General features: G+C 59.1%; 43 protein-coding genes and 2 pseudogenes (2 of these 45 cut by a window edge). 23 read left to right on the forward strand and 22 right to left on the reverse strand.

Annotated features, from left to right (window positions below):
- From AAID99_RS00925 to AAID99_RS00940, 4 genes are all read right to left on the reverse strand, one after another.
- Nucleotides 1–1048 carry the 5' portion of a carbohydrate porin gene (locus AAID99_RS00925; RefSeq protein ID WP_188425371.1) on the reverse strand. The gene continues 356 nt to the left of window position 1, outside the view, so 1048 of the gene's 1404 nt are visible here — the first part of the coding sequence; the start codon lies at nucleotides 1046–1048; its stop codon lies off the left edge, out of view.
- A gap of 303 nt (nucleotides 1049–1351) precedes the next feature.
- Nucleotides 1352–2470, reverse strand: a complete 1119-nt coding sequence (nagA, locus tag AAID99_RS00930) for an N-acetylglucosamine-6-phosphate deacetylase (protein ID WP_498492801.1) — start codon at nucleotides 2468–2470, stop codon at nucleotides 1352–1354.
- A gap of 4 nt (nucleotides 2471–2474) precedes the next feature.
- The gene (gluP, locus tag AAID99_RS00935; protein WP_188424732.1) at nucleotides 2475–3755 is read right to left on the reverse strand and encodes a glucose/galactose MFS transporter; all 1281 of its coding nucleotides are present in this window, start codon (nucleotides 3753–3755) and stop codon (nucleotides 2475–2477) included.
- Between the two features lie 56 nt (nucleotides 3756–3811).
- The gene (locus tag AAID99_RS00940; protein WP_188424735.1) at nucleotides 3812–4720 is read right to left on the reverse strand and encodes an ROK family protein; all 909 of its coding nucleotides are present in this window, start codon (nucleotides 4718–4720) and stop codon (nucleotides 3812–3814) included.
- A gap of 291 nt (nucleotides 4721–5011) precedes the next feature.
- Between AAID99_RS00940 and AAID99_RS00945 the strand changes: the two genes are divergently transcribed.
- From AAID99_RS00945 to AAID99_RS00955, 3 genes are read left to right on the forward strand one after another with little or no spacing between them, the layout of a single operon-like run.
- Entirely contained in the window at nucleotides 5012–6148 is a 1137-nt protein-coding gene (locus AAID99_RS00945; RefSeq protein WP_188424737.1) for an ROK family transcriptional regulator, read from the forward strand.
- Nucleotides 6149–6161: 13 nt separating this feature from the next.
- On the forward strand, nucleotides 6162–6911 hold the full coding sequence (locus AAID99_RS00950; protein ID WP_498492804.1) for a copper homeostasis protein CutC: 750 nt from the start codon (nucleotides 6162–6164) through the stop codon (nucleotides 6909–6911).
- A gap of 28 nt (nucleotides 6912–6939) precedes the next feature.
- On the forward strand, nucleotides 6940–9141 hold the full coding sequence (locus AAID99_RS00955) for a beta-N-acetylhexosaminidase (protein WP_498492806.1): 2202 nt from the start codon (nucleotides 6940–6942) through the stop codon (nucleotides 9139–9141).
- Nucleotides 9142–9220: 79 nt separating this feature from the next.
- Here AAID99_RS00955 and nagB read toward each other — a convergent pair whose 3' ends face one another.
- Nucleotides 9221–9988, reverse strand: coding sequence for a glucosamine-6-phosphate deaminase (gene nagB, locus AAID99_RS00960; RefSeq protein WP_498492808.1), 768 nt, complete (start codon nucleotides 9986–9988; stop codon nucleotides 9221–9223).
- A gap of 389 nt (nucleotides 9989–10377) precedes the next feature.
- Between nagB and AAID99_RS00965 the strand changes: the two genes are divergently transcribed.
- Together AAID99_RS00965 and AAID99_RS00970 are read left to right on the forward strand one after the other, a co-directional pair.
- On the forward strand, nucleotides 10378–12756 hold the full coding sequence (locus AAID99_RS00965; RefSeq protein WP_498492810.1) for a TonB-dependent receptor: 2379 nt from the start codon (nucleotides 10378–10380) through the stop codon (nucleotides 12754–12756).
- A 93-nt stretch (nucleotides 12757–12849) separates the two neighbouring features.
- Nucleotides 12850–13803, forward strand: coding sequence for an N-acetylglucosamine kinase (locus AAID99_RS00970; RefSeq protein ID WP_188424749.1), 954 nt, complete (start codon nucleotides 12850–12852; stop codon nucleotides 13801–13803).
- A gap of 114 nt (nucleotides 13804–13917) precedes the next feature.
- Here AAID99_RS00970 and AAID99_RS00975 read toward each other — a convergent pair whose 3' ends face one another.
- The gene (locus tag AAID99_RS00975) at nucleotides 13918–16185 is read right to left on the reverse strand and encodes a glycoside hydrolase family 3 C-terminal domain-containing protein (RefSeq protein ID WP_498492812.1); all 2268 of its coding nucleotides are present in this window, start codon (nucleotides 16183–16185) and stop codon (nucleotides 13918–13920) included.
- Nucleotides 16186–16508: 323 nt separating this feature from the next.
- Here AAID99_RS00975 and AAID99_RS00980 point away from each other — a divergent pair, with 323 nt between their 5' ends.
- The gene (locus tag AAID99_RS00980) at nucleotides 16509–17309 is read left to right on the forward strand and encodes a deaminated glutathione amidase (protein ID WP_498492814.1); all 801 of its coding nucleotides are present in this window, start codon (nucleotides 16509–16511) and stop codon (nucleotides 17307–17309) included.
- An 11-nt stretch (nucleotides 17310–17320) separates the two neighbouring features.
- Here AAID99_RS00980 and AAID99_RS00985 read toward each other — a convergent pair whose 3' ends face one another.
- Nucleotides 17321–18883, reverse strand: coding sequence for an RNA repair transcriptional activator RtcR family protein (locus AAID99_RS00985; protein ID WP_498494228.1), 1563 nt, complete (start codon nucleotides 18881–18883; stop codon nucleotides 17321–17323).
- A 183-nt stretch (nucleotides 18884–19066) separates the two neighbouring features.
- On the opposite strand from AAID99_RS00985, the gene AAID99_RS00990 reads away from it, so the two are divergent.
- Both AAID99_RS00990 and exaC read left to right on the forward strand, forming a co-directional pair.
- Complete coding sequence (locus AAID99_RS00990; protein ID WP_498492816.1) at nucleotides 19067–20623, forward strand: vWA domain-containing protein; 1557 nt, start codon at nucleotides 19067–19069, stop codon at nucleotides 20621–20623.
- A gap of 746 nt (nucleotides 20624–21369) precedes the next feature.
- Nucleotides 21370–22875 carry an acetaldehyde dehydrogenase ExaC gene (gene exaC, locus AAID99_RS00995; protein ID WP_498492818.1) on the forward strand — a complete coding sequence of 502 codons (1506 nt, stop codon included), beginning with the start codon at nucleotides 21370–21372 and terminating at the stop codon, nucleotides 22873–22875.
- 90 nt (nucleotides 22876–22965) lie between these two features.
- Here exaC and AAID99_RS01000 read toward each other — a convergent pair whose 3' ends face one another.
- The 3 genes from AAID99_RS01000 to AAID99_RS01010 form a co-directional block, all read right to left on the reverse strand.
- Nucleotides 22966–24465, reverse strand: a complete 1500-nt coding sequence (locus AAID99_RS01000) for a S10 family peptidase (RefSeq protein WP_498492820.1) — start codon at nucleotides 24463–24465, stop codon at nucleotides 22966–22968.
- 164 nt (nucleotides 24466–24629) lie between these two features.
- Nucleotides 24630–25421, reverse strand: a complete 792-nt coding sequence (locus AAID99_RS01005) for a hypothetical protein (RefSeq protein ID WP_498492822.1) — start codon at nucleotides 25419–25421, stop codon at nucleotides 24630–24632.
- Nucleotides 25422–25614: 193 nt separating this feature from the next.
- Nucleotides 25615–25800, reverse strand: a complete 186-nt coding sequence (locus AAID99_RS01010) for a hypothetical protein (protein WP_498492824.1) — start codon at nucleotides 25798–25800, stop codon at nucleotides 25615–25617.
- Between the two features lie 349 nt (nucleotides 25801–26149).
- On the opposite strand from AAID99_RS01010, the gene AAID99_RS01015 reads away from it, so the two are divergent.
- Nucleotides 26150–26719 carry a cell wall hydrolase gene (locus tag AAID99_RS01015; RefSeq protein WP_498492826.1) on the forward strand — a complete coding sequence of 190 codons (570 nt, stop codon included), beginning with the start codon at nucleotides 26150–26152 and terminating at the stop codon, nucleotides 26717–26719.
- Complete coding sequence (locus AAID99_RS01020) at nucleotides 26719–27321, forward strand: hypothetical protein (RefSeq protein WP_498492828.1); 603 nt, start codon at nucleotides 26719–26721, stop codon at nucleotides 27319–27321. Before AAID99_RS01015 ends, AAID99_RS01020 begins: the two co-directional genes overlap by 1 nt.
- Before the next feature lie 192 nt (nucleotides 27322–27513).
- Here AAID99_RS01020 and AAID99_RS01025 read toward each other — a convergent pair whose 3' ends face one another.
- From AAID99_RS01025 to AAID99_RS01040, 4 genes are all read right to left on the reverse strand, one after another.
- On the reverse strand, nucleotides 27514–28917 hold the full coding sequence (locus AAID99_RS01025; RefSeq protein WP_498492830.1) for a class II fumarate hydratase: 1404 nt from the start codon (nucleotides 28915–28917) through the stop codon (nucleotides 27514–27516).
- 1 nt (nucleotide 28918) lies between these two features.
- Nucleotides 28919–30571 (reverse strand): NAD-dependent malic enzyme, encoded by a 1653-nt coding sequence (locus AAID99_RS01030; protein WP_498492832.1) that lies wholly within the window; start codon nucleotides 30569–30571, stop codon nucleotides 28919–28921.
- Between the two features lie 278 nt (nucleotides 30572–30849).
- Entirely contained in the window at nucleotides 30850–31959 is a 1110-nt protein-coding gene (locus tag AAID99_RS01035; RefSeq protein ID WP_188424771.1) for a P1 family peptidase, read from the reverse strand.
- 378 nt (nucleotides 31960–32337) lie between these two features.
- Nucleotides 32338–33471, reverse strand: a complete 1134-nt coding sequence (locus tag AAID99_RS01040) for a type III PLP-dependent enzyme (protein WP_188424772.1) — start codon at nucleotides 33469–33471, stop codon at nucleotides 32338–32340.
- A gap of 624 nt (nucleotides 33472–34095) precedes the next feature.
- On the opposite strand from AAID99_RS01040, the gene AAID99_RS01045 reads away from it, so the two are divergent.
- Nucleotides 34096–35067: a YihY/virulence factor BrkB family protein gene (locus tag AAID99_RS01045; protein ID WP_229719526.1), complete on the forward strand. Its 972-nt coding sequence runs from the start codon at nucleotides 34096–34098 to the stop codon at nucleotides 35065–35067.
- 111 nt (nucleotides 35068–35178) lie between these two features.
- Here AAID99_RS01045 and AAID99_RS01050 read toward each other — a convergent pair whose 3' ends face one another.
- Nucleotides 35179–35820 carry a septal ring lytic transglycosylase RlpA family protein gene (locus tag AAID99_RS01050; RefSeq protein ID WP_188424774.1) on the reverse strand — a complete coding sequence of 214 codons (642 nt, stop codon included), beginning with the start codon at nucleotides 35818–35820 and terminating at the stop codon, nucleotides 35179–35181.
- Between the two features lie 329 nt (nucleotides 35821–36149).
- Here AAID99_RS01050 and aroQ point away from each other — a divergent pair, with 329 nt between their 5' ends.
- The 4 genes from aroQ to AAID99_RS01070 are packed head-to-tail and all read left to right on the forward strand — an operon-like array spanning nucleotide 36150 to nucleotide 39018.
- Nucleotides 36150–36605, forward strand: a complete 456-nt coding sequence (gene aroQ / locus AAID99_RS01055; protein ID WP_023979560.1) for a type II 3-dehydroquinate dehydratase — start codon at nucleotides 36150–36152, stop codon at nucleotides 36603–36605.
- A complete protein-coding gene (locus tag AAID99_RS01060) occupies nucleotides 36602–37051 on the forward strand; it encodes an acetyl-CoA carboxylase biotin carboxyl carrier protein (RefSeq protein ID WP_188424776.1) in 450 nt (149 codons plus the stop codon). The genes aroQ and AAID99_RS01060 overlap by 4 nt, the downstream gene beginning before the upstream one ends.
- A 26-nt stretch (nucleotides 37052–37077) precedes the next feature.
- Nucleotides 37078–38424 carry an acetyl-CoA carboxylase biotin carboxylase subunit gene (gene accC / locus AAID99_RS01065; RefSeq protein WP_188424778.1) on the forward strand — a complete coding sequence of 449 codons (1347 nt, stop codon included), beginning with the start codon at nucleotides 37078–37080 and terminating at the stop codon, nucleotides 38422–38424.
- A 24-nt stretch (nucleotides 38425–38448) separates the two neighbouring features.
- Nucleotides 38449–39018: an NIPSNAP family protein gene (locus AAID99_RS01070; protein ID WP_498492836.1), complete on the forward strand. Its 570-nt coding sequence runs from the start codon at nucleotides 38449–38451 to the stop codon at nucleotides 39016–39018.
- A 136-nt stretch (nucleotides 39019–39154) separates the two neighbouring features.
- Here AAID99_RS01070 and AAID99_RS01075 read toward each other — a convergent pair whose 3' ends face one another.
- From AAID99_RS01075 to ccmA, 3 genes are all read right to left on the reverse strand, one after another.
- Nucleotides 39155–42445 (reverse strand): S41 family peptidase, encoded by a 3291-nt coding sequence (locus AAID99_RS01075; RefSeq protein WP_188424782.1) that lies wholly within the window; start codon nucleotides 42443–42445, stop codon nucleotides 39155–39157.
- A gap of 72 nt (nucleotides 42446–42517) precedes the next feature.
- Nucleotides 42518–43183 carry a heme exporter protein CcmB gene (gene ccmB, locus AAID99_RS01080; protein ID WP_498494230.1) on the reverse strand — a complete coding sequence of 222 codons (666 nt, stop codon included), beginning with the start codon at nucleotides 43181–43183 and terminating at the stop codon, nucleotides 42518–42520.
- Nucleotides 43180–43821, reverse strand: coding sequence for a heme ABC exporter ATP-binding protein CcmA (gene ccmA / locus AAID99_RS01085; protein ID WP_188424784.1), 642 nt, complete (start codon nucleotides 43819–43821; stop codon nucleotides 43180–43182). The genes ccmB and ccmA overlap by 4 nt, the downstream gene beginning before the upstream one ends.
- A 116-nt stretch (nucleotides 43822–43937) precedes the next feature.
- Here ccmA and acnA point away from each other — a divergent pair, with 116 nt between their 5' ends.
- The 3 genes from acnA (at nucleotide 43938) to AAID99_RS01100 (ending at nucleotide 49013) form a co-directional block, all read left to right on the forward strand.
- Nucleotides 43938–46631 carry an aconitate hydratase AcnA gene (gene acnA, locus AAID99_RS01090; RefSeq protein ID WP_188424786.1) on the forward strand — a complete coding sequence of 898 codons (2694 nt, stop codon included), beginning with the start codon at nucleotides 43938–43940 and terminating at the stop codon, nucleotides 46629–46631.
- Between the two features lie 70 nt (nucleotides 46632–46701).
- A complete protein-coding gene (locus tag AAID99_RS01095; protein ID WP_188425374.1) occupies nucleotides 46702–47394 on the forward strand; it encodes an amino acid ABC transporter ATP-binding protein in 693 nt (230 codons plus the stop codon).
- Between the two features lie 170 nt (nucleotides 47395–47564).
- On the forward strand, nucleotides 47565–49013 hold the full coding sequence (locus AAID99_RS01100) for an ABC transporter substrate-binding protein/permease (protein ID WP_229719527.1): 1449 nt from the start codon (nucleotides 47565–47567) through the stop codon (nucleotides 49011–49013).
- Between the two features lie 99 nt (nucleotides 49014–49112).
- Here AAID99_RS01100 and AAID99_RS01105 read toward each other — a convergent pair whose 3' ends face one another.
- The 4 genes from AAID99_RS01105 to AAID99_RS01120 all read right to left on the reverse strand — a co-directional run bounded on the left by AAID99_RS01105 (nucleotide 49113) and on the right by AAID99_RS01120 (nucleotide 52822).
- Complete coding sequence (locus AAID99_RS01105) at nucleotides 49113–49697, reverse strand: DUF7010 family protein (RefSeq protein WP_188424788.1); 585 nt, start codon at nucleotides 49695–49697, stop codon at nucleotides 49113–49115.
- 243 nt (nucleotides 49698–49940) lie between these two features.
- Complete coding sequence (locus AAID99_RS01110) at nucleotides 49941–50894, reverse strand: hypothetical protein (RefSeq protein ID WP_498492839.1); 954 nt, start codon at nucleotides 50892–50894, stop codon at nucleotides 49941–49943.
- A gap of 21 nt (nucleotides 50895–50915) precedes the next feature.
- A complete protein-coding gene (locus tag AAID99_RS01115) occupies nucleotides 50916–52184 on the reverse strand; it encodes an AAA family ATPase (RefSeq protein ID WP_188424793.1) in 1269 nt (422 codons plus the stop codon).
- Nucleotides 52181–52822, reverse strand: a complete 642-nt coding sequence (locus tag AAID99_RS01120; RefSeq protein WP_188424795.1) for a hypothetical protein — start codon at nucleotides 52820–52822, stop codon at nucleotides 52181–52183. Before AAID99_RS01120 ends, AAID99_RS01115 begins: the two co-directional genes overlap by 4 nt.
- Nucleotides 52823–53071: 249 nt before the next feature.
- On the opposite strand from AAID99_RS01120, the gene rimP reads away from it, so the two are divergent.
- The 5 genes and pseudogenes from rimP to infB form a co-directional block, all read left to right on the forward strand.
- Nucleotides 53072–53698: a ribosome maturation factor RimP gene (gene rimP, locus AAID99_RS01125; RefSeq protein WP_188424796.1), complete on the forward strand. Its 627-nt coding sequence runs from the start codon at nucleotides 53072–53074 to the stop codon at nucleotides 53696–53698.
- Nucleotides 53699–53765: 67 nt separating this feature from the next.
- Nucleotides 53766–55310 (forward strand): transcription termination factor NusA, encoded by a 1545-nt coding sequence (nusA, locus tag AAID99_RS01130; protein ID WP_188424798.1) that lies wholly within the window; start codon nucleotides 53766–53768, stop codon nucleotides 55308–55310.
- 91 nt (nucleotides 55311–55401) lie between these two features.
- On the forward strand, nucleotides 55402–55992 hold the full coding sequence (locus AAID99_RS01135) for an RNA-binding protein (RefSeq protein ID WP_332364050.1): 591 nt from the start codon (nucleotides 55402–55404) through the stop codon (nucleotides 55990–55992).
- Nucleotides 55989–56526: pseudogene (locus AAID99_RS01140) on the forward strand (IF-2-associated domain-containing protein); the annotation flags it as partial. The gene AAID99_RS01135 and the pseudogene AAID99_RS01140, both read left to right, overlap by 4 nt.
- A gap of 107 nt (nucleotides 56527–56633) precedes the next feature.
- Nucleotides 56634–57671: pseudogene (gene infB, locus AAID99_RS01145) on the forward strand (translation initiation factor IF-2) (its annotated part continues 1116 nt past the right edge of the window); the annotation flags it as partial.

Below are 57671 nucleotides of genomic sequence, written 5' to 3' on the forward strand. Positions count from 1 at the left end.
GCGCATAGCCCACGCCACCGATCACGATCAGACCGTCTGCAATGCCTTTGCCGCTTCTGACCAACATCTGGTCGAACATGAACCAGCTCGACCACATGCCGGATTCCTTGCGGGCGGCCAGCCCGCTGGCCTGATAGGACCCGCCATACCGGTCTTCATAGAGATTGGGATAGCGCGAATTGTCGTAATAGAAGCCGATCTTGTAGTGGCCGAGCAGCTTGTCCTTGCCAAAGGCTGGGTCCCAGCCGGTCTCGAATTGTGAGCTGAGTTTGCCCAGCCCGTCCTGAGCCAGTGCCCAGCCTGAAACGCCGCCATTGAAGGCATGCGGGCTGACAGCAAAAAGACCGCCCATGATATAGGTGCGCTCGGTCGGTCGCACGCGCAGCACTGCGCCGATATTGGCAGAAGGCCAGTCGCGGCCGCCAGGCGCATATTTGCCCGGCGCGAAATTGCCGCAGACGCTGACATTCATGAAATTACAGGCAAGCGCGTCAAAATCGAAAAACGTGCCCGTGGGGATGACACCGGCCGAGAGAATCACGCGGTCATTCAGAAAGGTCTTGTCGGCATACATCGAGACGAGATGCGCTACGACATTACCGCGCGAGCCGTAGATCTGCTCAGGATTGGAGACGTAATCGCCCAGTGTCGAACTGAAATTACGGCCATGACCGTTCACGACCAGAAGATGGGTCCAGAAGCCCTGAAAGCCTGCGAGCTTCTGCCAGTCGATGTCGAGTTCAGCAGCGACCTGACCCGCCAGCACGTTGTCGCGCGTGCGGCCGCCCGTCACATTGCCCATATATTCTTCGTTCAGTGCGATATTCAGAAAGATGCCGCGTTTCTGCATCCAACTTTGCGCACCGCCCCAATCGCCGAACAAATGCGGATTTCCATATAGGGAAGGGACCAGCGGGCCGATCGGCACCGCGCCCTGTCCTGCGATGGGGAAGCCGATGGCAGTGTATTGATCGGTGTCGAGCGTTCTGGCCGTTTCTGACTGTGCCCTGGCGATAGAGGGCATCTGCGTCGCTGCCAGCAGCGCCATCGTGAAAACGATGCTCAGGCCTCGTCCTGCCTTTGGTCGTCTTCTGGTAGAGCTCGCCGGAGAAGAGGCGTCGTCTTGGAGGGGCATCAGTTCGGGTTTGCTTGTCACGTTTCTCAATCCAAATAACCATCGGGCCAAATAATCATCGGGTCGACGCCTCTTCGGTAGATTTGCTGAAAGCGACGTCGATAATGGCGATGGCATTAACAGAAAGTCATGATGTGAGGACACGGATCGTGACTACAAAATTTCGTGTTATATTGTTATAAAGCGGTGGTTAGATTGAGCATAATGTAACGCAAATCAGGTGCGCGCGAAGGTTTTGCGTCCTCCCACCCAGGCTTCCTTGATGATGAGATCGCGGTCGAGCACGACCATGTCAGCCAGCTTGCCTGTCTCGATGAGGCCACGATCGGTGAGCCCCAGATAGGAAGCCGCGTTGCCGCTGACCAATCGGCTTGCCTCGTTGAGAGAGGCCCCATGAGTCACCGCATTGCGCAAAGCCTGATCGAGGTTCAGCACACTCCCTGCGAGCGAGCCGTTGGGCAGACGGACGACTCCCCCCTCGATCGTGACATCCTGTCCGCCCAGCGTGCTCGGGCCGTCAGGTTGACCCGCACCACGCATGGCATCGGTCACGAAAAGCAGACGGTTGCGCATGACACGCGAAGCAAGACGGAAACTGGCGGGGTGGACATGATGCGTGTCGAAAATCATTTCGGCATAGCTCGCGTCATGACACATCAGAGCCGTGACAGGGCCAGGTTTGCGACCTTCTATCGGAGACATGGCGTTGAAGAGATGCGTACCACCGGCGATACCCCCACAGGTGCAGATGGTGGCAATCGTGTCCATGGCTGTCTCGTAATCGGCGGTGGTGTGGCCGATGCTGATACGCACCCCGGCTTCTGCCAGACTCGCGATGGCTGTTCTGGCGTGCTCGAGTTCCGGGGCGAGGGTGACGACCCTTACGCAGCCAAGAGAGAGAACTTCCGAAACTTTCTCAGGCGAGGGGGCGATCGCAAAAGGGGGCTGGGCACCAAGCTTGTGAGGACTGACGAACGGCCCTTCGAGATGCGCGCCGTGAATGCGCGGCCCGTCGGGATCTGGGCTCTGCATGACCTCCGCAACGGCCTTCAGGGCGGCGATGACATCTTCCCACGGGCGGGTGATGGTGGTCGGCAGAATGGTCGTCGTCCCATGGCGCATATGATAATGCGCCAGACGCCTTATCGCTGCGGCACCATCCATCGTATCTGCGCCGTCACCTCCATGCACATGGCCATCGATAAAGCCCGGCAGAATGTAATCGTGCGGCGCGGCGCCTCCCGCTTCGATCTCCCGAATATGCGTGTCGAAGCGCACTGTGCCAGCAAGAAGGCGGTCAGCCAGAACGATCTGGCCTGTCAGTGTCTGTGTCATGAAATCAGTCCTGTTCGGTCAGTCCGACGCGGCCATAACGGCGTGAATAGGCCAGGATGACCAGATAGGCGGGAATGACGATCATGGCGAACATGCCCTGAAACCCGAAGACGGGTTTGAGCCACACATAGAACTGCGGCACGACCGCGCCGCCACTATAGGACATGACCATGACGGCAGAGGCCATGGCTGTCATGTGGCCAGCGCCGCGAATGGCAATGGGGAAGATGGTCGGCATGATCATGGCATTGGTAACGCCCAGCAGAGCCACGCAGAACACCGAGTGATACCCCTGGGTCAGAACGGCCAGAACCGTCAGAACGCAGCCCACCGCACAGGAAAGCTGCATATAGACTTCCTGTTTCATGAAGCGCGGTACGATAATGAACCCCATGATGTAACCCAGTAGCATGCCGGTCAGGGTGAGCGCGGTGAAGAATTTTGTTTCGTCCAGCGGCAGGCCGAAGCCTTGGCCATAGGTGCCGATGGCATCGCCTGCCATTACTTCTATGCCGACATACAGGAACATGGCGATAAAGCCGAAAACGAGATGCGGCTTGAAAAAGCGATGCTGTGACCCCTCGCCGGAAGAAATGACGGGTGCTTCGAGATTGGGCAGAGGCGCGAAGGCTACCACGATGGCGATCAGGACCAGTATGCCAGCCATGCCGAGATAGGGGGCATAAAGCGCCTGAACAAAATTATTGAGCAGCGCTTCGCGTACGGCCGGGTCGGTTGCCGATTGCGCCTTTTCGGCAACGGCACCGATATTGCGCATGACCAGAAGCCCCAGCACGATCGGTGCGAGAATGCCTGCGGCCTTGTTGCAGATGCCCATGATCGAGATGCGTTGGGCGGCACGTTCCGGCGGGCCAAGCAGGCTGACGAGCGGGTTGATGACGACCTGCATGAGAGAAATACCGGCGCCAAGAATCAGCAATCCTGTGAGGGCTCCGGGATAGATACGCCAGGCGACGAATTGTCCGAAGACAGCAACACCCAATGCCGAAACCAGAACAGACAGGGTGAGACCCGTTTTCAGCCCCAGCCGTTGCGCGATCAGAGAGGTCGGAATGGAAAAAAGGAAAAACGAAAAATAAAACGCAAGCGGAATGAAAAAGGCGCTGAATTCGCTGAGTGAGAAAGCGACGCGCACGAAGGAAATAAGCGGGCCGTTCAGCCAGGTGACAAAGCCCATGGCAAAGAAGATCAATGCAGAGACGGCCAGTGCGGAATAGCCGTAAGGACCGACCAATTTGTTCTGGGTACACGGGACCTTAAGCATGGTGAACACGTCCTCAGGCAAACGGGAGATTTATTTTAATAAATAAACTATGTGGATTATAGGTAAGACGCCCCGATCAGGCCAGCATCATTTCCAAGTTTCGCTTTCACAATAATCGGAGTGGCCGTTTTGCAGAGACATTTCTTGCGTACTGCCCGATCCAGTGCCTCGATGAGATCATCGACTGTGCTCAATCCGCCACCGGCGGGAACGCAGCTTGCACCTGTGACATTGATCATGATCGCCAGAGCATCGGAAAGAAGGTCGATATAGCCTTCCATCGTTCGTTGGCAGGATGGTTCGCCCGAAAGCCAGCCTGTCATGATCTCGCGACTGCTGCGGACCTCTTCGCAACGCCAGAAATGGAATTTTTCCAGTCCTCGTGCGCCGCCGATCGTATCGAGACAGCCTGACTGGCCGCATCCGCAGGCGAGATAGGGATAATCCCTGTCGCCCCTTCGCAGCAGGGGGCCATGCCCCCATTCGCCGGTAAGCCCCTGCCTTCCAACGATAAGTCTGCCGTTCTGCACAAGACCGCCCCCGACGCCTGTTCCGAGAATGATCCCGAACACGTTGTCATGGCCCATTCCTGCGCCTGCTCTGGCTTCAGCCAACGCAAAGCAATCGGCGTCATTGGCGATCCGTACCGTCATGCCGAGTTTCTGACTCAGAAGAGGGGCAAGAGCGATGCCGCTGATGCAGGGAATATTGGCTGCGTTGCACTCGGCAGTTTCAGGGTCCTGCAGGCCGGCGAGGGAGAGGTGGATTGCCTCGATACCGACCGGGGATTGGTGGACCATCTGTGAGAAGGCGTCGACAAAAAGCGTCAAATCATGCCCGGGCGTGGCAATCTGGCGGCGCTCAACGAGATTCAGGTCTGGGGTGACCCGGGCAATACGCATGTGAGAGCCGCCGATATCGGCGCAAAGGAGCGTTGGGGCGCGCGTGTTCATCAGCTTTGCCATTTAGTGCCTTCAGTATGTTTTTATTTTTTATTTTAGGTCGTTTAGCTGGGTTTTTAGGGGTGACTTAATCATTTCATAATCTTACCTGATCATATTATGGTCGCCAGATGTATTGGGCGATACAGCATTATAATTTTTCACTGTCGCTTATGGACAGATTAATGCGCGTGTCGCTACTATGAAATCTGACTCCTGAGCCAAGCAATGGTGGGCTGGTGTTGGTGCTGCTCTTCAGGAGCACGGGATGAGACCGTAAGGTGGGTTTATTTAATTTAGCAAATGAAATAATTTATGTTCTCTACAGGTCATCACCGTATACTGAGCGTGCTCAGCCGATCCGGTCCGCAGAGCCGTACCGATCTTGCTCGTATTCTCAACCTCAGCAAGGCCAGTGTCACGGCGTTGGTGAGGGAGTTGATCGAGCAGAATATTCTCGATGAGCGCGAGCGTGTGTTCGGTTTTGGGCGGCCAGCCGTCATGCTGGGCCTTCGGCAGGATGCCGCCAGTTTCATCGGTATTTCGTTGCAGGCTGATCCGGCGCATATCGTTCTGACCGATCCGCATGGCAAGGTTCACAGGCAGTTCACCATGCCTCTCGTCACCGATGTCGAGGCCTGTCTCGCGGCCATGGCGGGTGCCGTGCAGGATATTAGAGATGCCTATCCCGACACTATTGGGGCATTGGCCGGAATCGGCGTGGTGATTGCCGGAATCGTTTCGGGGAACAGTCAGATATGCCTGGCCTCAGCCACGCTGGGATGGACAGATGTCGATATCGGCCCGCGTCTTGCCGAGATGACAGGCTTGCCGGTTTTCGTCGAGAATGATGCCAATGCTCTGATCATTGGTGAGCAGCTTTTCGGCAATTCCGGAGAACTGGACGATTTCAGCCTCGTCTTCGTCAGCGAGGGTATTGGGGGCGCCCATATCATCAACCGGCATTTGCATCGGGGTCATCACGGCGGAGCGGGCGAAATCTCCCATTCTCCGATCGCGATTGATCTTGAGGCCCTCCCGTGTCGATGCGGCAATCGTGGCTGTCTTGAAACCGTTGCTGCCCTGCCTGCCATATTGGGGGCTGCGCGCCGCTCAGGGCTGCCGGGCGATATCGGGCAGATTGTCGAGCTTGCAACCGAGGGGCAACCCGAGGCGCTGGCTATTTTGCACCGCGCTGGCACAGCGCTGGGTGTCTCTCTTTCCCAGGTCATCCAGTTCATAGACCCGTTGCGCATTGTCGTGAGGCTTGACCCGCATCTTGTCGAGAGCGTGTTTGCGAGGGCGTTGAAGCAGGCTGTTGAGGCGCATGTGCTGCGTCGTGAAAGCTATCAGACCGAACTTGTTCTCGGGCCGCTCTATCCGAACGATTTCGCGACAGGTGCGGCAAGTCTGGCGGCGCAGCATTTTCTGTTCGGCAATACCAGTCTCTGAAACGAGGCGCGTCATGAGTGCTGCCGATACGCGCGATGACATCAGTCTGGAAATCTGCGTCGATGACGCGCAGGGGCTCTTTGCGGCCCAACTCGATTGTGTGTCGCGTATAGAATTATGCGGGGCTCTGGATCTGGGCGGTCTGACGCCGACACCGGGGCTGATCGCCCTGGCCCGACAATCGCAAGTTCCTGTTTTTGCTATGGTCAGGCCTCGCTCCGGGCATTTTGTCTTTTCCTCCGATGAGGAAGCGCAGATGCTCGGCGATATCGCGGCCATACGCGAGGCGGGTCTTGCCGGTGTCGTGCTGGGGGCGGCCTTGTCTGATTCACGGCTCGATATGGCGATGCTGGCACGCTTGTCTGAGGCATGCGGTCCTCTGCGCCGTCAGTTGCATCGTGTTTTCGATCTCGTGCCCGATCCTTTCGAAGCACTCGATCAGGCGATCGCGCTGGGTTTTGAGCGTATCCTGACCTCTGGCCTGACGCCAAGGGCGCCCGATGGCGCTGACATGTTGCGGCAATTGCGCGAACGAGCGGCCGGTCGCATCGATATCATGGCGGGTGGCTTTGTTCGTGCTGATAAAGTTACTACACTTTCTAAAATATCCGGGGTGAAATCCTTCCACGCCTCTTGTCGTCAGAAAACAGCAGTGCAGGATGAACGTCTGCTTCAATTCGGATTCGCGGCGGATCATGCCGTGACGTGCCCGGTGGAGATCGTGCGGCTGTACCAGGCAGCCTGCGCGGCACAGCACGGCTAACCGTTTCAGGAAAAGAAGGTTGAACGCCATGGTCCTTTCCCGCCTGTCAGTTTGTTCCGGTTTGGCATTGAGTGCGTTATTGCTCTCCTGCGCTGCGACCGACAGGGCGCACGCCGCCCCCCTGACGCCTGTTTTCATGCCAGAACCGGCGCAGGCTTCGTTGAACGGGCAGGCTATTGCCCTGTCTGCGCTGCCAGAGGTGGTGTGGACGCACGCGCCTTCGCCCCTGCTCAAACGCGCGATGGCCCGTTTCGAGTCAAGGTTGAGCCAGCTAGGCATCGCGTCGGGGAAAGGGGGCGCCAAATCCGGCGTTCTGCTCAAAATTACGGTGGGAAAAGACCCTGCGTATCTCTCACTCGATGCTCGCGAGGGATATACGCTCGATGTGTCGTCGAAAGAGATCGTACTCAACGCAGATGGTCCTGCCGGGGTAATACATGGCTTCGCCACGATCTTGCAGATGATCGACACACATGGCGCTGTGCCGGTTCTGTCGCAGGGGCATATTGTCGATGCGCCGCGCTTCAAGTGGCGTGGGCTGATGATGGATGTTTCGCGCCATTTCCAGTCGCTCGATACGCTCAAGCGCCAGCTCGATGCGATGGAACTGACCAAGCTCAATGTGATGCACTGGCATCTGAGCGACGGCACGGGTTTTCGCGTGGAGAGCAAGCGCTTGCCGCTTCTGCAGCAACTTGGCGGGCACAGCAGATATTACACGCAGGAACAGGTAAAAGAGCTCATTGCCTATGCAGCCGATCGCGGCATACGCATCGTGCCCGAATTTGATGTGCCCGGTCATACCCTGGCTATTCTCACGGCCTATCCCGATCTGGCGGCACAGCATCCTGTGCCAACGGTTCAGGACTGGCAGCAGGATTGCAGGGTCGCCTCGAGCAATGACGAGGTGACGACCCATTGCACGAAACATCCCGATCTCAACATGGCGGCCATGGACCCCACCAGCGACAAGGTGCTGGGTTTTGCCCGAACGCTGTTCGGTGAAATGGCCGCGCTTTTCCCTGATCGCTATTTCCACACCGGCGGCGATGAAGTTGTGGCAGGGCAGTGGAACGATAATCCGCAGATTGCCGCCTATATGAAAGCCCATGGTTTCGCCGATGCCCCCGCGCTTCAGGCGGCCTTCACGGCGGAGATCGAGAAGATCCTGAGTGCCGATGGCAAGATCATGATGGGATGGGACGAGGTCAGTGAGGCGCCCATCCCGAAAAATGTCGTGGTCGAGGCCTGGCGTGGCTCGAAATGGGTCGGAACGGCAACCAGGCTCGGTCATCCGGTTGTGGTGTCCTCGGGCTATTATCTCGATCTGTTGACGCCTTCATCGACGCATTATGCCGTCGATCCTTATGACACGCGCGCTGATGGTCTGGCGTTCAGGGCGCCAGCGAAGAATGAAAAGCCGCTGCATGAAGCGTTCATGCGCGATCCGAATGCGCCGCCTCTCGACGAGGCGCAGAAAAAACTCGTGCTGGGTGGCGAGGCGCCGCTCTGGACCGAAATCGTCTCGGATGAAATGGTCGATGAGCGGCTCTGGCCGCGTTCGGCTGCCATTGCAGAGCGGTTCTGGTCGCCTCAGTCAGATACTGACAAGGATGCACTCAACCGACGCCTGCCCGAGGTGCTGAACACGCTCGAGCATTTCGGTCTTGAGGCATCTGACCATCAGGCGCGCATGATCGCGCGTCTGACGCCGCAGAACATTGTGCCTCTGACCCAGCTTGTCGCCCTGACCGTGCCTGTGCGCAATTATGCCATCAATCGACTGGCGGATCGTAAGGGCGAGGCCATACTCCTTTCGCCAGCCGCCATCGCGTCTGCCGATAGTTTCGAAGGCAATGCGTTCAATGCGCTGGCGGCGCGCTATGCAGGGGGTGATCGCAGTGTCGTCGCGTCACTGCAGGAAAAACTGGCGCGTTATGAAGCCAATGATATCGCGTTCCAGGCACTGCCGGGCCCCGATTGCGTGAATGAAGCCAAGCCCGTGTCGAGCCAGATCGCGGCTCTGTCGAAGCTGGGTCTCGAGGCCCTGCAGCCAGGTGAAAAGAGCCGTGCATGGCATGATCATGCCAATGCGCTTCTGGCAGAGCAGGACAAGGCCTACGCGGCGAGTGCCGATCATGAGGCATCGAGCCTTCAGCCCCAGCCACCAAGCGGACTGCTTATCGCGATTGTGCCCGGCATCCGTTCACTGGTCTCCGCAGCGAAATGACGGTCGTTCATCGGGGAGTAATTGCTCCCCGATGAGGCTTGTCTCCGCAGGTCAGATAAGAATTTGGCCGTCTTCGGCGTTAGTTCTTTTGGAAAAGCGCCTGTTTGCGTGTCTCGGCACTGAGTGCTGAAGCGCTCTCTTCATCGAGAATGACCGTGCATTGCGTGTGCAGGCGGATCGCCGAGGCGCTGACCTGCGGCCCGACCGGGCCTTCCAGCGCCTTGGCGATGATGGCGGCTTTCGATTGCCCGAGGGCCAGAAGCAGTAACTGGCGGGCTTCCAGAATGGTGCCGACACCCATGGTGAGGGCGCGTGTCGGTACAGCGTCGGGATTGCCTCCGAACATCGCTGCATTCTGGATGCGTGTCTTCTGGTTGAGTGTGACGCAGCGTGTGCGGCTGTCAAAGGGCGAGGGGGGCTCGTTGAAACCGATATGCCCTGTATCGCCAATACCTAGCAGTTGCAGATCGATGCCGCCACTGGCCCTGATGGACTCCTCATAGGCTATGCATTCGGCGTCGAGATCGGGGGCGTCTCCTGCGGGGAGATGGATGGCGTCGGGCCTGCTGTTTACATGGCTGAAAAGCAGGGCATTCATGTAATGATGATAGGAGCACGGGTCGGCTGCGCTCAGTCCGACATACTCATCCAGATTGAAGCTGGTCGTGGTCGAAAAATCGAGACTTTCTTCGCGATGCATTCCGCATAGGTCGCGATAAACCCCTTCCATCGTCCGCCCTGTCGCAAGGCCGAGCACGGGATTAGGGCGCTCTATCATCAGGCTGGCTATTTCATTCGCAGCGAATCGTGTGGCGGAATGCGGGTCTGGCATGATGAGGAGGCGCATGAAACAGCATGATCCTTCAAAAAGAGCGGTAGGAAACCGTCAGGGAATATGGGGCTCTGCCCTCCCTTTAAAAAGGCCCACTTAGTTTATCGAGACAAATTAAACCATAGGGCGTGTTCATCACGCAGAATCGTTGTTCAACATGATTTAAATCAGGAAATTTTCTAGATTTTCGAGAAAAATACTTAATTCCAACAATAAACAATTGCAGGGTAGAAATTTGCCGTCTAACGTTTTTCGATACAGTGGAACAATGCGGTAAAGAAACGAATTCTTTTGCGAGTTCCACGTCACTTCAAAATCAAGAGCCCAACCGGCGGGAGTTGACCATGCGGCATATGAGACGCGATCTACTTCTTTTTTGTTCCGTAATCGGAATAAATTATGCGATGGGAAATCTGTCGGCATTTGCGGCACCTGCGGCAGGCGAAGAGCACAAGCCTGTTTCATTCAGGCACAAATCCGGCAGTGCCACTGAAGGGTCGGTCCTGGGGGCGAACCCTCAGGCCGAGGAAATTTCCGTCAAGGCTGCGGGCCGACATGCCGATGGCACCAGCAACACCACGCCGGGTGGCGGTCTTATGCCAAAACAGACCGCGCCGCGCTCGCAAAGCGGTGTGACGCGTGATTTCATCGCCAAGCAGGCGCCAACGGGCAACATCTCTTCAATGATCGCCAATCTGCCGGGCGTCGTTTATGCCAATCAGAGCCCTCTTGCGACGGCGGGCGATAACATCACCATGCGCGGTATGAACCAGAGCCAGATCGGCTATCTGTTCGAGGGCGCGCCTTTGGCCGACCCCATCAATTATGAACCTTATACGGCTATGCTGGTCGATACCGAAAATCTCGGTTCGGTCACGGTGTCTCAGGGATCACCCGATCTGAACGCGCCGACATTCAATGCTGTCGGCGGGCAGATCTCGGCAACAGCCATGAACCCGTCTCATAAATATGGGGGCTTCATCAATCTGATGGGCGGTAATAAAAGCGCCAACAAGGAATTTCTGCGTCTCGACACGGGCGATATCGGCAAAACGGGCATTCGCGGCTTCATGTCGTTTTCGCATCAATCCAATAATAACTGGCGTGGCCCCGGCGGGCTCAAGCGTTACCATGTCGATGCGAAATTCCTGAAGGAATGGGGTGATGGCAATTCGGTCACGGCCGTGTTCGGCTATAACCGTCAGGAGCAGACACCTTTCCGCTCGCCGACCGCTGCACAATGGAAGCAATGGGGTGAGGGGCTGAGCTATAGCGATCACTACACGCCCGGTGATGCCAATTATTACAAGCTGCAGCTAAGCAACCTGAACTCGCTCGACGTGGTGGTGCCGACGCATTTCACGCTGGCGCGCGGTCTCAAGCTCAGTGTCACTCCCTATTTCGTGCATCAATATGGTCCGGCTGTGGGCGGTGAGAATATTCCTGCATCGGGCGGCACCTTCGGCACACAGGTCTATGGCGATCTGAACCAGCCTTATGTCACCAATGGCAAGGTCACGACGGTGGCCGTTGACCCGTGGAACCAGAAAGTGGGCGCGGTCAATACGTCGCTCGACTGGACGTCGGGGCATAACACGTTGTCGGGCGGCTACTGGTATTCCTACGCCATGCATGAGGAGCATTCGACCTTTGCGACGGTCGATTTCTCGGGGAAAGCAGCCAATTCCTATGGCGCCTATGGCATCAGGGTGCCGGGAGGGGCGCTGCTGAGTGGCTATAATCTGAACTTCATGCAGCAGACGAATGCGCTCTATATCGCCGATACGCTCAAGCTGCTGAATGACAGGCTGACGCTCAGCGCGGGTTTCCGCACCGTTATGGTATCGCGTCAGGGCACGAATGACGTGCCGGGGGCAGACCCTTACAAGACGGTGCGCAATTATTTTGCGCCACTGCCTCAGGTGGCAATCAGTTATTCACTGACCTCCAAAGATCAGATCTATATCAATGGCACGACCTCGTTTCGCGCCCCTGCCTCGGTGCAGGCCTACAGCCAGATCTTTGACCCCAACTCGGTGGGTGCGACGTCCCAGCCGGGGAATTTGAAGGGAGAGTACGGCATTGGAGAGGAAATCGGCTATCGCCATAACGGCACACTGATTCATTTTCAGGTTTCGGCCTTCAATATGAACCTGACCAATCATCAGGTCAGCTCGACCTCTTATATTCCTGGCACCAATACGCTTGTCTCCATGCCGATCAATGTCGGTGGCGAGACCATACGCGGCATTCAGGGCGAGTTCGGTCTCAAGCCCTGGCATCATTTGAGCCCTTATGTCTCGGCGCAGTATCTGCATGCGACAACCGATAACAACCTTCCGGTCTCGGCTACCAATGCGGCCGGTCAGTCGGTTATCGATTATCTGCCTACGGCAGGAAAAACCATGGTGGCCACGCCTCATGTGACGGCGTCGGTCGGGCTCGCCTATGACGATAACAAGCGGTTTTTCGGCAATTTCAGCCTGCGTTATATCAGCTCGCAATTTTCAAGCTTCATGAATGACCAGCGCATGCCTGGTTATGTGCTGTCGGATATCACTCTGGGCTACAGACTGCCGCATGTGCCCCATCTGAATGGACCGAAGATCCAGCTCAATCTCGTGAATGTCGGCAATAATCTCTATCGCTCTGCGCCGGCGAGTTTTGTCACCAGCACCCAGTCGCGAACGGGAATCTACGGGAATACAACAAAGGCAGGATCGCCGATCTATCTCGTAGGCGGCAATTTTGCGGCACTGGTCTCACTCTCGACGGGATTTTGACACTGGTGTGAGTCCGGGTATCCCCTGCTTGACTCGATACGCGCGCCCGGAGAAGTTCCGGGCGCGTTTCAACGGTTTAAAGACGGAACCAACGTGCAGAAAACCGAGATAGTCGCCATTGATGGCGGCGGTACAAAAACCCTGCTCCTGCGCGTGCGTCAGGATGGGACCATAGCGGCGTGGCGCAAGGCAGGTGGGTCGAACCCGTTCGACGTGCCCGAATGGCGCGCAGTCCTGACGGGTCTCATGATGGGGCAGCAGCAAAATCTTGCCGCAGCCGCTTTCGGTATGGCTGGATTTGGCGAAAGTGGCCGGTTGAGCCGTGAACTGACCGAGACGCTCGCAACCCTTTGCCCGGCGCCTCACAGTATCCACAACGATGTCGACATGGCCTGTCGCGGCGCTTTTCTGAACGGGCCAGGCATTTTGCTGCTGTCTGGCACCGGGTCGATGGCCTGGGGCATGGGTGAGGATGGGCAGACCGCCCGTGTCGGTGGCTGGGGCAGTCTTTTCGGCGATGAAGGGAGTGCCTACTGGATTGGTCGTCTGGCGCTGGCGCGTCTCTCGCAATGTCTGGATGGTCGTGCGACAGATGAATCCGGCTTTGTCTCACGCTTTGCCGCTCTGCAGGGATGGCCGGAGGATGCAGCGCTGTGTGGCAGCGCCCTTCAGGAATGGTATGCCAATCTCGTTGAGGTACGCCCCTCGGTAGCGGCTCTCGCCGTCGAGATCGGGAGATTTGCCGAACAGGGCTGCGAGATCGCGCGTGAGATTTTTGCCGAGGCAGCAGAGTCGCTTGCCTGCCATGTACACGGTTTGCGTCACCGGCTGAGTGGTGAAACCCTTCGCTGGAGTTATGCGGGGGGCACCATGCGGAGCGCGATCCTGCGTGAGGCGTTGACGCAGGAATGTGGCGCGCCTCTGGCTCCCGGTCTGCCGCCTATCGGGGGCGCTGTTCTGGTTGCCGCCTCGCTTGCGGGCTGGCAAGCCGATGAGCGTTTTATCGCGCAGCTTGCCGTTTCGCTCGAGGCCGAGGGGCTTTCCTGAAAGGTGCTGACGGTTTTTGGGTGCCCGCCGCCTTATGGAGGCGGGCATGAAAGGGCAGAGTTTGTTGGCACTCTTTGCCGGTAAAATTCACCGGCAAAGAATAGGCCGCAGACATCATTCAGAACGCGGTTCGGTGCCAGAAATCGTGGTGCCCTTGAGCAGGATCGCGCTGGTCAGGCCTTCCTCTGCGGCGGAATGGGCAACACGCAGCTGATAGCTGCCCGGTGTGACATGCCAGCGATTATCGCTCTGGGAGAAGCGGGCAATGGTCTGGAGATCGACCGGAATTGTCACGTCCCGGCTTTGATGGGCAGGCACGGAGATGCGCTGCCAGCCAACGAGACGGCGCCCGATGCCCTGACCTTCGGCATAAAGCTGCACAACGTCGCTGCCATCGCGGTCTCCGTCATTGCGTATCGTCACCGCTGCGGAAGGCGTGCGTTCTGCCTTGACGATGAGGTGGTCGTAAGTGAAGCGGGTGTAGGATAGCCCGTGGCCGAACGGAAACAGCACTTTCCTGTCGGTGCGGGCGAACCAGCGATAACCGACATCCGCGCCTTCATTATAGGCGATCCTGAAACTGGCCGGGCGCCCCTCCGTGAGAGGCGGTGCAACCGGGAGAGCCGGACGCGGCAGGTCATTTTCCGAAAACGGGAAACTGAGCGGCAGATGGCCCGACGGATTGACGTCACCAAACAGGATCTGCGCGATGGCCTCGCCCCCGGCACTGCCGGGATACCAGGCCTGAATAACGGCGCGCACCTGATCCAGCCACGGCATCAGCACCGGCCCTTCGGTTTCAAGCACGACGGTCACATTCGGATTGGCACGCGCAATGGCTGCGATCAGCTTGTTCTGGGCGGCGGTAAGCGACAGCGTGGCGCGGTCACGCCCTTCTGTTGACCATTGGGCGATGAAAAGCACCACGGCATCGGCGCTCTTCGCCGCCTGCTCGGCCTTCGTCAGGTCGGTTTCCTCAGTAAAGGAGATGGCAGCCTGCGGTGCCAGGCGGCGCATATAGGTGAGGGGCGCAGAGGGGTCCCAGACCTGCTGCGACATGATTTGCTCGCCTTTTTGCGGGATCGCATTGCCGCCAAAGGGCAGAACCGTGGGAGAGCCGCCTCCTGAGATCACCCCCTTGTCAGCGTGGCCACCAATCACGGCAATCGATCTGATCGATTTTGACAGAGGAAGGGCAGATTTCTCGTTCCTGAGCAGAACGATCCCTTGCTGGGCGGCCTCAAGGGCCGTCTTGTAGCCCTCAGCCCGATCGACTGGCTTTTTCTCAAGGGGTTGTTCGGCACCAGTGGCGAAGAGACCGTAGAGGATGGGACGCGCCATGGCGCGCAGGGATTGGTCAGATACGACCGAAGCGAGCTGCCCGGGGGCGTAGAACGCCTGAGCGAACAAGGTGCCATTCTTTATGGCGGCGGCGATGCGGCTGGTAGTCTCTGCCGAGAGGGGCGTGTCCTGCAGCATTCCCGTGCCGCCAAGCCCGATTGCCGTGTCGATCTCAGCGCCGGATTCCTGGTTGAGACCGGCTTCTGCCGACTTCTTCGTGCTGTGAACGGCGCCCCAATCGGACATGACATAGCCGGGATAATGCCACTGACGACGCAGGATGTCGGTCAGGAGCGGTTTGCTCTCGCAGCTATAGTCACCCCAGACCATGTTATAGGCGCACATGACGGCGCCGGGCTTGCCGATGCGCAAGGCGATGTTGAAGGCAAGCAGATCGGATTCCATCGCCGCCTCACGCGGGATCGACACGTCATATTGCGTGCGGCCTGTCTCGTAATCGTTCAGGGCGAAGTGCTTGATGGTGGCAAGGATATGGTTTGACTGAGCGCCTCTGGCATAAAACCCGGCAAGACGTCCAACCAGAAGCGGATCTTCACCCAGATATTCGAAATTGCGCCCGCCACGCGGGTCGCGTGTGAGATTGGTTCCTCCCGAGAGCAGGATATTGAAACCGCGATCACGCGCATCACGCCCGACCGAACGGCCAAGGGCCTCGAGCAGGGCGGGGTTCCATGAGGCGGCGCTGGCGAGGGCCGCCGGATAGGCCGTGCTCTCATAGCGTGAATCCTGAATGCGGGCCCCTACGCCAATCGTGCCGTCTGTCTCGGTAATGGCGGCAATGCCGTGCTCGGGCATGGCGGGTGACCACGCGGCTGCATGTTGCGCATCACCGGCAGCGGCAGGGTTTTGCATCATTTCGGGAATATGGGTGACGATCAGCGCTTCGAGCTGTGCGCGGTCTAGTTTGGCGAGTGTGGCATCAACACGCTCATCGAGCGCAGATCTGGCTTCGGCAGAACTCAGAAGCGGAAGCGCACAGAGCGCTGTTGCGAGCAGGCCAGTTTTCAGACGGGAGGACATGATCTTTTTCTCCTCAGGCACGGAGAGATAAAATCTCTCTCATCCTGTCAAACCAGATCCCCTCGCGTGACGTGGAAAAGGTGAAGAAGAGAACTGGTGGTCAACCAGATATTTCTATCGACCCGCTGTAAGGTAAGGTTGCCGTGATCACGGTTAGTTTTGTCTCTTCTGTCTCGAAGAACGGGATGGCGCGTAAGTTCTGGATGGTTGTTTCGGCTTTGCCAGCAGGTCTGGCAGATACTTGTTGCGAATGGAAAATGATTTGACCGTGATGAGGCAGGGGTTAGTCTTGCGGGCAGCAGGATGAAGAGGGGAGGACACTCATGCGCGTGGCGCTCGGGCAATTTGCGGTATTGCCTTCATGGGAAGACAATCTGGCGCTCTGTCTTGCGCAGATTGCCGAGGCGAAAGCCGGTGGGGCGCGGCTCGTCGTGCTGCCGGAAGGAATACTGGCGCGCGATCCGTCAGACCCTGACCACGTGCTGCGCACCGCGCAGCCATTGGATGGCCCTTTTGTTTCGGGGCTCCTCCCTGCGAGCGAAGGCATCATGCTCGTCTTTTGCGTCAACGTGCCCGATGGGTCAGGGCGGTTTCATAATACGCTGGTCGTGATGCAAGATGGCCTCTGCGTTGCGCTTTATCAGAAGCTGCATCTCTATGACGCCTTTGCCATGCAGGAATCGCGGCTGATCGCACCGGGTCATGAGTTGCCTCCTGTCCTGACGCTAGATGGCATGAAGATCGGGTTCATGACCTGTTACGATGTGCGCTTCCCCGAAATGGCGCGCTATCTGGCGCTGGCGGGGGCTGACATTATCGTGGTTCCGGCAGCCTGGTTGCGCGGGCCATCCAAGGAGCGCCATTGGCAGCTCATGCTTGCGGCGCGGGCGCTTGAAAATACGTGTTTCGTGCTGGGGGCAGGGGAATGTGGCCCGCAGAATATCGGCAACAGCATGATCATCGACCCACTGGGAGTGGTCATCGCGGCGCGCGGCGCCACGCCGGGTCTGGTGTTCGAGACGCTTGACCCTGCCAGCTTGCATAAGGCGCGTCAGGCTTTGCCAGTTCTGCAAAACCGGCGTTTCGCTGCCCCTGTGCTGAGCCCATCCCCTGGCGAGATATGATAGCGGGGCGTTCAGCCGCTCTTCGTGACCTGCTCCCAGTCCAGACCGAAACGGGCAAGATATTTTCGCAACCTGTCTGAGTCGTTCTGGCTGGTCTTCCCCTGTCGCGATACGGCGAATAACTGCCGTCCTGCGGCAGAAAGAGAAGCGGATGCGCGGCACGCCCTGACTACCGCAGCGAGTTGTGCCCGGTCAAACGGATCGACGGCATCAGGTGCGTCGCAGCAGCTATCAAGCAATGCCTGATCGGGATCGAGAGCCAAGGCGCGCCACTGTTCTCGTAGTAGAGCGATTTCGGCATCCACCATCGGCAGCGTGATGCGTCCGCGTTCGGCCAAGGTGCAGAGCCGGGTTATCGAGGCCCCTAGATCGCGATAATTGCCGGGCCAGAGGGTGCCTGCATCGCGGGCAAACCGCAGATAGCGGGCATGGGCTTCCTTGTTCAATCCGATCTTGAGGGAGAGGCGCTTTTCGGCTTTTTCGAGCTCATGGGCAATTTCGGCTTCCATATCGTCCGGACGGGCACGCAGTGCTGGTAGTGGGAAGACCCACAGCATGAGGCGCGCCAGAAGATCGGGGCGGATCAGCTTGTTATGTGCCAGTTCGGCGAGGGAGTGCCTCGTCGCCACGACGAGGTGAAAGCGGCTGGTGAGCGGGGTATCGGCGCCGAGCGGATGGAAAGTACCGCTTTCGATGACGTCAAGAAGCAGGCCCTGCTCGGCATGAGGCAGGCAGTCGATATTATCCAGAAAGAGCATGCCGCCATTTGCCTCGCTGATGAAGCCAGCGCGCTCGGTTCCTGCGAGGCCTGTCACATTGCGCCTCTGTCCGAACAGGGTCGCCATGGCCTGAGGGCCTTGCAGGCCAGCGCAGTTGACGGTGACAAGTCGTCCCCGGAGACGTCGGCGCTGTAATTTCAGCTCGTGGAGACGCACTGCGAGTGTGGTCTTGCCGGTGCCCGTCTCGCCGACGAGCATGATCGGATCGTTTGACAGCGAGGCAACCTGCTCCAGCCTCTCGATGAGCTTGAGGAAAGGGCGGTTTTTAGTATCAATATGACCGCGCAGTCGACTGGAATAAGCCCTTGCCGTCGCCTCGAAGCGATGCTGGAGGGCATCGTAGCGCGAGAGGTCGAGATCAATGATATCGATCCCGCCACGGGCGGTATCGGTCTTGTAAGGCGGGACGCTCTGCAGAAGTGCCGCCGGGATATGGCGGCTTTCCGTGAGTAGAAACCAGCAGATCTGTGCCACATGTGTGCCAGTTGTCAGATGGACATGATAGCGCTCACGATTTTCGTCGAAGCCGTATTTCTCGGCGAAGTCATAGAGCTTTCCATAGACCTCCTGAAAATCCCACGGGTTATCCAGAGGAAATTCGATGAGACGCATTTCGGTATCCGGTGACTCTGCCTCGATATCCTGTGCGAGGCTCATGGCGAGTTTCCTGTATTGCGGGTCGTAGAGCAGTTCAAAGCGAGCAAGTGGAAAATCAGGCTGCGAACAGAGCTGAAGACTCGGGCGCCAGCTTCGGCGTGTCTGATCGAGAGACGTGCCCAGAAAACCAATCACCACATTGTCCAAAACGATCCTCCTGGATAAAGAGCGATACTAACATATCAGTAATATTGATCGCAAATAGGTGGATCCAGAAGAATTATCTTTTAAAACAGATGACTAAGAGAAATTTGAATATTTCTTTCCGGTTCGGTGTCGCCCCCTTAAAACAAGGGGGTGAACAGGAAAGGAAACAGGGTCATGGCAAACAGATCGTTGTTTGCATCTTCGAACGGGCGGCCTGTGGCGCAGAGCACTGGTGTCAACCACTCAGGCGCTCCCGCTTACGATCTGGCTGCGCCGCATAAGCTGGCACAGCTTGCCATGACCGGGGCTTTTGGGGGCGGGTATTACAGGGATGCGGCATCGCAGATGCGCGAACTGATTGCCTTGGCCCAGAAGGTCAGCCCTGGTTTTCTGGCCCGGGCTGCGGTCCATGTGCGCGAACGGGGTCATATGAAGGACACGCCATGTGTGCTTCTTGCTGTGCTGTCGCTGCGTGATCCAGCTCTTTTTACAAAGGCGTTCCTCCGGATTGTGACCAGTGGCAAGATGCTGCGCAACTTTGTTCAGATCATGCGCTCAGGTCAGGTTGGTCGCAAATCCCTGGGGTCTCGGCCCAAAGCGCTTGTGCAGGACTGGCTGAACCGGGCAACGGACGCGCAGCTTCTGTCGGGTTCGGTCGGGCAGTCTCCTTCTCTGGCCAACGTGATTCGCATGGTGCATCCGCATCCGCGGGACCCGGGTCGTGAGGCGTTCTATGCCTGGCTGATCGGTCGGCCTGTTGACACCGCATTGCTGCCAGAGAATGTGCAGGCTCTGCTTGCTTTTCGTAGCGGCCAGAGTGACGTCTTGCCAGACGTACCGTTTCAGCTTCTGGGTGGTCTGGATCTGACCGGCGCCCATTGGGAGATGGTGGCGCGTAGGGCAACCTGGCAGACGCTGCGGCAGGGGCTGAATATGTTCACCCGCAATGGTGCTTTCGGCAATGCCGAGGCAGTTGCCTGTGCGGCCGCCACGTTGCGCGATCCCGAGCGGATAGGGGCGGCAAAGGCCATGCCGTATCAGTTGATGGCCACGCTGCGTGCGCTGTCACCGGATGTCGATCCGGCTCTGGCTGATGCGCTGCACGATGCCATGGAACTGTCGGTGTCGAATGTACCGCGCATCGCAGGGCGTGTTGTGATCTGTCCTGATGTTTCGGGCTCGATGTCCTCGCCCGTCACCGGTTATCGGCCGGGGGCCACGACGACAATACGCTGTATCGATGTGGCGGCACTGGTGGCGGCTGCCATCAAGCGGATCAATCGTGATGCGCTTGTCCTGCCATTCGAGCGGGGTGTCTGCGATGTGGCGCTCGAGCCACGCGATACGATCATGACCAACGCCACACGCCTTGCAGCCATTGGTGGTGGCGGAACGAATTGTGCCGCACCGCTGGCCTGGTTGAACGAGAGGAAGGAGCGCGCCGATCTGGTTATTTTCATCTCGGACAACGAATCCTGGATGAGCGTCGATCGCAATGCTTGTGGCACGGCTCTGATGCGCGAATGGGAAAATATGAAGCAGCGTTGCCCGCGCGCCCGTCTGGTCTGCATCGACATACAGCCTTACGGCACGAGCCAGGCAAGTGAGCGAGAGGATATTCTGAATATCGGAGGGTTTTCAGACTCCGTATTCGACCAGATGGCGGCTTTTGCTTCGGGTGAAGCTGGTGCTGCCTATTGGGTGAAGGAGATTGAACGAGAGGTTCTTTGAATAACCCTGGCTTATGCCAGAGAGGGTCAGGTCGAGTGGATTGCACTTTGTCGCGAAGGTTATTCTATTTCGTTACGATCTGGTCGTCAGGGTTTGAAGTCATGCCGGGAGAATGCCTGGCGGAATACAGCTGTTAACTGAGTTTCCGTCAAAATACCTTGTCTCCCGGTGCCGATCTGCGGTCATGCGTATCAGATGCAGTGAATGGCTGTGACAGAAGGGGTGTACCCGACTGTTTGTCATCTTTCTGATGTGTCATGGCCGCGGTGAGGCGCTCTTGCTAGGATTGACGCGTCGCCTGAGGGTGACGTTGCGTGGGTTGTCTGGAGGAATGCGTGCCGGAATACAGTTTCAATGGCTTCCGGCGTTATTCTTGTCCTCCCGTTAAAGCGCCAGTGTCGAGAAAATGCTCGTGGAATTACAGGTAGAGCCCCGTCTGACGGGAGGCGCAGGATCAATCCCTGCTCTGCTTCATGCAGGTAGCTTAGATAACTTCCGCCCCACTTGTTTTTCGGCATTGGCGCTTTGCGCGCTAACGTCCCCCTCCTCAGGAGCGACCTGTTTTTCACGAAGCAGTGACCTCGCGCGAGGGTGAGTAACCTTGTTCCGGTATTCGTGGTTCTCTCACAGCCGATGTTAACTGTAACGTCAGTTTGTTTCGAGGCGGTGCTTGCAGGGCCTTTCCTGGCGCTCATGCGGTACAATCCCCCTGAAGCGGTATCGCCATCAGCAAGAGGATTATGGTCATGTCCGGCTTGAAGGCTGCGCCCCCTTTCCGCGAACGCTATGGCAATTTCATTGGAGGGCAGTGGCGCGAGCCTGTTGCCGGCCAGTATGTCGATAATCACTCTCCTGTTGATGGCCGTGTGCTTTGTCAGGTGCCGCAATCGACCCCGGCGGATATCGACCAGGCGCTGGATGCCGCCGAGCAAGCGCGCGCGGCCTGGGGCAGGACTTCAGTCGCTGATCGCGCCCTGCTTCTGCTCAAGGCCGCTGATCGGATGGAGGCCAATCTCGATCTGATTGCCCGCGCTGAAACCTGGGATAACGGCAAGCCGATACGTGAGACGCTCAACGCCGATATTCCGCTCGCCATCGATCATTTCCGTTATTTCGCCGGCTGTATCCGCGCTCAGGAAGGCAGTCTGGGTGAAATCAACGACACGACTGTTGCCTATCATTTTCATGAGCCGCTCGGTGTTGTCGCACAGATTATTCCGTGGAATTTCCCCATCCTGATGGCCGCGTGGAAGCTCGCCCCGGCGCTGGCTGCGGGTAATTGCGTGGTCATGAAGCCCGCCCAGACCACGCCGGCCAGTATTCTGGTGGTGATGGATATTATTGGCGATCTCTTCCCGCCCGGTGTGCTGAATATCGTCAATGGCACCGGTCGTGAGGTGGGCGATTATCTCGCCAGGAGCCAGCGCATTGCCAAGGTGGCGTTTACGGGTTCGACGGGTGTGGGCAAGACCATCGCCCATGCGGCGGCAGAGAGCCTTATTCCGGCGACGCTCGAACTCGGGGGCAAATCACCGAATATCTTCTTTGCCGATATCATGGATCGAGATGACTCCTATCTCGACAAGGCGATAGAAGGTTTTGCCATGTTTGCGCTCAATCAGGGGCAGATCTGCTCCTGCCCGAGCCGCGCTCTGGTGCATGAATCCATTTTTGACCGCTTCATGGAAAAAGTGCTGCCCCGCGTCCGGGCCATCAAACAGGGTGACCCGCTTGATCCCTCAACCATGATGGGTGCGCAGAATTCGCAGATGCAGCAGGACAAGATCCTGTCCTACATCCAGATCGGCAAGGAAGAAGGTGCCGAGGTGCTGACGGGTGGCAATGCGGCGAAACTGGGTAATGGCCTCGAGAAAGGCTTTTATATCGAGCCGACGGTTTTCAAGGGCCATAACAGCATGAGGATTTTCCAGGAGGAAATCTTCGGCCCCGTTCTGGCTGTGACCACGTTCAAGACAGAAGAAGAAGCGCTCGCCATTGCCAATGATACCGAGTTCGGGCTCGGGGCAGGCGTGTGGAGCCGGGATGCGAACATCTGTTATCGTATGGGGCGCGGCCTGCAGGCCGGTCGTGTCTGGATCAACTGCTATCACGCCTATCCCGCCCATGCAGCCTTCGGCGGCTACAAGAAATCGGGCATTGGGCGCGAGACGCACAAGATGCTGCTTGATCATTGCCAGCAGACAAAAAACCTGCTGGTCAGCTACAACGAAACGAAACTCGGTTTCTTCTGAAACGGGAGGGAAGGGGCTTCCGACCCTTTCCGGGGTGCGGGGTAGTACCCCGCCAGGGCGCGGGGCTTATAAACCCCGCGCCCGATCGTCTTACTTCGACGTATCGGTGTAAAATGCCGAAACGTCACGCGTGAGCGCGGCGCGGCTGGCAGGGCGGGTATAGAGCATATGGCCGCCTTCATAGAGGTGCAGCGCGATACGGTCGGCGCCGACCGGAATATGGTCCTTGGTCCAGCGCGTAGTGCCGAACGGGCAGGCCATGTCGAAATAGCCATTGGCGATGAAGATATGCAGGCTGGGGTCAAGCGCCAGCATCTTGCGCAGAATACCGACCTGATCGGTCAGTTGTGAGCCGGAGCTTGTGAATTTCCAGGCGCCGTTCACCTCCATGCTCAGCAGATCATAGGTGAGATCGGTCTTGTAGCCGAGCTCATTGGCCAGATAGCCGCTATAAGCATTGCCATAGGCGCGCCCGAAGCCGGAGAGCGTCATTTCCGGGCTCTGGCCGTTCTCGATGCCATCGGCATAGGGGTCGGGGATCGACTGCGTGAAGTCGTAAATGCCGTACAGGCGGCCATCGCGGCTGCGCACGTCATGTGCAAACGGGTTGGGCTCGCCCATTTCCTTGGTAATGACATTCACTGGCAGGCCGGTGCGGGTGGCGAGATCGGTATAGAATTTCTTCGCGTCATCGCCCTTGGGCGGGGCATTGGCGATGGTGGTCAGATAGGGCCCGAGCGCATAGTGATAGGCCTCATCCACCGCTTGCGGCGTCAGCTTGCCAGTTTGCGACAGATGCGAGGCGATGAAGGTGGGCAGCGCCATGGCCGAGGCCATCGGGTTGTTCGTATTGTCCAGAAACTGCATCTGGATGGCGGGTGAGATCATCACGATGCCATTGACGATAAGGTTCTGCTGCTGCTGCAACGCATCGGCCACCTGTGCCGAGCGAATGCCGCCATAGCTCTCGCCCACCAGATAATGCGGCGAGCCCTGACGTCCGTTTTCACCGACCCAGAGCGCAATGGCCTTGGCGAAAGCCTCGCCATCCTTGGTCACGCTATAGAACTGCTCGGCAGCTTTTTTCGGGTCGGTCGGCTGCGAATACCCCGTGCCTACGGCATCGATGAACACCATGTCGGTGGCGGGCAGCCAGCTATCCGGGTTGTCGGCCAGATGGGCGCGCGCGCCATCTTCCGGATGATCCGCCGGGAATTGCAGCACGCGCGGGCCTGCCGCACCGAGATTCAGATAGGCCGTGCCCGCACCGGGGCCACCATTGAAGAAAAACGAGACCGGACGCGTCTGGGCATTCGCCCCGTCCTTCGTATAGGCTACATAAAAGACCTTGGCGGAGGGCTTGCCCTCCTTATCACGCAGCGTGACCGTGCCCGCATGGGCAGTATAGGCAATGCTCTGGCCGCCTGCGGTCAGATGATGTTTGGTGATGGAGTCCGCAGGCAGCAGCGCCGCCAATCCCTCCTTCGGCGCCTCGCTCTTGGCGGGCTCAGCCGCATGGGCGGCGGGGAGAAGGGGCAGGGCGAAGCAGGCCGAAGCCAGCAACGCCGCAACAAGAGTCTTGCGCGACATGCAAAGTCCTTTCGAGTTTGGAACAGTATAACAATCTCGGAAGGGGGTGCAATGTGGGAAGGAGAGAGGTCAGGGCGCTGCCCTGAAACCCGCCAAAGGGCCGTCGCCCTTTGGAAGCTAGGCCCTAGACGTAGCCTGTGTTTGCTCGAGGCCTAAGTGGAACATTAATTCGGCGGTATCATAGGAAGGCACTTGCAAAAATCACATTTTTCTTTTTGCTGGAGAACGGCCTTCGGTTTCGGATGAGCAGGTTGATTAGGTCTCGGAGCGCCTGTCGGGTAAGTTTGGGAATAGGATGAAGAGTCATTGGATATATATATGGTTGGAAAAGGATAAAGTAACTTATTGCCAATATTGTTACTTGATTCGATTGGATTTTCATCTCGTTTATTTGGTGTAACCTTCTGGGAGGGGGTTGTATTATTTTGTTGTTTTTTCTGTGGCGGATCTTCGGATGGTTTAGAGCTTAGCTTTGTTGGGTTGATTGTGAATAAAAAAAGCAAAATCATGGCAGCGGCAAAACATATTGCAACGATGTCTTTCCAGAATCCTTCTTTTACCGATAAGAGCTTTCTTTCGCTTATATGTCTAAGCAATACAAATATTATAAAAATAAGTAATAGTCCGGCAGCAGTTGTGTATATTAAAACATTATCGAAAGTATTTTCGTTATTTTTTAAGTAGATAGAGTAAAAAAATCCATAAAAAGCCGTTATACCAGCCGCGGCTTGGAGGAGGGTCTTGTAAGCGTCTAGGCGGCGTTTGGCATCTTCATCGTCGCGATTATCTTCAGCTTCTAAAAGCTCAGTTAATTTCGCTATAATATCCAATTTTTTTTCAATAATGGAAGGAATTGGGGTGTCTAGCAGAGCCGCCGCGGAGCGCCATTGCTCGATCGAAACTAAAACTTCATTTGTTAGCGACGCTATGGTGGCTTCGATATCGCTTCGAATCATTTCATACTCTTAATATTGCAGAGAAAATATTTTTCTCATCTTGTATGAAAGAAAGCAATGCAAACAATCTACAATAGTGACGCAGCCTGTAGATTTTCTTTTGAGAAGTTAACGGTAATGTCCGTTCTCCTCATATTCCTTGCGGATCGAGCTGCCCCGTCGTTTGCCAAGCAGAGGCAGAGCCCGCTCTCCCTTACTTCTCCCTCAAATTCGGTGCCAGCATGGTGCGCGGGTCGACTAGGCGGTCGAAATCGGCCTCGCTGACGGCATTCAGGGCCGGGGCGGCCTCTTTCAGCGTGCAGTCATGGTCCATCGCGTGATGCGCGACTTTTAAGGCCGGTTCGTAGCCGATGGTAGAGGCGGGGGCCGTCACCAGCATGTCGGACTCTGCCACATAGCGCTCGATGCGAGCGAGGTTCGGCTCGGTGCCTTCAATCAGGAAGGTGCGGAAGTTCTCGCTGCCGTCATGCAGCGAGATGCAGATTGGCCCAGTTCAGGTGCTTCTCGGAAACGAATGACCTGCAAGTAATTCTGTGGCAAAATGCCCAAAATAGAAAATGGATCCAGTTATGACAAATGGACCTCCCCGCGATTGGAAGCGTAATCTTTCTCACGGCAAAATGGCTCCCGCAGGTGGCTTAACTCCTCCGGGGTACAGCGGCGGGAACAAGCAGGATCTGAGACCTCCTGCTTCGCTGCCCCTACTTCCGACTTATCCTCATGGGACAATGGCAGCTACGGGAAACGCAGGGCGTAACGCGGCGTCTGCTTTTCGCCACCCTGTCAAGGTAGCTTCGGGTATCATTGTCGGCGGTAAATCCATCGCAACGGAGGATAATGTCGCAAGGCTCGCCACAGTCATCCAGTCTGAAGCCGGCGTTTACGGTGCAACAGCACAGGCAATGGTGGGTTGGACTATCGTTAATCGAATGAAGTCGCACCAGTATGATCGTGTTTCCTCGGTTATCTTCGATCACGGACATCGACAGTATGCATCTAATCAACCCGCAACTTCTCAGACCCTCCAGATAGCTCGAGAGATTTTATCAGGCCGTGCCCATGATATCAGTGGGGGCGCGACTTACTTCTATTCGCCGCAGGTCATGCCTAAAGAAAAGGATGCTGACTCCGTGAAGCATGGAAAGGATATCGGAGGTGGTCTGGAAAGCGTCACAGGTGTGGTCGATAAGAAAGGCGCTCCTGCGAGGAATTTTAAACCGTCATGGGCTAACTATTTCGACCATGTTGCGGTCCCGGGTTTAGATGAACGCAATTTCAAATTCTTTCGGGGGAAATAGTGCGCATTTTTCTACAGGTCCTCGCATCATTTCTCTTTGTGGTGGCGCCGCTTGAGTCGATCGCTGCTTCCGCGTGGAATCCGATCGAGGCTGTGCTGGAAATGCCTACGATTGATGGCGTCGCGGTGGCTGCCCGCGAGGCAGCGAAGCGGCGATGTGAGTCGGAGGATTGCCGGTCTCTCATCCTGCTTGATTATCTGACACGTGAAGTTGGTCTCTATGGGGCGGGTACTGCCAATGGGCTCAACAGCTTGTACACGGGAAATCTGCCGATTGTCGCTGGCAGGAGGCTGGATGCTCATTTGCTCAATCACCCGGACCTTTATGCCGGGTTATGCACGTTTGGCGTCAAATTATTCGCGCAGCTTCATATAGTGCAGACGCCTGTCACGCCGGGGCCGTTTGTCGAGATGTTTTTAGCGGCGGCGGATATGGATACGAGAAACGGGGGAACCTGCACCCGGTCTCTATCAGAGGCGCTACGCGATACGCCTTCAGGGCGATTGATCCGTGAAAACGCTTATCAGGGCTGTCAGGGTGGCTCCGAAAATCACAAGCGTCCGATAAACGTGTGCGAGGCAATCAGAGGGAAGTCGCCCTAATGACTGCAAAATGCATGGGGCTCGGTAGGCGTCGTTATCAGGGTAAACAGATCGTTCGTCGTCTGAGGAAACACTGTAGAAGTAGGTAATGTGCCTCGACGCATCCGTCAGCAGCAACAAAGCGACGGACAAAAACGGGATGAAAGGGGCTTCTGCCCCTTTCCGGGGGGCGGGGCAGAGCCCCGCTTTCCTTTACTTACCCTTCAAATTCGGTGCCAGCATGGTGCGCGGGTCGACCAGACGGTCGAAATCGGCTTCGCTGACCGCGTTCAGAGCCAGGGCGGCCTCTTTCAGCGTGCAGTCATGGTCCATGGCGTGATGCGCGACCTTTGAGGCCGTGTCGTAGCCGATGGTGGGGGCGAGGGCCGTCACCAGCATGACGGACTCCGCCACATAGCGCTCAATGCGGGCGAGGTTCGGCTTGGTGCCTTCAATCAGGAAAGTGCGGAAGTTCTCGCTGCCGTCATGCAGCAGGGTGATGCTCTGCATGATGTTCTGGATGATGAGCGGCTTATAGACGTTCATTTCCAGCAGGCCACCGGCGCCACCGAAACCTACCGCCACGTCATTGGCCATCACCTGCACGGCCAGCATGGCCAGCGCTTCGGCCTGCGTCGGGTTGACCTTGCCGGGCATGATGGACGAGCCGGGCTCGTTCTCAGGCAGGTGCAACTCGGCAAATCCGGCGCGGGGGCCGCATGAGAGCAGGCGGATATCGTTCGCGATCTTGTAAAGCGCGCCTGCTGTGGTGCGCAGCGCGCCAGAGAAATGCACGAGCGCATCATGCGCGCCCTGCAGGGCGAACTTGTTCTCACCGCTGATGAAGGCGGCATCGCTCAGGCGGGCAATTTCGGCGCAGGCGCGACCGGCAAAGGGGGCATCGGTGTTGATGCCGGTGCCTAGCGCGGTGCCACCAAGGGCGAGGGGGTAGAGACCCTTCTCGGCTTCCTGAATGCGGACGATGTTCTCGCGCAGCATTCCGGCATAGCCGTGGAATTCCTGACCCAGCGTGACCGGCACGGCATCCTGCATATGGGTGCGGCCAATCTTGACGATGTCCTTCCACTCTTCGGCCTTGGCCTCGATGGATTCCGCCAGACGGGTCAGGGCCGGATTCAGCCTGCGACGGCTGCCCAGCACGACGGCCACATGCATGGCAGTGGGGAAGTTGTCGTTGGAAGACTGCGACATGTTGACGTGGTCATTGGGATGAACCGGGCGCTTGCTGCCCAAGGCCTCGCCGGAAAGCTGGCAGGCGCGGTTTGAGATGACCTCATTGATATTCATGTTGAACTGCGTGCCAGAGCCGGTCATCCAGACATGAAGCGGGAACATGTCGGCGTGCTGACCGGCAAGGATTTCATCGCAGACCGTGGTGATCAGCTTGTATTGCGTTTCGCCCAGACGGCCGCTCTGATGGTTGGCGCTCGCACAGGCGCGCTTGACGATGGCATAGGCCTCGATCATCTCGCGCGGCATCAGCTCGCGGCTGATGCTGAAATAGTGAAGCGAGCGCTGCGTTTGCGCGCCCCAGAGCTTGTCGGCCTGAATTTCGATTTCGCCGAGGCCGTCGCTCTCGATCCGTGTGTCGGTCATGTCAGATCTTCTCATAAGCACAATAATCGGGCGTCCAGACGAGAGACTGGATGCGCTCATGCAGTTCCTCGTCGCTGAAAGCAGGACATACGCCATCTTCGCGCGCCTGTCTGGCGGAAGCTTCTGCCACGGCCAGTGCGACTTTTCGCATTTGCGTGACCGGGGGCAGCAGATTGCCGTCCGGATTGCTGCGCAACGGCGAGAGCGAGGCAAGGCCACGTGCGGCAGCCATGAACATGGAATCGGTTACGCGTGTGGCGCCGGTTGCCAGCAGGCAGAGCCCGAGACCGGGAAAGATATAGGCATTGTTCGTCTGGTCGACACGATGGGTGCGTCCATGCAGATCGAGCGGCGGGAAAGGGCTGCCGGTGCTGACCAGCGCACGCTCGTCAGACCAGTCCATGATATCTTCCGGTGTGGCCTCCGAATGCGAGGTCGGGTTCGAAAGCGGGAAGATAATCGGGCGTTTGCAGTTCCTGGCCATCTCGCGCACGACGGACTCGGTAAAAAGGCCCTTTACCCCCGACACGCCAATCAGAATGCTGGCCTTTGTCTCGCGTATGACCGTCTCCAGGTCGATGTCACGATCACCCCAGTCCTTGCGGGCAAAGAGTTCCTGACCGGCATTGCTGCCCTTGCGCCCCTCAACCAGCAGCCCCTTGCGGTCGAGCAGGTAGAAGCGTGCGAGTGCCTCTTCTTCCGTGGCACCTTCATCACGCATGACCTGGAGCAGCAGATTGGCAATGCCGACACCCGCCGAACCGGCGCCGAGCATGACGATGGTTTCGTCTTTCAGCTTGCCGTCATGGGCGGCATTGGCGCTCAGAATAGCAGCGGTGGTGACGGCAGCCGTACCCTGAATGTCGTCATTGAACGTGCAGAGCCGGTCGCGATAGCGCTCGAGAATGGGGGCTGCGTTGACGCCGCTGAAATCTTCCCAATGCAGGGCGATATGGGGCCAGCGTGTCTGCACGGCGGTCACAAAACGCTCGATGAAGGCGTCGTATTCTTCACCGCGTATGCGCTCATGGCGCCAGCCGATATAGGCGGGGTTCTGCAGCAGGTCCTCGTTATTGGTGCCGGTGTCGAGCAGGATCGGCAGGGTCTGGTCGGGCGAGATGCCTGCGCAGGTGGTATAAAGCGAGAGCTTGCCAATGGGGATGCCCATGCCCCCCGCACCCTGGTCGCCAAGGCCGAGAATGCGCTCGCCATCGGTCACGACAATCACGCGCACATCGTCATAATCCGGGTTCGCGAGAATATCTTCCATCGACTCGCGCTCGGGATAGCTCAGGAACAGCCCGCGCGGACGTTGCCAGATTTCGGAAAAACGCTGACAGGCCTCGCCAACGGTGGGCGTATAGACCAGCGGCAGCATGGTATCGATCTTGCGGGTCAGCAGGGCGTAGAACAGCGTTTCGTTCGTATCCTGCAATTCGCGCAGATGCACATGGCGGGCGAAGGGCGAGGGCAGGGCATCGAGAAATTTGAGGGCCGCCTCTACCTGCTCATCCAGCGACTGCACGGCGCGGGGCAGGAGGCCATGGAGTTCGAAGGCGTCACGTTCTTCCGCGCTGAAGGCCAAGCCCTTGTTCAGAAAGGGATGATTGAGCAGATCCTGCCCCGAAAGGGCTACGGTGAGCGTTTTGGTCATTGGCCTGTCTCCAGACATGAGGCTGCGTTTCCACGGGAAAGCGCGGGCCGGGAAGTGAACCACAAGCCCCCCGAAGACGCGAGATCCCCTGAACCTAACGTGATCAGCCGCAAGCGCCGCGGGCCGTATCTGCTGCCGGGGCGTCGTGCTGGCGTGGCAGCCGACAATGCGCACCGGAGCGCAGGTTCAGCATGGCGGATGTCGCCATGGATCGATATAAAAAGACACAAAACGCGCCTGGGTTGCGTCAGGCCTCGCTGACATGGCCGAGAGACAGGTCAGCCCGGCAGGGCTGACCAGAGTGGCGCGTTCATGCCGGGGGGCTGTGTCGCGCTATAGACGCCACGCGCGACGGCACGGGCCAGCACATCGGCGGCGATACTGCCAAGATGCGTGACGAGCAGTTCCCGCCCTGCATCCGGCACAGATTTGTGCCCTGTCGCAAGAGCGAAAATGGTATCGCCATCGAAGGGGGAGTGGACCGGATGGATGGCGCGCGCCAGCCCGTCCTGCGCCATCATGGCAATGCGTTTCAGCTCTTCCTGTGTCAGGGCGGCATCGGTTGCGATACAGGCTAGCGTCGTGTTCGCTCGCGGTGCGGGGGCGAGTTTGGTGCCGCTCCAGTCTTCAGGCGCAATACGGGAGGTGGATACACCGAGTCCGCCGAATTCACGCCCCTGCTCGAACGGGGCTGCCCAGAAATGCTTCTCATGTGGCAGGGTGACGGAACCCAGACTGTTGGTCGCAACGATAGCCGCGACAGTATAGCCGTCATGGCTCACCCAGGAGGCGCTCCCGATACCGCCCTTGAGCTGCCCGGCCATGGCGCCATAGCCGGCGCCAACTGTTCCGAGCGCCATGCTGCGCCGCGCCTGGCTGACGGCTTCGATGCCGAGTGCGCGATAGGGCGGGGTTTCACCCCATGACTTGTCGCCTCCATTATCGAGGTCATAGAGAATGGCCGCCGGGACAATCGGGGAAACCGGTATGTCCTTCACCCGGCGCATTGCGAATCCTCGCCCTCTGGCGCCAAGCCACGCTGCCACGCCATCGGCTGCGGCAAGCCCGTAGACCGAGCCGCCGGAGAGGGTGAGCGCATCGATTCGATGGACCAGATTCCAGCCATTCAGGGCGTCGGTCTCACGCGTGCCGGGGCCGCCGCCGCGCACATCGACCGCGCAAGGGGCGGGGCTGTCAGGCAGAATGACCGTCACCCCGGTGCGCGCGCCGGGGCTTTGCGCCTGTCCGACGCTCAGCCCTGTTACGTCGGTCAGGCTGTTTGTGGCGCCGACATGGCCTTCGGCCTGGGGCGGTGTGTCTGCCCGCGCGACCCCGGAGAGAGGAATGCCAGCCGCCAGGCCGGAGAGCAGAAAATGACGACGCTTCATGAGTGATCAGACTGAAATGAGGGGAGCGGGAAAATTGGCTGCGACGAGTGCCTGCTCCCTATCATGCCTTGTAAAAGCCCTGAGGAGAAAGAGCTTCAGGTGAGGAGTGAAGCAGTCTTTGCCTCGGGTGAGGTGACCTGTCTGACCGGAGCAATCAGGGAAGGGGCGCTCGTAATAACGGCTACAGGCATGCGGGTGTCGGTTTCATGAGGGGGGGGGGGATGCGCGAACTTGGCGCTCGCAGGCTCTCCATCATGTGTCCCGGCGAACGGGTCAAACGGCACGTAAAGTAAAGGCGCCTCGCGACGGGAGGATCCGTTGGCGGGCGCCTTTTGGGGGGCTTCGCAATGCCTCGGGGGAGAGGCTGCCCTTGCGGGCTTAGATGTAGTGTTCGCTCAGCGGCGCAAAGCCATTGAAGCCGGTCGAACAATAGGTGGTGACATAAGCACCGGTGGTCAGCAATTCGATGCGGTCGCCGGAATTCAGCGCATGGGGCAGCTGAACGCGGTTCTTTTCATACATGATGTCCACGCCATCGCAGCTCGGTCCGGCGACAACGGTTTCACCCGTGGGCAGGCCATCATGCGGCGTGCGGAAACGATAGCGGATCGCTTCGCCTTCCGTCTCCGCCAGACCGCCGAAGCGACCGATATCGAGATAGACCCAGCGCGGGTCGCTTTCCTTGCCGCCGCGACGGCTGACAAGCACGACTTCCGTCGAGACCACACCGGCTTCAGCAACCATGAAGCGGCCCGGCTCGATCAGCATCTGCGGCAGGGCATTGCCGAAATGCTCGGTCATGGCGCGGCCGATAGCGAGGCCGAACTGCTCGATCTCGGGGATATCGTCGCGATAGCGCACCGGGAAACCGCCGCCGAGATTGACCATCTTCAGGTCGATGCCAGCTGCCGACAGGTCGGTGAAAAGCATGGCGACCTTGGCAATGGCGGCTTCATAAGCCGCCGTGCTGGTCTGCTGGCTGCCGACATGGAAGGAGAGACCATAAGGCTCAAGCCCGAGATCGACGGCCTGAAGCAGAAGATCCTTCGCATGAGCGATGGTCGTGCCGAACTTGCGCGAAAGCGGCCAGTCGGCACCCTCGTTCTCGACTGCGAGACGGCAGAAGACGCGCGCGCCCGGAGCATGTTCGGCAAGCTTGGCCAGCTCTTCTTCGCTGTCGAAAACGAAGAGATCGACGCCCAGGCCAAAGGCTTCGCGAATGGCAGAGACCTTCTTGACGGTATTGCCGAAAGAGATCTGGCTGGCCTGCGCACCGGCAGCCATGCACTGGTGAATTTCGCCAATGGAGGCGGCGTCAAAAGACGAGCCGAGGCGCACCAGACGCTCCAGAATAGGCGCAGCCGGGTTGGCTTTTACGGCATAATAGATCTGTGCCAGCGGAAGGGCATCGCGCAGGGCATGATAGCGCTCTTCGACGTGGTCGACATCAACGACCAGGCAAGGGGTAGCCGGCTGCTGCTCGGCAAGATAGCGGACAATTTTCGGAGTCATGAGTCACTCCTCCCGAAATCCGCCCGAATCTCCACGGGCGGAATTGTTGCGAAACGGTCGAACGGACCGGCGATCAGGACGAGGCTGGTTGCTCGAAAAAGAGCAGGATCAGCCCGATTGCCAGAACGCTTGACGTCGTTGCGTAACCTACAGAGGGCCAGTGGCACGTGCGTTGCTGCGTGGGGCGCATATGGGACCAAACCCCCCCTCATGCAACTAAAAAATGGACCCCGATTTCTTTTTCTGCACTGGATGCATGGTCACGTCCCCTCAACGCGAAACGTGGTGCAACGTTTCCGCCGCCAGAGCGTCATGCTGGTATCAATTGCCTCGTGTAACTATAGAGGGGCTGCGACAGATCGTGCGTCTCGGGGTGCAGCGTCAATGCATGGCGGGGGCAGGGATCAGGCCAATAAGAGGAAGGAACACTGCGTGGACGAAACCTCCACCCCACGAAGCCAGATGTCACAGGAAGCGGCAGAATCGGGCGGCGCGGTCGAAGCGCAGAAAGTCTCCGACGATCACGCGGCGCATGGCAGCACAGCTGCAGCCACGTCAGAGGGGGATGCTGTCGAGGCGCTTGGTCGTGAGGCGCCGGGCACAGGGGCCAGGAGTCCCATCCACATGCCTTTCGGCGGGTGGAAGCTGGTTTTGCGCCAGACGCTGAGCAATCTCGGGTCGAGTCAGACGAGTCTCTCTGCCGCAGGCTGCGCCTTCTACGCTACGCTCTCACTTTTCCCGGCCATCACGTCGCTTATCTCTGTCTATGGGCTGATTTTTGACCTTCAGACGGTCGAGCCTCAGCTCAATGTGCTGCGCAGCCTGCTGCCCCCGACGGCTTTCGAGCTGATCGCTTCGCAGATTCATACGCTTATCGGACAGCCTCATGCCTCGCTGACGGTGGGGCTGATCTTCTCCATCTCGATCGCGCTCTGGTCTGCGTCGGCCAGCACCAAATCGGTGCTATCGGCCCTCAATCTTGCTTATGATGTTCTTGAGACGCGCGGTTTTTTCCGTTTCCAGTTTCTGGCACTGGGCGTCACGTTCGGAGCGGTAATTGGTGCGTGCCTCACTCTGGCACTCATGGTCGCCTTCCCGGCACTGGTTGATTACCTGCCCGATCTGCTGAATCGCTTCGGCCTGCGTAATCTGCCACCCGAGATCCTGTATCTCACCGATTATCTCATGAGCTACAGCACGCGCTATATCGTGCATTTCGGCGCCCCCGCCCTGATGCTGCTCTTCGTCTTCGTGGCGGTTACGCTGCTCTTCCGCTACGGCCCCTGCCGCGACAAGCCCGACTGGCGCTGGATCGTTCCCGGTTCACTTGTCTCGACCCTGCTATGGGTTCTGACCTCGCTGGCTTTCTCCTACTACGTCAGCCACTTCGCGAGCTATGGCTCGACCTATGGGCCCCTTGGTGCGGTGGCAGCTATCATGATGTGGTTCTTCGTCGGAACCTATGTCGTGCTTTTCGGCGCCGAACTGAATGCTGGCCTTGAAGACCGTATAAAAGGCTTTAATCCCAAAGTGCCCGGTCTGACGCGCGTCCAGGCAGCTCCCGAACCCGCCGAGGCCGCAACCTCCGAGGTCTGAGGCGCAGAGCAGAGGCTGCAAAACACGAAAAGGGCGTGAGACTGAGAGGTCCACGCCCTTCTTGATGTTCAGACGATAGCGATCTCTTCGTTCGAGGCGCTGTCGTCGCTTTTATTTGTGGTGGCGGGGGTGGCGCGTTGCCCGGGCCTTGCTGGCATGGGGGGTGACAACGGGTGTGACCGCATCAAGGGCCTGCTCGTTGGTATCCTCAGCCTCGGCTTCGGCCACTTCGAGCGGCTGGTCTTCTGTGATAGTCGTATCGGACGGAATGGGGGCGAGCTTCACATGCGCCGTGCCACTGCCCAGCATGCCGATCTCGGCGGCGGCGGCATGAGACAGATCAATAATACGGCTGTTGAACGGCCCGCGATCATTGACGGTCACGATGACAGACTGCCCCGTATCTTCGTTTTGCACCAGAACCTTCGAACCCAATGGCAGGGTGGGGTGCGCTGCGGTTAAGGCGTGGCTATCAAGCCTCTCGCCGCTGCTGGTGCGATGTCCGGCAAGGCGCTTACCGTACCAGCTGGCAACGCCATGCTCTGACCACGCCAATACATTATGGCTGGCGAGGGCGATACTACGGGCATGACGGGCGAGGGCCATCTTGACCGAGGCGGCCCAGGGAGCGTGTTCTGAAGAGGGGGCGGTGACCGTTGTAACATCGGTCTTGTTGGCCGCATGGGCGCTGTGCTTCGGCGCAAACGCCGTGCAAAGCAGTGCCAGACCTCCGATTCGGGCGCGGATACGCATTTTTTTGCGTTCCGTGGATCTGAAAGTACGCATTCTGCTTTTTGGCGATTTCACGACAGCTGACAGCCTTTTGCTCAGTAACTCCGAACGATCGAATGCCCTGACAAGCCAGGACGGCGAAACGCGACCCTAACACGATAAGCCCTGAACGCGAAATCGTGAGGTGCGGCAGGGTCATTCGACATGGCCCCATCCCCGCTGACGGGGGTGCCCTGCCTCATGGTCAATCACGATAAAAACGGAGAAACGCGGCAGGAATGAGGCGTAATCTGCCTGACACAAGCAGGAAGGCTTTTACGCCCCAAGCGAAAGTGCTACGGGCTGCTCTCATGATTCGCCCGATGATTGCCGTACTTAACGGCCCCAACCTCAACATGCTCGGTATGCGCCAGCCGGAGATATACGGCCATGCGACCCTGGACGACCTTGAACAGGTCTGCATCCAGGCTGCCGAGCAGCTCGACGTCGCCATCGATTTTCGCCAGACGAATATCGAAGGCGAGCTCGTTTCCTGGATACAGGAATGCCGGGGGCGGGCGCGTGGTATCGTGATCAATCCGGCGGCTTATGGCCATACGTCCATCGCACTTCTGGATGCGCTTCTCGCAACAGGACTGCCGACGGTCGAGGTCCATATCTCCAATATCCATCGCCGCGATGCCTTTCGCCATCACACCTATACCTCTCAGGCCGCTATTGGCGTAATCTGCGGGTTTGGTGTGCGAGGCTATGCCATGGCATTGCGCGCACTTTATGACATGATCGAAGACGAGGACGAACGATGAGCCGTATGCTCGTGGACGCAGATGCCATCCGGGCATTGGCTGACATTCTGACCGAAACTGGTCTGACCGAAATCGAGGTTGCCGAGAAGGACAACCGCATTCGCGTGGTGCGTAGCGCTGGCGGTCAGATCGTTCATGCCGCCGCTCCGGCGCCTGTCGCTGCAGCGCCTGTTGCCGCTGCCGCTCCGGCACCTGTCGATGCCGCCAATCACCCCGGCGCCGTCAGCAGCCCGATGGTCGGCATTGCCTATCTGACGCCAGACCCGTCGGCCCCGCCTTTCGTGCATGAAGGCCAGGTTGTGACGGCCGGTCAGACCATCATGCTGATCGAGGCCATGAAGACCTTCAACCAGATCAAGGCGCCCCGCAGTGGTACGCTGACGCGCTTCCTGGTGGCCAGCGGTGACCCGGTTGAATTCGGCGAAGCTCTCGCCATCATTGAATAAGCATCACTGACTGAGTCTGGGGCCAGATGTTTTCCAAGATCCTGATCGCCAATCGCGGCGAAATCGCGCTTCGCATCCTGCGCGCCTGCCGTGAACTGGGCATCGCAACGGTTGCCGTGCACTCCACGGCAGATGCCGACGCCATGCATGTCCGACTGGCGGATGAGGCGGTGTGCATCGGGCCGCCATCCTCGCGTGAATCCTACCTCAACGTTGCGGCCATTCTCTCGGCCGCCACGATCACCGGCGCAGAGGCCATTCATCCCGGTTACGGCTTCCTGTCGGAAAACGCCGATTTTGCCGAGACGGTCGAAGAACATGGCTTCGTGTTCATCGGTCCGACCGCTCATCATATCCGTACGATGGGCGACAAGATCATGGCCAAGACGACCATGCGCGAGCTGGGTGTGCCCCTCGTGCCGGGTTCGGACGGCGCTTTGCGCGATCTCGCCGCTGCCCGTGAGGTGGCAGCGAAGGTTGGTTATCCGGTGCTGATCAAGGCTGCCGCTGGCGGCGGCGGTCGCGGTATGAAGGTGGCCCAGAGCGAAGCCGAGATCGAGGAAGCCTGGACAGTCGCTCGTACCGAGGCCCGCGCGGCGTTTGGTAATGACGAGGTCTATCTCGAGAAATATCTCGACAAGCCGCGTCATATCGAACTGCAGATCATGGCCGACACACATGGCAATGTCGTGCATTTCGGCGAGCGCGATTGCTCCTTGCAGCGTCGTCACCAGAAGCTGCTCGAAGAGGCAGGTTCACCTGTGCTGACCGCTGAAGAGCGCGATGCGATCGGTGAGACCGCAACGTCAGCGCTCAAGAAGATGGGTTATCGCAATGCAGGTACGCTGGAGTTCCTGTATCAGGATGGCCAGTTCTGCTTCATCGAGATGAACACCCGTCTCCAGGTCGAGCATCCTGTGACCGAGATGGTCTGCGATGTCGATCTGGTGCGTGAGCAGATCCGTGTCGCAGCCGGTGAGGCCCTGGGTTACGAGCAGTCGGACGTGACCTTCAGCGGTCATGCCATCGAGTGCCGTATCAATGCGGAAGATCCGGAAACCTTCATGCCGAACCCCGGCACGATCAAGGTTTTCCATGCACCGGGCGGTCTGGGTGTGCGTATCGACAGCGCCATCTATGCCGGATATCGCGTGCCACCCTATTACGACAGCATGATTGCCAAGCTGATCGTTCATGCGCCTACGCGTGCCGAGGCGATTGCCCGTATGCAGCGCGCGCTGGATGAATGCGTGGTCGATGGCGTGAAGACCGTCATTCCGCTTCATCGCAAGATCCTGGCTGACCCGCAGTTCCAGAAGGGTGACTACACGATTCATTGGCTGGAAAAATTCGTCGACTCGCTCAAGAGCTGAGAAAAACAACAAGGAAAAGTCCCGATGTCCGCCAGCGTTGAAACCTTTGTTCTCACCTGCCGATCGGGCAGCGTTCCCCAGGTTGTAGCGGCGCTTGAAGCGCATCTCGTGGGGCGCGCAGGCTTTCTGGGATGCTGGACAACCGAACTCGGCAATCTCAATGAGGTTGTCGTGATGTTCAGCCCCACCCCGGCCGATCTGGTCTGGCCGGGTGATGAGGTCGGCGTAGAGCGTATCGACCATCATGGCTGGACCCTGATTGCCGATACAAAGCCGGCTCCCGGCACCTATGGCGGCGCCTATGAGTTCCGCATCTATGACGTTCTCCCCGGCCATGAAGCCGATGTAGCGGCCCTTATGGAAGCCGCCGTCCCGGCCCGCGCGACGATTTCTCCTGCCTATGCTGTCATGATGTCCAGTGACGGGCCGTCGCGTCTTGCGCATTTCTGGCCTTATGGTGATCTCGCTGAGCGTGCCGAGAAAAGAAAGGAAGCCGTGGCCTCTGGTGCCTGGCCGCCGAAAGGCATCCTGCCTATGCTGGGAACGATGCGTAACGCCATTCTGACTCCGGTCGCTTACTCGCCGAGTATCTGAGTTTCGTTCCGGGAAAGAGGCTCTGCCCGGGCAGAGCGGCCTCTTTCTCAGGCATACCCGTCTGAAAGGATGAAAGGGGAAGGCCCCTTTCCGGGGTTCGGAGCAGAGCCCTAAGGGGCGCTGCCTCCCGCTTCTTTTACCTGGGTCTGGCTTCAGCCTGTCCAGAGAATGGCTCGGGCACGAGGGGAGAGACCGGCTGTTTTTCGAGCAGGGTCTGTAATGTCTCCAGCGCCTTGTCGAGCTGCTGGTCCTGCCCATTGAAGGTGGCGACCGGCATGTTCTCGACCGTGACGTCAGGCTCGACGCCATGGTTCTCGACCAGCCAATGGCCTTTCATATCGAAATAGGGGCGTTCTGCCGTGCGGGGCAGGCCGTTATCGACAAGGCGGTCGCTATCGGAGAGCCATACACCGGCACCGGCCGTGCGGGCGCCAATGAGCGGGCCGATCCCGAGAGATTTTATGCCTTGCGAGAAGGTCTCGCCATCCGAATAGGTGAATTCGTCGCAAAGCACGACGATATGGCCACGGAATGTCTGCTGCATGTTGCCCTGAGGCGTTCTGCCGTGGTCGGACCAGAACATCCAGACCTTGCGCAGCAATTCCGACAAGACCCATGAATCGATGTTGCCGCCCAGATTGCGCCGGACATCGATCACGAGCCCGTCTTTCTCGGTTTGGGCAAAGAAGTCCCGGGTGAAGCGGGCCATGTCATCCTTGCCCATGGCGCGCAGATGCACGTAGCCGATATGGCCATGGCTTGCGGTCGCGACATAACGAGCGCGTTCGCTTTCCCAGGCGCGAAGACGAAGCGCTGCATCCTGTTTGGCGCCGATCGGAGAAACCACGATCTGAAAGACACGGTCCTTGCGCTTGAGGGCAAGGAGCACCTGACGATTGGCCTGATTGGCCAGAAGGGCAGTCAGATCAGGTTGGTCCGCAAGGTTCTGCCCGTTGAGCGCGGTAATGAGATCGCCCGGCTGCACATCGAGATCGGGCGCAGCGAGGGGCGAGCGGTCTTCGGGCAGATTGGGATCGCCCTCATAGAGGCGATCGATCAGAAAGCCGCCGGGCTGGCGCGTGAGATGGGCGCCAAGGCTTGCGATCAGCACGGCATTATCGCGTGTAAGGGGTTCCGCCGGGCGGAACTGGGAGTGCAGGGCGTTGAGTTCGCCCATCATCTGGCCCAGCAGATCATCCAGATCGGAGCGGTCGCCCAGTCGTGAGAGCAACGGGCGATAGCGGTCGCGCATGGCAGGCCAGTCAACGCCATGCAGAGACGGATCGTAGAAATGATCGCGATGCAGGCGCCAGGCATCGTTGAACAGACCCTGCCACTCGGCACCCGGATCGACACGCAGGCGCAAGCCGTCGAGCGCGATTGTCGTGTCCGTGCTGTTCACGCCGGAAAGACTGGATGCAGCAGGCACGAGCTGAATTTTTGGAGCACGCTTTTCCTTGCCTGAGACCAGCATGAGGGTCTTTCCGTCAGGGGTAAGAGCCACATCGCGCAGACCGGAAGCAAAGTCATTGGGCTTGGTTTCACCGGGCCCGATCTTGAGCACTTTCAGGACCAGATCGTCGTCCTTGCTGGCAAGCTGATCGGGCTTATGGGCCAGGAGGTAGAGAAACTCCGGCCCGATTTCGATCTTGCTGAAATCACCCGCCGGGATCGGCAGTTGATAAAGCCGTGTGGCTAGACCGGCAGCCTCCAGCATCAGAGGCTTTTTCGAAGGCGTGGTCGCCGTCTTGTCGGCGGTCTGCGTCGGCGCGGGCTGATCGAGTTCGGTGCGCGGCGCGAAGGGGAAATGCGCGTCTTTCTGCAAGGCGAGCGCAAAGACACCGGTGCGTGGCGCATAAACCGGCGCTGGATTGCGGTCGCCCCAGGGGCCGCCATTATTGAGGGTGAAAAGCCGGTCTGACAAAAACCACAGGAACTTGTTATCCGGGCTGAAACGCGGCGCATAGGATTCGTAGTCGGGGGTGGTCGCCCAGACGATCTCGCCCGTATCGAGCGGATAGAGCGCGATCTGCCGCCTTGTGGTCTCGCCGCGTGCTCTGGCAAAGGCCAGGATACGTCCGTCTTTCGACCAGGTAAGGGAGTCGTACTCGCTGCGCCCGTCCAGTCGGGCATCGTCGATCATCTTGTCGGTATGTGCTGCGACATCATAGAGAAACAGCCGCCCGGCAATATCGGTATGGGCGAGATGGGCGCCATCAGGCGAAATCCATAGCCCCATCGGCTCGCTTTTCGATCCATGGGTGAGTTGTGTGCCCTCGACGCTTCCTGAACTCGGGAACACCCATAGCTCGGACTCTCCACCCTTATCGCTGAACGCATAAAGACTTTTGCCATCGGGCGAGAGGGAGGCGTGACGCAGGCGCGTGCTTGCGGCGCTGGCCAGGGTCACGCGCCGCAACGGGCCGGGCGAGGCAAGGGCGACATGGCCGCGCAAGGTCAGCGCAACCTGTTTCCCGTTCGCGGCGAGGCTGGTTTCGGTGAGATAGGCGAAGGGATTATCCAGCCAGAGCGGGCGCCTCGCAGCACGGTCGCTGGCGATGTCGATCGGAAGGATGGCGTCGCTGTTGTTCTGCAAATTGAAATGACAGAGATCAGCGCCAAGTTGATAGACGATGTCGTTGCCGCTCAGGCTGGCCTGTCTGACGCTGAAATCGTCATGATGGGTGAGTTGGTGCCCGTCACTTCCGTCGAGTGCGAAGCTCCAGAGATTGTCGCGGCCATCCTTGTCGCTCACGACGATCAGACGGTCATTCCAGAGCATGGGGCGACGCAGATTGGCATCCTGCGGCCCAATACGCTCTGCCTCCACACCGCCCTTGAGGCGGTATCGCCAGAGCTGTGCCATGGCGCCACCCCGGTAGAGCCGCAGATGGTCGTGGCTGACAGCGGTGCCAAAGCGAATGAAATAAAGCCACTGCCCATCTGCGCTCAGAACCGCATCATTGGCATCGGCCAGGGGATAAATGTGTCGTGTGCCACTGACCGGATGGATTGCAACGACAATGCGGCTCAGTCCTGGACCGGTTGCAGGGGCCGTGCTGTAGAGAATTCCCGCTTTCTTGTCCCAGCCGATGGGCATCACGTTCTGGTTTTCAAACGTCACGCGCCGCGGCGTGCCCCCTTCGATCGGCATGACGTAGATTTCTGTCGGACCATCGTAATCGGCCAGAAATGCAACCTGCCTGCCATCGGGCGACAGAATGGGGTGCGGGTCCGTGCCGATGGGCGCCGTCAGCCGGCTCGCGCTCCCGCCTTTCAGCGGAACCTGCCAGACAGATTGTTCGTCGTCGAAGGCAATCGTCGTTCCTGCAAGGGAAGGGTCACGCAGATAGCCCGGCGCGGCGTGGGCGGAGAATGGCGCAAGGCTCAGCAGGGCAACGCCGGCGAGAAGCGGGGAAAAACGCATGAACATCTTCCGTAGCGAATGGGAGCCTTGTTAGAGAACGTGAACGGGCTGAAAATTCAAGCCCTCATCCCCTCACGAACTTGCTGCTTTCAGGCCGCTTCCGGCAGCGAAGGGGCAGAGCACGAGCGCCAGCGCGAGGAATGCACCGAGAAAATCGAGTTCGGGGCCGAAGCTGCGCCCGTTCGTTGCTGCATCGGCAGAAGCTGCCCCGAAGATCAGAACCGGGGTCGCGAGCGGCAGGATGAGCAAGGGCAGAAGCACGCCACCTCGACGGGCGCCAAGCACCAGTGCGGCGGCCATGCCACCCAGAAGAGAGAGAAGCGGCGTGCCAAGTGCCAGCCCTGCAAGAAGAGGTAGGGTATCCCCAGGGGAACTGCCGAGCATCAGACTGAGCGGCATGGCGGCAAAGAGCAACGGAAGCCCGGTGGTCAGCCAGTGGGAGATGATCTTGGCCAAGGCGACGAAAGCGGGAGAGAGGCCAAGGAGAAGGAGATGGTCGAGCCCGCCATCTTCCAGATCGGCGCTGAAAAGTCGGTCAAGCGGCAACAGCGTGGCGAGCAGGGCACAGACCCAAATAATGCCGGGCGCCATGCGGTGCAGCAAGGCAGGCGAGGGACCTAGTGCCAGTGGGAAGAGACTGCCGCACAGTACGAAAAACAGCAGCGCAGCCAGGGTATCTGCACCATGTCGCAGCGCAAGGCGCAGCTCGCGCCCTATGAGGGCTAGAAACAGGCTCATATCCATGTCGAGCCCTCCTGCGGTGTCAGCACGAAGCGACGTGACTCTGGCAGAGGTAGCACCACATGGGTGGTCGCGATAATCATGCCGCCAGCTGCGCGATGGGCAGCCATCAGGGTGCCGAGCGTTGCGATGGCGTTGTCATCGAGGCCAAGACTGGGCTCATCGAGCAGCCAGAGCGGGGCCTGACGCAACATCACGCGCGCGAAAGCCCCGCGTCGTTTTTGCCCGGCAGAGAGAAGTCGGGTTGGCAGATCGGCCAGTGCCAGCAGATCGAGCGCCTCAAGAGCGTCGTCACAGGTGCCGCCACCGATGCCTGCCTCAAGAGCAAGATTTTCCCGCAGGGTCAGGCCGGGTTTGAGTGCATCAAGATGGCCGAGATAGGCGATATCCAGCGCCTGTTCCGGCGTTCCTCCCTTGCGCCCCTCAAAGGTGAAGCTTCCCCCCTGAAACGGGCAGAGCCCGGCAAGCACGCGAAGCAGGGTCGACTTGCCAGCACCATTGGGGCCGGTCAGGAGAAGTGCCTCGCCACGGTCGAGAGCAAGGCTGACCTGATCGAGCACCAGCCGCCCTCCGCGGATCACGGTTATGTCATGAACGAGCAGCCAAGGCGCTGGAGACGAGGGAAAACCTGACATTGTGCAGAAATAACATCTTCCTGAGAGAGTTTCATTCGACTCTGTGCGAATAAGGGTCGAGACTGTATAGAAGGGCCAGCCCTGAGGGGCCAGTTGACAAGGCAGGAGGACAAGCCATGAGAACCGTCGGACGGGATTCCCTGGGCGTGATGCGGGATCTGGAGGTTGATGGCCGAAAGTACCACATATTCTCTCTGCCGGATGCGGCGGCCAGGCTGGGCAATCTGTCCCGACTGCCGGTCAGCCTCAAGGTTCTGCTCGAAAATGTGCTGCGTTTCGAAGACGGGCTGAGCTACCGCACGGAAGATGCCCAGGCGATCGTCGATTGGACCGCTAAAGGTCATTCCGATCAGGAAGTGCCGTTCAAACCGGCGCGTATCCTCATGCAGGATTTCACGGGCGTTCCCGCCGTGGTCGATCTCGCCGCCATGCGCGATGGCATCATTGCCCTCGATGGTGACCCGGAGAAGGTGAACCCGCTGGTGCCGGTCGATCTCGTGATCGATCACTCGGTCATGGTCGATGTGGCAGGCAGTGCCGATGCGCTGGAACGCAACGTCGAGATCGAGTTCGAGCGCAATGGCGAGCGTTACGCCTTCCTGCGCTGGGGGCAGACCGCTTTCGAGAACTTCCGTGTCGTGCCGCCGGGTGCCGGTATCTGCCACCAGGTGAACCTCGAATATCTGGCGCAGGCCGTCTGGACCGGCAAGGTCGATGGCAAGGAATACGCCTATCCCGACACGCTTTATGGCACAGACAGCCACACCACCATGGTGAATGGCATGGGTGTGCTTGGCTGGGGTGTGGGCGGCATCGAGGCAGAGGCTGCCATGCTTGGCCAGCCTATCGCCATGCTCATCCCTGACGTGATCGGTGTGCGCCTTGACGGTGTGCTGCCAGAGGGCGCAACCGCGACCGATCTGGTGCTGACCATCACCGAAATGCTGCGCGCTGAGGGCGTGGTTGGCAAGTTCGTCGAGTTCTTCGGCCCGGCCCTCGATCATCTGCCGGTGGCCGATCGTTCGACCATCGCCAACATGGCACCGGAATATGGCGCAACCTGCGGCTTCTTCCCGGTCGATGCGCTGACGCTGGATTATCTGCATCAGACAGGCCGCGACGAGCATCGCATCCGCCTGACCGAAGCCTATCTGCGTGCCCAGGGCATGTTCCGCGATGCAGACACCCCCGAGCCTGTATTCTCGAAGGTGCTGTCGCTTGATCTGTCGACCATAATTCCCTCGCTGGCAGGCCCGAAGCGTCCACAGGATCGCGTCGCGCTGACCAATGCGACCTCGGCTTTCGAGGAAGCTCTGACCACCACGCTGGGCGTCAAGCCTGACGATGTGCGCAAGCGCGCCATCGTGGCCGGTTCGGATTACGATATCGGCCATGGTGATGTGGTGATTGCTGCCATCACCTCCTGCACCAATACCTCGAACCCGGCGGTTCTCGTGGCTGCCGGTCTGGTGGCCCGCAAGGCGCGTGCGCTCGGTCTCAAGCCCAAGCCCTGGGTCAAGACCTCGCTGGCTCCCGGCTCGCAGGTGGTGACGGATTATCTCGACAAGGCGGGTCTCAGCGCCGATCTCGACGCGCTTGGCTTTGAGACAGTCGGTTATGGCTGCACGACCTGCATCGGCAATTCCGGCCCCATCGCCCAGCCGATCGTGGATGCGATCGAGGGGAATGGCCTTGTCGCCACGTCGGTACTGTCGGGTAATCGTAACTTCGAAGGGCGTATCTCGCCCAACGTGCGTGCCAATTATCTCGCCAGCCCGCCGCTCGTGGTGGCCTATGCCCTTCTCGGGACACTGCGCAAGGACATCACAAAAGAGCCGCTTGGTGTCTCGAAGGATGGCAAGGAAATCTTCCTGCGCGATATCTGGCCGACCAATGAAGAGATTGCTGCGCTCATCAAGTATTCCGTCACCCGCGAAAGCTTTGTCGAGCGTTATGGCAGCATCTCGAAGGGAACCAGCCAGTGGCAGGCTCTCGCCGTGGCCAGTGATGCCCGTACCTTCGCCTGGTCGGACAGCTCGACCTACATCCAGAAGCCGCCCTATTTCGAGGGGCTGACCAAGGAGCCGGGCGACACGCATGACATCGAGAATGCCCGCATTCTCGCGCTGCTGGGCGACAATATCACCACTGACCATATCTCTCCGGCAGGCGCCATCAAGCCGTCTTCACCGGCGGGCAAGTTCCTGAGCGAGCATCAGGTAGCGGTTGCGGATTACAACTCCTACGGGTCGCGTCGTGGCAATGACCGCGTGATGGTGCGCGGTACTTTTGCCAATATCCGTATCCGCAACGAGATGCTCCCGGGTGTCGAGGGCGGCATGTCGAAATACCTGCCCGATGGCACTGTCGCCTCGATCTATGATGTGGCGCATCGCTATCAGCAGGATGGCACGCCGCTGGTGGTGTTCGGTGGCCGTGAATACGGCATGGGTTCGTCGCGCGACTGGGCCGCGAAGGGTACCAAGCTGCTGGGCATCAAGGCGGTAATCGCCGAGAGCTTCGAGCGTATCCATCGTTCCAATCTGGTGGGCATGGGCGTGTTGCCGCTGACCTTCCAGGAAGGCACGACGCGCAAGACACTCGGCCTCGACGGCTCCGAAACGATTTCGCTGGGTGGGCTCGAGTCCATCACCCCGCGCATGACCGTTCCCATGACGATCACGCGTTCCGGTGGTGAAACGGAGCAGGTCGAGCTTCTTTGCCGAATCGATACGCTTGATGAAGTCGCCTATTACAGGCATGGAGGAATTCTTCCTTATGTCCTGCGTGGGATGACCGACACTGACTGACAACGCCGAGCCCGTTCTCGACGCCAGAAACATCACCAAAAGCTTTGGGCGACATGTCGTGCTTCACGACATGTCGCTTTGCGTTGAGCGAGGGGAGCTGGTCTCGATCATCGGCCCTTCGGGCTGTGGGAAATCGACCTTTCTCCGCTGCCTCAATTTTCTGGAAATTCCGGATTCCGGCGTGCTTCGCATCGAAGACGTCGAAATCACCAAACAGACCGGCCATGGCTGGAATCGTGCCCAGGAGCGGCGCGCCCATGCGCTGCGTGCGCATGTCGGCATGGTGTTTCAGTCTTTCAATCTTTTTGCCCATCGCACGGTGCTGGATAACGTGATGGTGGCGCCCCGTTCGGTGAAGGGGCTGTCGCAGCCGGAAGTCGAACCGCTGGCACGGGCGCTTCTGGCCAAGGTCGGGCTTGAAGGGATGGCAGACCGATACCCCTCGACTCTCTCAGGTGGTCAGCAGCAGCGTGCGGCCATTGCACGCGCCCTGGCCATGAAGCCGGCAGTGATGCTTTATGACGAGCCAACTTCCGCGCTCGATCCTGAGCTGGCGGAAGAGGTGCTACAGGTCATGCGCCGTCTCGATGACGAGGGCATGACCCAGATCGTCGTGACCCACGACATGCGTTTTGCCCGCGCGGCATCGGATCGCGTTCTTTATGTCGAGGCTGGCCATATCGTTGAGAGTGGCGACCCGGATGTGCTTTTTGCAAATCCGCAGGATCCCAGAACACGTCGTTTCCTGAGGACGCTGCTGTGACTTTCCGCCTGTCTGCCGGAGCTGCTGCGCGACAGCGCGCCTCGGGCCTTGTCCCGCGTGCTGTTTTTGCGCTCAGTCTCGTTGTTCTTTGCCTCTTTTCCCCTGTGGGAGCCGTCGCAGCGCCGGATGCCGCCGCACCTGCGCCGTCCGCGAGTGCCCCAAGCAGGGATGTGGGGCTGCCCGAGTTGAGCTGGGCATCGGACGGCGAAGCCAATGTGCCGTATGTTTTTCATGATCCTGCAGATCTGAACCATCTGGAAGGGTTCGAATATGACATGGTGCAGGAGATTGCGCGTCGCCTGCATCGCAAAGCCCGCTTCGTGCAGAATGACTGGGATGGTCTGATCCCCGGGCTGCAACGCGGCATGTATCAGATGGTGGTCGATGGCATCGAAATGACGCCCGATCACCTTCAGGCCGCTCTGTTTTCACGCCCCTATTACGTTACGGGTGATCGCATCGTGGTGCGGCGCGACCGAATGGATCTGAACAGTTTTGCGGCTCTGCGTGGCCATGTGGTCGGGACCATCAAGGAGACTTTGGCGGAGCGTCTGCTTCAGCGCGAAGCCAGCATCACCGTGCGCTCCTATGAGGAAGAGACCTACGCTTTTTCGGATCTGCGTAATGGCAGGCTCGATGCCCTTCTGCTCGATGGGCCGATCGCGCTCTATTACGCTGGCATCACCGACGACCTTGAGATTGTCGGCCCGCCTGTGGGCCAGACCCGTTATGGCATCGCCTTCAAACAGGGCAGTACCGCGCTTCACGACGAGGTTGATCGCGCTCTCGGTGCGATGATGCAGGACGGGACATTGCAGATCCTGCTGGCACGCTGGAATCTCTGGACGCCGGAAATGGCAGAGATGACGGGCGACCATGTTCAGCGCGACGTGAAGCCGGATGAGTGGCTGCGCTACCGAAATGCCATGCGTGCCCAGACGGGCTGGCTTGGCCAGTTGAAGCGCTATATCGGCTTCCTGCCCGATATTGGCGAGGCCGCGATCCTGACGCTTGTCGTCTCGGCGCTGTCGATGGTTATTGCCGTGAGTCTCGGGTTGGCGCTGGCGCTTGGGCGTCATTATGGTCCCGGCTGGCTGCGCTGGATCACCGGGCTTTATATCGAGATCGTGCGCGGAACGCCGCTTCTGATCCAGATCCTGTTCATCTTCTATGGCCTGCCAGGAATGGGCATCAAGCTCTCGCCTTTTTTCGCCGGTGTGCTGGCGCTGGGGCTGAATTACGCTGCGTATGAGGCCGAGAATTACAGGGCGGGCCTGTCTTCCGTGCCGCGTGGCCAGATGGAAGCAGCCATCGCGCTCAACATGACGCATCGTCAGGCGTTACGTCTGGTCATTATTCCTCAGGCTTTCCGCACGGTTCTGCCGGTGATGACCAATGACTTCATCGCGCTCCTGAAGGATTCGTCGCTTGTGAGCGTGATCACGCTTACCGAACTGACGAAGACCTATATCCGGCTTTCCTCGACCTATTATGACTATATCGGCACAGGTCTTCTGATCGGAGGCGCTTATCTGCTTCTCGGTCTGCCTTTCGTCCGTTTTGCCCGTCATGTCGAGCGCAGGCTGGGACGCAGCCTGATGCGCTCGGGGCATCACTAGGAAATTCTGTTACAAAAGGGCACGTAAAAAGTACCCTGATTGCGGTGCCGGGCTCTTGTCAGAGGGGCCTCTGTTCCGTGGTCCCCCTGCTTGTCGGCATCAGAAAACCGAGTCGGCAGAGTGTGTGGCTTCCTCCGGCTTTTTCATTGCGGCGATGGCATAGAGATAGCTTGCAGCTGTTGCTGCGGCGATTGCACAGACCTGCAACCCGGATGGTGTAAAGAGGTAGGCGAGGTAGCAAAGGACAGTGCGCAGGATGAAGTGAATGAATCCAGCCCTGTCATCGGCGCCCCAGCCATGGGGGACCCATACCATCCCGGACAGAATGGCAAGGCCCAGCACGAGCAAGGCAGGGTTATGTGCCGCACGGGCTGCCAGGATGACAAAGGGGATCAACAGCCCTGTGACGGTTATGAAGCGCATGAAGAGCTGCAGAATTGGATTATGCCGATTGTCTGGCTTGAGTCCGGTATTCCCACGCATTCTGTCGATGAGAAGGGCAAGGGGCACCGGGATTGACGGGACGAAAAACACGGCGATCAGAGGCAGTCTCGCCCCCATGAGAAAGCTCGCCACCGCAAGCGTTGCCCATGAAATCAGCCCCGCAACCGGCATGGCCGTCGTGCATCCTTGCAGATACTCCCTGCGCAACGCGGAAAGAGGTCTCTCTGATTCGTTCGACATGGCATGTTCCCCGCGCTGCAAGGAGAGCATTCTGCCTCTCAGGACGACGGCGTCGAAGAGCGTTTCGCTACGAAAACGAGGGAGAAAGGATCACAATATCCCGATCATACAGGCTGCGGTCTGCCGGTCCTGACCGCCCTTCTGTGCCGCTGGGACGAATCCCGGCAGGCAAAAAAAGGATAGGCTCAAGAGATCAGGAAAGCTGAGGGGACCTCCAGCCCCTCGAAGAGCCGGGGGATGATCTCAGGGGGCCGAAGGGTCGCGCGCCAGATCCGGGGAGACCGCCATATTGCCGACATCGCGCATCATGCTCTGGCGAAGGAGAGGGACCCAGCGCGCCAGCCAGCGATCCGTCTTGCGGATAAACTCATCAGCCGCAGGGACTTGAGCGAGCGCGGCCTTATCCCAATAAGGAAGAGGCGCCAGAAGCTGGACCGTGCCCGGCTTTGTTGGAGCAAGCAGATAGGTGACGGCAGAGCTTCCCTTGGTGGCATCGGTTGCACCGCTGCTCAGTATCCAGTTGGCGACGACAAACAGTGAAGGCATCGGGAAGCCAAGGGCACTCAGGCGCTTGAAGGCGATCTGGATCAACTCGTCAGACGAAATTGCGCCATTTGGCCCCATTACGGCATTGGCGACAAAGGCGCATTCGTTCCGGCCATCCGGGCGGTCGGAGTAGATATGGGAGGCGTAATTCCGGTCGTCATGGCAATGGGACGTGGCAGCCTGAACGACATCCAGGGGAAGCTGCTCGGTTGCCGTGCGGGCAATCATAACTCCGGTGACAACGCCCCGATCGGTCCGTACCAGTATATTGATCAGCATAAGGCCGCCCGGGCCGAACTGCCCCGTCAGCACCGGATGCCACACACCAGCAGGCAAGGGCAGGGTGTGTCCGCCAAATGGGATCGTGCCGGTAAGTGCTGTCGTGATGTCAGGTGTTATCAGACGATTGGTGTTATCAACCGGGGCATCCGGTGCTGGTGCGCCCGATCCCGGAGCGGCGGGCTGATTATCAGCAGAGCTCGCACTCGGTGCGCCCGGGCGTTGCATTCCGGGTATGCGCTGCAGCCAAGGAGCGTGTGACAGCATCCACGGCATTGGGAAAAACAGGCTCATGATCGTGAAGAAGACCATGAGGTAGATCATGGAACGCCAGACAGGAGCGCGGCGCCAGAGGCGGGTAAAGGCTGACACTGGTGATAATCCCGCCTGGGCTCAGGGTGCTAGACGCGCATTGAGGGATGCGGAATCATCCGCGATCTCGGCCTTGACGCCATCGCTTTCCATGACAAGGCGCACGAGCTTGGCGTTGTTCTGTCGTGCAAGAATCAGGCTTTCGCTCACCATATCCTCGATCGAGCGGACAAGATCGCGTGCGGACGCGCCTGCGCCCAGCTTCTGCTGACGCTGCATCAACTGGAAGAGCAGATGGGCGTCGATACCGCCTGCCTCGACGTTGAGGCCATAGCCCTTGATCATTGCTTCGATTTCCAAGGCAGCAACGCGGGCAAGATCGAGATCGCGCAATTGGCGGAATACGAAGATCCGGTCGAGGCGGTTGAGCACCTCAGGGGCAAACCCGGCCTTGCGAAGGGCCTCAGTCGATTCCGCGCGCATTTTATCAGCATCATCATGAAGGCGATCCGCGATCTCGGTCAGGGCTTCGGTCGCGATGTTAGACGTCAGCATGAAGATGGCGCGTGTGGTCGAAATCTGGGCGCCAGTCGATGCCTCGGTTACGTGACCGTCGTTCCACGCCGTCAGGAATTTCTTGAAGACGTCAGGATGAGCTTTCTCGATCTCGTCCAGAAGAACGATCGCATCGGGCTTCTCCTGCAATCCGCCTGTCAGCTTGCCGAAACTGTCCGAGCCGACATAGCCCTTTGGCGAGCCGAAAAGCATGGTGGCTGCGTGAGGGCTCGACATCTGCGTCATATCGAAATGAAGGAGCGGGCGATCCATCTGACGGGCAATCTGCTTGGCAAGGTAGGTTTTGCCAGTGCCTGGCGGCCCTGCGAGAAGGAAGATACCCACGGGTTTGTTGCGGACGGTAAGCGCCAGCCTGCGTCGAAGCTGCTGGGCGATATCCTCGCAGACCTGGTCCTGCCCGACCACTTTTGCCCTCAGGCCGGCCGCAAGCTCTTCTGCATTGATGGCGACCTCTTTCTGCTCCTGTGCGAGCAGATCCTCAAGGGCGACGCGGTTTGTCAGGCGGGCCAGAATATCCATAACGAAACCTTTGCGACGGCGGAGCCCCTTGCGGGCAAGTTTTGCGGAACGAACTTCATAAAGAAGCCCGGAAATGGTGAGGAGAGCGGTCAGACCGACGATGGGAGGATACGCGTCACGCGCCCAAGAAAGGAAGTGAATCAGCATCCCGCCCGAAAGATGCAACGACACGGCCGCCTGGATGCTGGCGAGGATGAGAAAGATCACCATCATGACGGGCATGAGGCGATTGAGGGCGGGCATCAGCGCTTTCATTGTACGATAACGTCCAGAACGATCTGCTGGTCAAGGCGGGCCAGAGTGGGAAGAACCTGGGGGCCGAGCGCGGTCAGGATTCCCGTTTGCAGACCGCCTGCCGGGGGTGGGGTTATGGGGGTGATTGTGACTTCACCTGCAAGATAGATCGGCAGGACAACCGCCTGAAGTTCGGGTTTCAGCATCAGTTTTTGCGTTATGCCCCCTGAAGTGATCGACACTGTCTGTCCCGGTATCCCGGCAATCTGGGCAATCGGCATCCTGACGAGCCGCATGCGCCGGTTTTTCACTGCGGCAAGAATCTCTGTTTTCTGCTGGCCGTCGAAACCCGACCGGGCGAGCGCCGCAGGAGCCTGCCCCGCTCCAATGAGCGCGAACTGCGCCCCAAGATGGATGGCATCGGCCCGTATCTGGGGTTCGGCAGCTTCAACGGGGCCCGCTGCACGCGAAGGCTGAAGCCCGGCAGCTGAGCCTGAGGATGCGCTATGCCAGTAAGCACCGCCCATACACGCCATCACGATAGCCGAAGCCATGACGAGCTTGGGCACCATGCTGCCGCGCTCGTGGGCATGCTGATGGCGTCCGCCATCATCGCCGTGAGTGAGCGGTTTGAGTTGTGGCTCGGGCGTATCGTTCATCAATGCAACTGTGGCAGGATCGAAACCTCCCCCGCAAGAGGGGTGTTACATGGCGAGTGTAATCAAAAGTTACGAGGCCCTGGGTCTGCGACTGCTTCTCCGGAGAGGTGGCGTCACTCATGTGGCGTGGCCATCCGGCGCCTGCATGGGACGAGTCTTGCAATGAGCGCTGGATTGGCCTAGACAGACGTAATTCCTTTCATCTTTCGTCTTATCGGGGGGTGGCCTTGACGGGCCGCCTTTTTTGTCTTGGCTAATGAAATTCCCAGCCTGAACGGTCTTGAAGCGCGTATCGCGCAGCAGATCGAGCCGACTCTGACCGATCTCGGCTACGAGATCGTGCGTCTGAGCGTCCTGGGGCGTGAGACCCCGACCATCCAGATCATGGCCGACCGTGCTGACGGCTCGCTGATCGGGATCGAGGATTGCGAGCAGATCAGCCACGCCGTTGGTGCCGTGCTCGACGTCGATGATCCGATCCCCGGCGCCTGGACACTTGAAGTGTCCTCCGCTGGCATTGATCGTCCGCTGACGCGCCTCAAGGATTGGGACCGCTTTGCTGGTCATCTCGTCAAGGCCGAACTCGATCTGCCGCTCAATGGCCGCAAGCGTTTTTCCGGCATTATTACCGGCACGCGTGAAAATGCCGCAGTGATCCGTCTGGATGATGGCGAAGAGGCTGTCCTGCCGATCGAGACCATCCGCAAGGCGCGTCTGGTGCTCACCGATGCTCTGATCGAGGCCAGTGCGGCCATGATGGGCATTGCGTCGGAAGACGAAGGGGCAGAAGAAGATGATGCCACGCGTCGCAAGACGCCGAAGCTCAACCCTGCCAAGCCGGGTAAAGGTTCCAGACCCGGACGCAAGACGCACTGAGTTTTTCGCCTATTCCGTTTCTGCCGTTCCGCGCGGTTTCGCGCTCCGTATTTGAGGATTTCGTCTGATGGACACCTCCGTTACCCGTCCTGAGCTGCTTCTGGTGGCAGACGCTGTTTCGCGTGAAAAGAATATCGATCGTGAAGAAGTTCTGGAGGCGATGGAACAGGCCATCCAGAAGGCCGGACGTGCGAAATACGGTCATGAAAAGGACATTCGCGCGACCATCGACCGTCGCTCCGGTGAAGTGCGCCTGTCGCGCTGGACCGAGGTTGTCGAGACCGTCGAGAATGAAGATACGCAGATTCCTCACGCCATCGCGCTGAAGTTCCAGCCCGAGATCAAGATTGGCGAGCATCTGGTCGACCCGCTGCCGCCGATCGATTTCGGACGCATTGCGGCCCAGACTGCCAAGCAGGTTATCGTTCAGCGCGTGCGCGAATATGAGCGCAAGAAGCAGTACAACGAATTCAAGGACCGCGTAGGCGAGATCGTCAACGGTACCGTCAAGCGCACCGAATACGGCAACCTCATGGTCGAGATCGGCCATACCGAGGCTCTGCTGCGTCGCGATGAGCTGATCCCCCGCGAGTCGTTCCGCAACTCGGATCGCGTGCGTGCCTATATCTATGATGTGCGCGACGAGACGCGTGGCCCGCAGATCTTCCTGAGCCGCACGCATCCGGCCTTCCTTGCCAAGCTGTTCGCGCAGGAAGTCCCCGAGATCTATGATGGCATCATCGAGATCAAGGCGGTTGCCCGTGATCCGGGTTCGCGCGCCAAGATGGCCGTCATCTCCAAGGACGCTTCGATCGATCCTGTCGGCGCCTGCGTCGGTATGCGCGGCTCGCGCGTGCAGGCCGTTGTTGCCGAACTGCAGGGCGAAAAGATTGATATCATCCCCTGGAGCCCGCAGGCTGCGACTTTTGTCGTGAATGCTCTGGCACCTGCCGAAGTGACCAAGGTGGTCATGGATGAGGAAGCTGGTCGCGTCGAAGTCGTCGTGCCGAACGAGCAGCTTTCGCTGGCCATCGGTCGTCGCGGTCAGAACGTGCGCCTGGCAAGCCAGTTGACGCGCTGGGATATCGATATTCTTACCGAGGCCGAAGAATCGGAGCGTCGTCAGGAAGAGTTCCGCAAGCGTACACAGCTCTTCGTCGATGCGCTCGATGTCGATGACGTGATCGCAGGTCTGTTGGTGACCGAAGGGTTCCACACCATCGAAGAGCTGGCTTACGCCGATCCCGACGAGCTGCATGCCATCGAGGGTTTCGATGAGAGTGTTGCCGAAGAGCTGATGCGTCGCGCCGAGGAATTCCTCGTGCAGAAGGAGCAGGAGCTGGACGACAAGCGTCGCGGACTCGGCGTTGAAGACTCAATTGCCGAGCTGGGCGTGTTTACCAATGCCATGCTGGTGACGCTGGGTGAGAAGGGCGTGAAAAGCCTTGATGATCTGGCCGATCTTGCTGGTGACGAGCTTGTCGAAATGCTCGGCGATGACAATATCGATGAAGACGCTGCTAATGAGATCATCATGGCGGCACGTGCTCACTGGTTCGATGGAGAAGCGGATGCCGAGTCCCCCGAGGAAGGGGAGGCTTCCGACGTCTGAGTTTCACGAAACAGGGGCGCAGGATATACTCTCGTCAAACAATCTCGATCCGATCGAGCTGGATGACGAGAAAGGCCCGCAGCGACGCTGCATCGTCACTCGAGAGAGTGGAAATCCCGATGTCATGCTGCGTTTCGTCATCTCGCCCGATGGCCTGGTGGTTCCCGATCTGGCAGCGAAGCTGCCGGGGCGGGGAATCTGGTTGAGTGCCAAGCGGGATGTGCTAGAAACCGCGCGGACGCGTCATGTCTTTTCAAGGGCAGCGCGTCAGCCGGTAAAGGTACCTGAGGATATTGCGCAGGTACTGGTTTCAGGAATAGAAGCGCGGCTGGTGCAGGGGCTCGGTCTCGCGCGCCGGGCCGGTCAGGCTCTCTGTGGGTTTGTTAAGTGTCGCGAATGGATTGCCGGCGGCAAGGCTGGTCTGGTGATCCAGGGATCGGGCGGAAGCCCGGATGAGTTGCGGCGTCTGATATCGGGAAACAACAAACTTCCGATGCTGACGTTACCGGCCCAGATGCTTGCGACGGCATTCGGACGGGAACATGCGGTCTATGTTGTGATAGCGCCTGGGGCGCTCGCGCAGCGTCTGATGGCTGAGCATGAACGATTTTTGGGGCTGACCGATGGGTTGGTTCCTGAGCCGCTGACAGAGCGGCTCGCACGGGAACAGGCAGGTATATGAGCGAAGGCAACGAACGGAACCAGGGCACTCAGGCTCAGGGCGGCCAGACAGAGGGCCAGAATGTCCAGGATCAGGGCGCCCAGGCTCAGGGTGACCAGGGTAAGGGACGTCTGTCCCTGCGTCCGGGCGGGCGCATGGAACTCGGGCGGACGGTAGACGCAGGATCGGTGCGTCAGAGCTTCAGCCATGGCCGCTCGAAAGTGGTCCAGGTCGAAGTGCGTAAGAAGCGCGAGACAAACGAGCGCAAGGATGGCCGCGGGGCAGCGGGTGGTCGTGGCGGCCGCGCCGGTGCTGGTCGCGCCCTGACGCCGGCTGAACTCGCGATTCGTCAGCGCGTGCTCGAAGAGCAGCGCAAGGAAGCCGCTCGCGAAGCGGCTCGCGCTGAAGAAGAAAAGATCCGCATTCTCTCCGCAGCTGAAGAAGCAAAGCGTGAAGAAGAGGCGCGTGCCGAAGCTGCAGCGCGTGAGGCCGAACTGGCCCGCGAAGCGGAAGAGCATGAGCGCCAGATGGCGGCAGCAGCCGAAGATCGTGCCAAGCAGGAAGCTCTTGAAGAGCAGCGCAAGGCGCGTGTAGCTGAGCGTGAGCGCGAAGAAGCCGCTCGCCGTGCCCCGCTCGATGCCGCCGAGACGGCACGTCGCTCCGGTGGTGTGCAGCTGGCTGCACCAATGGAGCGTCTGCGTCCGCTGGCCGAGCGTGCTGTCATGGCCCCGCGCCCTGTCACACCCAAGCCGGCCCCTGCCGCCAGCCCCGCAGCGGCTGCGGCACCGCGTAACGAGACGCTGCACCTCCGTCGTGGTGGCGAGACGGAAGATGATCGTCGCGCTGGCCCGCGTCGTGCTCCGGCAGTGCCGCCGCGTCGTGGCGCACCGGCGGCGCCCAAGAAGAGCGGTGATTCGCGTCGTTCGGGCCGCATCGACGTGCGTGCCGCCATTGAAGGCGATGACGACAAGACGCGTTCGCTCGCTTCGGTTCGTCGTCAGCGTGATCGTGAGCGTCGCCAGGCCGAACTCGAGCGTCTGCGTGCCGATCAGGTCCGCGTTGTGCGTGACGTGATCCTGCCCGAGTCCATCTCGGTCGCCGAACTGGCCAACCGTATGGCGCTGCGTCAGGCTGAAGTCGTCAAGGCTCTCATGAAAATGGGCGTCATGGCGACCGCAACCCAGCTGATCGATGCCGATACGGCAGAGCTGGTCATCAGTGAGTTCGGCCATCGTGTCCGTCGTGTCGCCGAGAGCGACGTCGAGCTGGGCATCGAGGGTGTGGACGACCGCGAAGACGAACTGCAGCCCCGCGCTCCGGTCGTTACGGTCATGGGCCATGTCGATCACGGCAAGACCTCGCTGCTCGACGCGCTGCGCACCACCGATGTGGCCGCTGGCGAAGCCGGTGGCATCACCCAGCATATCGGCGCCTATCAGGTGACGGTACCGAGCGGTGCAAAGATCACCTTCGTTGATACGCCAGGCCATGAAGCGTTTACCTCCATGCGTGCCCGTGGTGCCTCTGTCACCGACGTGGTCGTTCTGGTCGTTGCGGCAGATGACGGCGTGATGCCGCAGACGATTGAAGCCATCAAGCATGCCAAGGCTGCCGATGCGCCGATCATCGTTGCCATCAACAAGATCGACAAGCCGGGTGCAAACCCCGACCGTGTCCGTCAGGCGCTCCTCAGCCACGAG

It is taken from the genome of Asaia sp. Ae19-3 (assembly GCF_059801175.1).

What these genes read in the sequence shown, in the direction of transcription:
- nagA (WP_498492801.1), bottom strand. Translation starts at nt 2,470, where the DNA reads ATGACACAGACACTGACAGGCCAGATCGTTCTGGCTGACCGCCTTCTT.
- gluP (WP_188424732.1), bottom strand. Translation starts at nt 3,755, where the DNA reads ATGCTTAAGGTCCCGTGTACCCAGAACAAATTGGTCGGTCCTTACGGC.
- AAID99_RS00940 (WP_188424735.1), bottom strand. Translation starts at nt 4,720, where the DNA reads ATGGCAAAGCTGATGAACACGCGCGCCCCAACGCTCCTTTGCGCCGAT.
- AAID99_RS00945 (WP_188424737.1), top strand. Translation starts at nt 5,012, where the DNA reads ATGTTCTCTACAGGTCATCACCGTATACTGAGCGTGCTCAGCCGATCC.
- AAID99_RS00950 (WP_498492804.1), top strand. Translation starts at nt 6,162, where the DNA reads ATGAGTGCTGCCGATACGCGCGATGACATCAGTCTGGAAATCTGCGTC.
- AAID99_RS00955 (WP_498492806.1), top strand. Translation starts at nt 6,940, where the DNA reads ATGGTCCTTTCCCGCCTGTCAGTTTGTTCCGGTTTGGCATTGAGTGCG.
- nagB (WP_498492808.1), bottom strand. Translation starts at nt 9,988, where the DNA reads ATGCGCCTCCTCATCATGCCAGACCCGCATTCCGCCACACGATTCGCT.
- AAID99_RS00965 (WP_498492810.1), top strand. Translation starts at nt 10,378, where the DNA reads ATGGGAAATCTGTCGGCATTTGCGGCACCTGCGGCAGGCGAAGAGCAC.
- AAID99_RS00975 (WP_498492812.1), bottom strand. Translation starts at nt 16,185, where the DNA reads ATGTCCTCCCGTCTGAAAACTGGCCTGCTCGCAACAGCGCTCTGTGCG.
- AAID99_RS00980 (WP_498492814.1), top strand. Translation starts at nt 16,509, where the DNA reads ATGCGCGTGGCGCTCGGGCAATTTGCGGTATTGCCTTCATGGGAAGAC.
- AAID99_RS00990 (WP_498492816.1), top strand. Translation starts at nt 19,067, where the DNA reads ATGGCAAACAGATCGTTGTTTGCATCTTCGAACGGGCGGCCTGTGGCG.
- exaC (WP_498492818.1), top strand. Translation starts at nt 21,370, where the DNA reads ATGTCCGGCTTGAAGGCTGCGCCCCCTTTCCGCGAACGCTATGGCAAT.
- AAID99_RS01000 (WP_498492820.1), bottom strand. Translation starts at nt 24,465, where the DNA reads ATGTCGCGCAAGACTCTTGTTGCGGCGTTGCTGGCTTCGGCCTGCTTC.
- AAID99_RS01005 (WP_498492822.1), bottom strand. Translation starts at nt 25,421, where the DNA reads ATGATTCGAAGCGATATCGAAGCCACCATAGCGTCGCTAACAAATGAA.
- AAID99_RS01010 (WP_498492824.1), bottom strand. Translation starts at nt 25,800, where the DNA reads ATGCTGGTGACGGCCCCCGCCTCTACCATCGGCTACGAACCGGCCTTA.
- AAID99_RS01015 (WP_498492826.1), top strand. Translation starts at nt 26,150, where the DNA reads ATGGCAGCTACGGGAAACGCAGGGCGTAACGCGGCGTCTGCTTTTCGC.
- AAID99_RS01025 (WP_498492830.1), bottom strand. Translation starts at nt 28,917, where the DNA reads ATGACCGACACACGGATCGAGAGCGACGGCCTCGGCGAAATCGAAATT.
- AAID99_RS01030 (WP_498492832.1), bottom strand. Translation starts at nt 30,571, where the DNA reads ATGACCAAAACGCTCACCGTAGCCCTTTCGGGGCAGGATCTGCTCAAT.
- AAID99_RS01035 (WP_188424771.1), bottom strand. Translation starts at nt 31,959, where the DNA reads ATGAAGCGTCGTCATTTTCTGCTCTCCGGCCTGGCGGCTGGCATTCCT.
- AAID99_RS01040 (WP_188424772.1), bottom strand. Translation starts at nt 33,471, where the DNA reads ATGACTCCGAAAATTGTCCGCTATCTTGCCGAGCAGCAGCCGGCTACC.
- AAID99_RS01045 (WP_229719526.1), top strand. Translation starts at nt 34,096, where the DNA reads ATGCCTTTCGGCGGGTGGAAGCTGGTTTTGCGCCAGACGCTGAGCAAT.
- AAID99_RS01050 (WP_188424774.1), bottom strand. Translation starts at nt 35,820, where the DNA reads ATGCGTATCCGCGCCCGAATCGGAGGTCTGGCACTGCTTTGCACGGCG.
- aroQ (WP_023979560.1), top strand. Translation starts at nt 36,150, where the DNA reads ATGATTCGCCCGATGATTGCCGTACTTAACGGCCCCAACCTCAACATG.
- AAID99_RS01060 (WP_188424776.1), top strand. Translation starts at nt 36,602, where the DNA reads ATGAGCCGTATGCTCGTGGACGCAGATGCCATCCGGGCATTGGCTGAC.
- accC (WP_188424778.1), top strand. Translation starts at nt 37,078, where the DNA reads ATGTTTTCCAAGATCCTGATCGCCAATCGCGGCGAAATCGCGCTTCGC.
- AAID99_RS01070 (WP_498492836.1), top strand. Translation starts at nt 38,449, where the DNA reads ATGTCCGCCAGCGTTGAAACCTTTGTTCTCACCTGCCGATCGGGCAGC.
- AAID99_RS01075 (WP_188424782.1), bottom strand. Translation starts at nt 42,445, where the DNA reads ATGCGTTTTTCCCCGCTTCTCGCCGGCGTTGCCCTGCTGAGCCTTGCG.
- ccmB (WP_498494230.1), bottom strand. Translation starts at nt 43,183, where the DNA reads ATGAGCCTGTTTCTAGCCCTCATAGGGCGCGAGCTGCGCCTTGCGCTG.
- ccmA (WP_188424784.1), bottom strand. Translation starts at nt 43,821, where the DNA reads ATGTCAGGTTTTCCCTCGTCTCCAGCGCCTTGGCTGCTCGTTCATGAC.
- acnA (WP_188424786.1), top strand. Translation starts at nt 43,938, where the DNA reads ATGAGAACCGTCGGACGGGATTCCCTGGGCGTGATGCGGGATCTGGAG.
- AAID99_RS01095 (WP_188425374.1), top strand. Translation starts at nt 46,702, where the DNA reads ATGTCGCTTTGCGTTGAGCGAGGGGAGCTGGTCTCGATCATCGGCCCT.
- AAID99_RS01105 (WP_188424788.1), bottom strand. Translation starts at nt 49,697, where the DNA reads ATGTCGAACGAATCAGAGAGACCTCTTTCCGCGTTGCGCAGGGAGTAT.
- AAID99_RS01115 (WP_188424793.1), bottom strand. Translation starts at nt 52,184, where the DNA reads ATGAAAGCGCTGATGCCCGCCCTCAATCGCCTCATGCCCGTCATGATG.
- AAID99_RS01120 (WP_188424795.1), bottom strand. Translation starts at nt 52,822, where the DNA reads ATGAACGATACGCCCGAGCCACAACTCAAACCGCTCACTCACGGCGAT.
- nusA (WP_188424798.1), top strand. Translation starts at nt 53,766, where the DNA reads ATGGACACCTCCGTTACCCGTCCTGAGCTGCTTCTGGTGGCAGACGCT.